At 35.3% G+C, this 57176-nt stretch carries 62 protein-coding genes and 3 pseudogenes (1 of these 65 cut by a window edge); 42 read left to right on the forward strand and 23 right to left on the reverse strand.

The window, feature by feature from the left end:
- Window positions 1-78 precede the first annotated feature (78 nt).
- The 3 genes from brnQ4 (at window position 79) to JFU54_RS26220 (ending at window position 2359) form a co-directional block, all read left to right on the forward strand.
- Window positions 79-1416, forward strand: a complete 1338-nt coding sequence (brnQ4, locus tag JFU54_RS26210; protein WP_394818273.1) for a branched-chain amino acid transport system II carrier protein BrnQ4 — start codon at window positions 79-81, stop codon at window positions 1414-1416.
- Window positions 1417-1482: 66 nt separating this feature from the next.
- A complete protein-coding gene (gene csaA / locus JFU54_RS26215) occupies window positions 1483-1812 on the forward strand; it encodes a chaperone CsaA (RefSeq protein ID WP_001263027.1) in 330 nt (109 codons plus the stop codon).
- Window positions 1793-2359, forward strand: coding sequence for a DUF1572 domain-containing protein (locus JFU54_RS26220; RefSeq protein WP_201067005.1), 567 nt, complete (start codon window positions 1793-1795; stop codon window positions 2357-2359). The genes csaA and JFU54_RS26220 overlap by 20 nt, the downstream gene beginning before the upstream one ends.
- Here the strand turns inward: JFU54_RS26220 and JFU54_RS29915 are convergent.
- Window positions 2332-2637 carry a permease gene (locus JFU54_RS29915; RefSeq protein WP_078184760.1) on the reverse strand — a complete coding sequence of 102 codons (306 nt, stop codon included), beginning with the start codon at window positions 2635-2637 and terminating at the stop codon, window positions 2332-2334. The genes JFU54_RS26220 and JFU54_RS29915 overlap by 28 nt on opposite strands.
- Window positions 2638-2641: 4 nt before the next feature.
- Window positions 2642-2938 (reverse strand): hypothetical protein, encoded by a 297-nt coding sequence (locus tag JFU54_RS26225; RefSeq protein WP_002086033.1) that lies wholly within the window; start codon window positions 2936-2938, stop codon window positions 2642-2644.
- A gap of 89 nt (window positions 2939-3027) precedes the next feature.
- Between JFU54_RS26225 and spoIIP (JFU54_RS26230) the strand changes: the two genes are divergently transcribed.
- The 5 genes from spoIIP (JFU54_RS26230) to JFU54_RS26250 all read left to right on the forward strand — a co-directional run bounded on the left by spoIIP (JFU54_RS26230) (window position 3028) and on the right by JFU54_RS26250 (window position 7831).
- A complete protein-coding gene (gene spoIIP / locus JFU54_RS26230; RefSeq protein WP_201067007.1) occupies window positions 3028-4182 on the forward strand; it encodes a stage II sporulation protein SpoIIP in 1155 nt (384 codons plus the stop codon).
- Between the two features lie 266 nt (window positions 4183-4448).
- Complete coding sequence (locus JFU54_RS26235) at window positions 4449-4946, forward strand: GNAT family N-acetyltransferase (protein ID WP_201067009.1); 498 nt, start codon at window positions 4449-4451, stop codon at window positions 4944-4946.
- Window positions 4947-4957: 11 nt separating this feature from the next.
- Window positions 4958-5698: a M15 family metallopeptidase gene (locus JFU54_RS26240; protein WP_201067011.1), complete on the forward strand. Its 741-nt coding sequence runs from the start codon at window positions 4958-4960 to the stop codon at window positions 5696-5698.
- A 23-nt stretch (window positions 5699-5721) separates the two neighbouring features.
- A complete protein-coding gene (locus JFU54_RS26245) occupies window positions 5722-6168 on the forward strand; it encodes an NUDIX hydrolase (protein WP_002086031.1) in 447 nt (148 codons plus the stop codon).
- 187 nt (window positions 6169-6355) lie between these two features.
- Window positions 6356-7831 (forward strand): amidase family protein, encoded by a 1476-nt coding sequence (locus JFU54_RS26250; protein ID WP_201067013.1) that lies wholly within the window; start codon window positions 6356-6358, stop codon window positions 7829-7831.
- A gap of 49 nt (window positions 7832-7880) precedes the next feature.
- On the opposite strand, the gene JFU54_RS26255 is transcribed toward JFU54_RS26250, so the two are convergent.
- Window positions 7881-9098, reverse strand: coding sequence for an MFS transporter (locus tag JFU54_RS26255; RefSeq protein ID WP_002168568.1), 1218 nt, complete (start codon window positions 9096-9098; stop codon window positions 7881-7883).
- Between the two features lie 280 nt (window positions 9099-9378).
- Between JFU54_RS26255 and JFU54_RS26260 the strand changes: the two genes are divergently transcribed.
- From JFU54_RS26260 to JFU54_RS26280, 5 genes are all read left to right on the forward strand, one after another.
- Entirely contained in the window at window positions 9379-9807 is a 429-nt protein-coding gene (locus JFU54_RS26260) for an NfeD family protein (protein WP_002012470.1), read from the forward strand.
- A gap of 2 nt (window positions 9808-9809) precedes the next feature.
- A complete protein-coding gene (locus JFU54_RS26265; RefSeq protein WP_002031527.1) occupies window positions 9810-10778 on the forward strand; it encodes an SPFH domain-containing protein in 969 nt (322 codons plus the stop codon).
- A 76-nt stretch (window positions 10779-10854) separates the two neighbouring features.
- On the forward strand, window positions 10855-12009 hold the full coding sequence (gene spoIIP / locus JFU54_RS26270) for a stage II sporulation protein P (RefSeq protein ID WP_002031526.1): 1155 nt from the start codon (window positions 10855-10857) through the stop codon (window positions 12007-12009).
- Window positions 12010-12100: 91 nt separating this feature from the next.
- Window positions 12101-12691: a histidine phosphatase family protein gene (locus JFU54_RS26275; RefSeq protein WP_201067015.1), complete on the forward strand. Its 591-nt coding sequence runs from the start codon at window positions 12101-12103 to the stop codon at window positions 12689-12691.
- A 6-nt stretch (window positions 12692-12697) separates the two neighbouring features.
- On the forward strand, window positions 12698-13474 hold the full coding sequence (locus tag JFU54_RS26280; protein ID WP_002031522.1) for a Cof-type HAD-IIB family hydrolase: 777 nt from the start codon (window positions 12698-12700) through the stop codon (window positions 13472-13474).
- Window positions 13475-13481: 7 nt separating this feature from the next.
- Here JFU54_RS26280 and JFU54_RS26285 read toward each other — a convergent pair whose 3' ends face one another.
- Window positions 13482-13943, reverse strand: coding sequence for a DinB family protein (locus JFU54_RS26285; RefSeq protein ID WP_002031519.1), 462 nt, complete (start codon window positions 13941-13943; stop codon window positions 13482-13484).
- A 171-nt stretch (window positions 13944-14114) separates the two neighbouring features.
- Between JFU54_RS26285 and alr the strand changes: the two genes are divergently transcribed.
- Window positions 14115-15290 (forward strand): alanine racemase, encoded by a 1176-nt coding sequence (alr, locus tag JFU54_RS26290; protein ID WP_201067017.1) that lies wholly within the window; start codon window positions 14115-14117, stop codon window positions 15288-15290.
- A 20-nt stretch (window positions 15291-15310) separates the two neighbouring features.
- Here the strand turns inward: alr and JFU54_RS26295 are convergent, their stop codons facing one another.
- The 3 genes from JFU54_RS26295 to JFU54_RS26305 are packed head-to-tail and all read right to left on the reverse strand — an operon-like array spanning window position 15311 to window position 17806.
- Window positions 15311-16024, reverse strand: a complete 714-nt coding sequence (locus tag JFU54_RS26295; RefSeq protein WP_201067019.1) for a class I SAM-dependent methyltransferase — start codon at window positions 16022-16024, stop codon at window positions 15311-15313.
- The gene (locus JFU54_RS26300; protein ID WP_002141423.1) at window positions 16017-16904 is read right to left on the reverse strand and encodes a GNAT family N-acetyltransferase; all 888 of its coding nucleotides are present in this window, start codon (window positions 16902-16904) and stop codon (window positions 16017-16019) included. Before JFU54_RS26300 ends, JFU54_RS26295 begins: the two co-directional genes overlap by 8 nt.
- Window positions 16905-16927: 23 nt before the next feature.
- Window positions 16928-17806, reverse strand: a complete 879-nt coding sequence (locus JFU54_RS26305) for a phosphotransferase (RefSeq protein WP_002141424.1) — start codon at window positions 17804-17806, stop codon at window positions 16928-16930.
- Between the two features lie 382 nt (window positions 17807-18188).
- On the opposite strand from JFU54_RS26305, the gene JFU54_RS26310 reads away from it, so the two are divergent.
- Window positions 18189-19397, forward strand: a complete 1209-nt coding sequence (locus JFU54_RS26310) for a macrolide family glycosyltransferase (protein WP_002141425.1) — start codon at window positions 18189-18191, stop codon at window positions 19395-19397.
- Window positions 19398-19566: 169 nt separating this feature from the next.
- Window positions 19567-20424: a YitT family protein gene (locus JFU54_RS26315; RefSeq protein WP_002031506.1), complete on the forward strand. Its 858-nt coding sequence runs from the start codon at window positions 19567-19569 to the stop codon at window positions 20422-20424.
- 44 nt (window positions 20425-20468) lie between these two features.
- On the opposite strand, the gene pdxR is transcribed toward JFU54_RS26315, so the two are convergent.
- Complete coding sequence (pdxR, locus tag JFU54_RS26320) at window positions 20469-21869, reverse strand: MocR-like pyridoxine biosynthesis transcription factor PdxR (protein ID WP_002031505.1); 1401 nt, start codon at window positions 21867-21869, stop codon at window positions 20469-20471.
- A 131-nt stretch (window positions 21870-22000) separates the two neighbouring features.
- Here pdxR and JFU54_RS26325 point away from each other — a divergent pair.
- The 7 genes and pseudogenes from JFU54_RS26325 (at window position 22001) to JFU54_RS26355 (ending at window position 26359) form a co-directional block, all read left to right on the forward strand.
- A pseudogene (locus JFU54_RS26325) lies at window positions 22001-22422 on the forward strand (GNAT family N-acetyltransferase).
- Window positions 22423-22572: 150 nt separating this feature from the next.
- A complete protein-coding gene (locus JFU54_RS26330; protein WP_002031503.1) occupies window positions 22573-23700 on the forward strand; it encodes a metallophosphoesterase in 1128 nt (375 codons plus the stop codon).
- 232 nt (window positions 23701-23932) lie between these two features.
- Window positions 23933-24499 carry a GNAT family N-acetyltransferase gene (locus JFU54_RS26335; RefSeq protein ID WP_002031502.1) on the forward strand — a complete coding sequence of 189 codons (567 nt, stop codon included), beginning with the start codon at window positions 23933-23935 and terminating at the stop codon, window positions 24497-24499.
- A 6-nt stretch (window positions 24500-24505) separates the two neighbouring features.
- Entirely contained in the window at window positions 24506-25066 is a 561-nt protein-coding gene (locus JFU54_RS26340; protein ID WP_002031500.1) for a 2'-5' RNA ligase family protein, read from the forward strand.
- Window positions 25063-25548: a GNAT family N-acetyltransferase gene (locus tag JFU54_RS26345; RefSeq protein ID WP_201067021.1), complete on the forward strand. Its 486-nt coding sequence runs from the start codon at window positions 25063-25065 to the stop codon at window positions 25546-25548. The genes JFU54_RS26340 and JFU54_RS26345 overlap by 4 nt, the downstream gene beginning before the upstream one ends.
- Window positions 25549-25560: 12 nt before the next feature.
- Complete coding sequence (locus JFU54_RS26350) at window positions 25561-25917, forward strand: cupin (protein WP_201067022.1); 357 nt, start codon at window positions 25561-25563, stop codon at window positions 25915-25917.
- 13 nt (window positions 25918-25930) lie between these two features.
- Window positions 25931-26359, forward strand: coding sequence for a GNAT family N-acetyltransferase (locus JFU54_RS26355; RefSeq protein ID WP_002031496.1), 429 nt, complete (start codon window positions 25931-25933; stop codon window positions 26357-26359).
- 64 nt (window positions 26360-26423) lie between these two features.
- On the opposite strand, the gene JFU54_RS26360 is transcribed toward JFU54_RS26355, so the two are convergent.
- Window positions 26424-27209, reverse strand: a complete 786-nt coding sequence (locus tag JFU54_RS26360) for a GNAT family N-acetyltransferase (RefSeq protein ID WP_201067024.1) — start codon at window positions 27207-27209, stop codon at window positions 26424-26426.
- Between the two features lie 132 nt (window positions 27210-27341).
- Between JFU54_RS26360 and ytfJ the strand changes: the two genes are divergently transcribed.
- The 4 genes from ytfJ (at window position 27342) to JFU54_RS26380 (ending at window position 29358) form a co-directional block, all read left to right on the forward strand.
- Entirely contained in the window at window positions 27342-27767 is a 426-nt protein-coding gene (gene ytfJ, locus JFU54_RS26365; RefSeq protein ID WP_002127061.1) for a GerW family sporulation protein, read from the forward strand.
- A gap of 160 nt (window positions 27768-27927) precedes the next feature.
- Window positions 27928-28704, forward strand: coding sequence for a hypothetical protein (locus JFU54_RS26370; protein WP_002085994.1), 777 nt, complete (start codon window positions 27928-27930; stop codon window positions 28702-28704).
- A gap of 51 nt (window positions 28705-28755) precedes the next feature.
- Window positions 28756-29076: a hypothetical protein gene (locus JFU54_RS26375; protein WP_002118741.1), complete on the forward strand. Its 321-nt coding sequence runs from the start codon at window positions 28756-28758 to the stop codon at window positions 29074-29076.
- 69 nt (window positions 29077-29145) lie between these two features.
- Complete coding sequence (locus JFU54_RS26380; RefSeq protein ID WP_002012518.1) at window positions 29146-29358, forward strand: hypothetical protein; 213 nt, start codon at window positions 29146-29148, stop codon at window positions 29356-29358.
- A 30-nt stretch (window positions 29359-29388) separates the two neighbouring features.
- Here the strand turns inward: JFU54_RS26380 and JFU54_RS26385 are convergent, their stop codons facing one another.
- Entirely contained in the window at window positions 29389-29727 is a 339-nt protein-coding gene (locus JFU54_RS26385) for a hypothetical protein (protein WP_001253195.1), read from the reverse strand.
- 358 nt (window positions 29728-30085) lie between these two features.
- Here JFU54_RS26385 and JFU54_RS26390 point away from each other — a divergent pair, with 358 nt between their 5' ends.
- The 5 genes and pseudogenes from JFU54_RS26390 to JFU54_RS26410 all read left to right on the forward strand — a co-directional run.
- Window positions 30086-30766 carry a class I SAM-dependent methyltransferase gene (locus JFU54_RS26390; RefSeq protein ID WP_201067026.1) on the forward strand — a complete coding sequence of 227 codons (681 nt, stop codon included), beginning with the start codon at window positions 30086-30088 and terminating at the stop codon, window positions 30764-30766.
- Between the two features lie 93 nt (window positions 30767-30859).
- Window positions 30860-32548 (forward strand): formate--tetrahydrofolate ligase, encoded by a 1689-nt coding sequence (locus JFU54_RS26395; RefSeq protein ID WP_002031556.1) that lies wholly within the window; start codon window positions 30860-30862, stop codon window positions 32546-32548.
- A gap of 90 nt (window positions 32549-32638) precedes the next feature.
- Window positions 32639-33166, forward strand: a complete 528-nt coding sequence (locus JFU54_RS26400; RefSeq protein WP_201067028.1) for a hypothetical protein — start codon at window positions 32639-32641, stop codon at window positions 33164-33166.
- Window positions 33167-33185: 19 nt separating this feature from the next.
- A complete protein-coding gene (locus JFU54_RS26405; RefSeq protein ID WP_002012513.1) occupies window positions 33186-34355 on the forward strand; it encodes a DEAD/DEAH box helicase in 1170 nt (389 codons plus the stop codon).
- 8 nt (window positions 34356-34363) lie between these two features.
- Window positions 34364-34450, forward strand: a pseudogene (locus JFU54_RS26410) (VOC family protein); the annotation flags it as partial.
- Window positions 34451-34494: 44 nt separating this feature from the next.
- Here JFU54_RS26410 and JFU54_RS26415 read toward each other — a convergent pair.
- Window positions 34495-35133 carry a hydrolase gene (locus tag JFU54_RS26415; RefSeq protein WP_201067030.1) on the reverse strand — a complete coding sequence of 213 codons (639 nt, stop codon included), beginning with the start codon at window positions 35131-35133 and terminating at the stop codon, window positions 34495-34497.
- Between the two features lie 29 nt (window positions 35134-35162).
- Window positions 35163-36149 carry a quinone oxidoreductase family protein gene (locus JFU54_RS26420; protein WP_151304613.1) on the reverse strand — a complete coding sequence of 329 codons (987 nt, stop codon included), beginning with the start codon at window positions 36147-36149 and terminating at the stop codon, window positions 35163-35165.
- Between the two features lie 206 nt (window positions 36150-36355).
- Here JFU54_RS26420 and JFU54_RS26425 point away from each other — a divergent pair, with 206 nt between their 5' ends.
- Window positions 36356-36934: a sigma-70 family RNA polymerase sigma factor gene (locus tag JFU54_RS26425; RefSeq protein WP_002165914.1), complete on the forward strand. Its 579-nt coding sequence runs from the start codon at window positions 36356-36358 to the stop codon at window positions 36932-36934.
- Window positions 36931-37620 carry a DUF3600 domain-containing protein gene (locus JFU54_RS26430; RefSeq protein ID WP_201067032.1) on the forward strand — a complete coding sequence of 230 codons (690 nt, stop codon included), beginning with the start codon at window positions 36931-36933 and terminating at the stop codon, window positions 37618-37620. Before JFU54_RS26425 ends, JFU54_RS26430 begins: the two co-directional genes overlap by 4 nt.
- 12 nt (window positions 37621-37632) lie before the next feature.
- Here the strand turns inward: JFU54_RS26430 and JFU54_RS26435 are convergent, their stop codons facing one another.
- The 5 genes and pseudogenes from JFU54_RS26435 to JFU54_RS26450 form a co-directional block, all read right to left on the reverse strand.
- Complete coding sequence (locus JFU54_RS26435; protein WP_131246654.1) at window positions 37633-37875, reverse strand: hypothetical protein; 243 nt, start codon at window positions 37873-37875, stop codon at window positions 37633-37635.
- A 141-nt stretch (window positions 37876-38016) separates the two neighbouring features.
- Window positions 38017-38128 (reverse strand): annotated as a pseudogene (locus JFU54_RS30275) (ABC transporter); the annotation flags it as partial.
- Window positions 38129-38187: 59 nt separating this feature from the next.
- Window positions 38188-38622 carry a hypothetical protein gene (locus JFU54_RS26440; protein WP_201067033.1) on the reverse strand — a complete coding sequence of 145 codons (435 nt, stop codon included), beginning with the start codon at window positions 38620-38622 and terminating at the stop codon, window positions 38188-38190.
- Window positions 38623-38708: 86 nt separating this feature from the next.
- Window positions 38709-39680, reverse strand: a complete 972-nt coding sequence (locus JFU54_RS26445; protein WP_151304610.1) for an MBL fold metallo-hydrolase — start codon at window positions 39678-39680, stop codon at window positions 38709-38711.
- A 96-nt stretch (window positions 39681-39776) separates the two neighbouring features.
- Window positions 39777-39986, reverse strand: coding sequence for a DUF3925 family protein (locus tag JFU54_RS26450; protein ID WP_002127081.1), 210 nt, complete (start codon window positions 39984-39986; stop codon window positions 39777-39779).
- 225 nt (window positions 39987-40211) lie between these two features.
- Here JFU54_RS26450 and bsaA point away from each other — a divergent pair, with 225 nt between their 5' ends.
- Window positions 40212-40694: a glutathione peroxidase gene (gene bsaA, locus JFU54_RS26455; RefSeq protein WP_000219426.1), complete on the forward strand. Its 483-nt coding sequence runs from the start codon at window positions 40212-40214 to the stop codon at window positions 40692-40694.
- 83 nt (window positions 40695-40777) lie between these two features.
- Here bsaA and JFU54_RS26460 read toward each other — a convergent pair whose 3' ends face one another.
- From JFU54_RS26460 to JFU54_RS26480, 5 genes are all read right to left on the reverse strand, one after another.
- The gene (locus tag JFU54_RS26460; protein ID WP_033709018.1) at window positions 40778-43006 is read right to left on the reverse strand and encodes a transglutaminase TgpA family protein; all 2229 of its coding nucleotides are present in this window, start codon (window positions 43004-43006) and stop codon (window positions 40778-40780) included.
- Window positions 43003-44217, reverse strand: a complete 1215-nt coding sequence (locus JFU54_RS26465) for a DUF58 domain-containing protein (RefSeq protein ID WP_002031580.1) — start codon at window positions 44215-44217, stop codon at window positions 43003-43005. Before JFU54_RS26465 ends, JFU54_RS26460 begins: the two co-directional genes overlap by 4 nt.
- Window positions 44217-45179 (reverse strand): AAA family ATPase, encoded by a 963-nt coding sequence (locus JFU54_RS26470; RefSeq protein ID WP_002135924.1) that lies wholly within the window; start codon window positions 45177-45179, stop codon window positions 44217-44219. Before JFU54_RS26470 ends, JFU54_RS26465 begins: the two co-directional genes overlap by 1 nt.
- Window positions 45180-45583: 404 nt before the next feature.
- On the reverse strand, window positions 45584-45925 hold the full coding sequence (locus JFU54_RS26475) for a hypothetical protein (RefSeq protein WP_151304608.1): 342 nt from the start codon (window positions 45923-45925) through the stop codon (window positions 45584-45586).
- 99 nt (window positions 45926-46024) lie between these two features.
- A complete protein-coding gene (locus JFU54_RS26480; RefSeq protein ID WP_151304607.1) occupies window positions 46025-46525 on the reverse strand; it encodes a hypothetical protein in 501 nt (166 codons plus the stop codon).
- Between the two features lie 476 nt (window positions 46526-47001).
- On the opposite strand from JFU54_RS26480, the gene JFU54_RS26485 reads away from it, so the two are divergent.
- From JFU54_RS26485 to narI, 4 genes are read left to right on the forward strand one after another with little or no spacing between them, the layout of a single operon-like run.
- On the forward strand, window positions 47002-50685 hold the full coding sequence (locus JFU54_RS26485) for a nitrate reductase subunit alpha (RefSeq protein ID WP_201067035.1): 3684 nt from the start codon (window positions 47002-47004) through the stop codon (window positions 50683-50685).
- Window positions 50675-52150: a nitrate reductase subunit beta gene (gene narH / locus JFU54_RS26490; RefSeq protein ID WP_002141456.1), complete on the forward strand. Its 1476-nt coding sequence runs from the start codon at window positions 50675-50677 to the stop codon at window positions 52148-52150. Before JFU54_RS26485 ends, narH begins: the two co-directional genes overlap by 11 nt.
- Before the next feature lie 17 nt (window positions 52151-52167).
- On the forward strand, window positions 52168-52698 hold the full coding sequence (gene narJ / locus JFU54_RS26495) for a nitrate reductase molybdenum cofactor assembly chaperone (RefSeq protein ID WP_002031591.1): 531 nt from the start codon (window positions 52168-52170) through the stop codon (window positions 52696-52698).
- Window positions 52699-52715: 17 nt separating this feature from the next.
- The gene (gene narI / locus JFU54_RS26500) at window positions 52716-53405 is read left to right on the forward strand and encodes a respiratory nitrate reductase subunit gamma (protein ID WP_002031592.1); all 690 of its coding nucleotides are present in this window, start codon (window positions 52716-52718) and stop codon (window positions 53403-53405) included.
- A gap of 118 nt (window positions 53406-53523) precedes the next feature.
- Here the strand turns inward: narI and JFU54_RS26505 are convergent, their stop codons facing one another.
- Window positions 53524-54216 carry a Crp/Fnr family transcriptional regulator gene (locus JFU54_RS26505; protein ID WP_201067037.1) on the reverse strand — a complete coding sequence of 231 codons (693 nt, stop codon included), beginning with the start codon at window positions 54214-54216 and terminating at the stop codon, window positions 53524-53526.
- A 279-nt stretch (window positions 54217-54495) separates the two neighbouring features.
- On the opposite strand from JFU54_RS26505, the gene moaA reads away from it, so the two are divergent.
- The 3 genes in view from moaA to JFU54_RS26520 are tightly spaced (at most 43 nt apart) and all read left to right on the forward strand, a layout consistent with a single transcriptional unit that may run on beyond the window.
- Window positions 54496-55509: a GTP 3',8-cyclase MoaA gene (moaA, locus tag JFU54_RS26510; RefSeq protein ID WP_002168528.1), complete on the forward strand. Its 1014-nt coding sequence runs from the start codon at window positions 54496-54498 to the stop codon at window positions 55507-55509.
- Window positions 55510-55526: 17 nt separating this feature from the next.
- Window positions 55527-56540 (forward strand): molybdopterin-synthase adenylyltransferase MoeB, encoded by a 1014-nt coding sequence (locus tag JFU54_RS26515; protein ID WP_201067039.1) that lies wholly within the window; start codon window positions 55527-55529, stop codon window positions 56538-56540.
- Between the two features lie 43 nt (window positions 56541-56583).
- Window positions 56584-57176, forward strand: partial view of a molybdopterin molybdotransferase MoeA gene (locus JFU54_RS26520; protein ID WP_201067041.1) — the beginning only. Its footprint extends 697 nt past the window's final position; 593 of the gene's 1290 nt are visible here — the first part of the coding sequence; its start codon is at window positions 56584-56586; the stop codon falls past the right edge of the window.

A 57176-nucleotide genomic window follows, 5' to 3' on the forward strand; every position in this document is an offset into this window, starting at 1 on the left:
CTTGAGCAGAGAGGAGGATGCATAGCATATTGTGAAAAGAGATATAAACAATGAAAAAGTGCTATGCAAATGAAAAGCATGAAGGGACGTTTAAGGCCAGGTGATACGGTAGCGATTGGTTTAATGTTATTTGCACTATTTTTAGGAGCAGGAAATTTAATTTTCCCGCCAGTTTTAGGTCAACAAGCAGGAGAAAATGTTTGGATTGCTACAATTGGATTCCTTGTAACGGGAGTCGGATTACCCCTATTAGCTGTAACAGCTGTCGCGTTTGTAGAGGGGGACTTGAAAGCGCTATCTTCTAGAGTTCACCCTATATTTGCGTTTATTTTCCCATTGATTAGTTATTTAGCGATTGGACCATTTTTCGCGATTCCGCGTACTGGAGCTGTTTCATTTGAAATGGGTATGAAGCCATTTCTATCAGAGACAATGGTTTCTGAGTGGTACATGCTATTTCTTTTCACTATAGTTTTCTTCGGAATAACGTGGTATTTATCATTAAATCCATCTAAATTAGTGGATTGGTTCGGGAAATTTCTTACACCATTGTTAGTATTGATTGTTGCTGTTATTGTCGGAAAAGCAATTATTGATCCAATTGGAGAACCAGCTGCACCTTTAGCTGCTTATAAAGAGAATGCTTTCTTTGGTGGATTTATTCAAGGATATTTAACGATGGATGCGATTAGTGCACTGGTGTTTGGGATTGTTGTTGTACAAGTTATTCGCTCAAAAGGGATAAAAGAGAGCGGACAAATCGCAAAAATAACAGTTGTATCAGGGGTTATTGCTGTATTAGGCTTAACGTTAATATATTTATCACTTGCATATCTCGGATCTACAAGTACATCACTTGGTGTGTCGGAGAACGGTGGTCTTATTTTAACGAATGTTGTAAATGAGTTATATGGAACAAGTGGCAAAATTTTATTAGGACTTGTAATTATACTCGCTTGTTTAACAACTTCTGTTGGATTAACATCTGCGTGTGCTGGCTTCTTTACAAACTTATTCCCAAAACTTTCGCATAAAACGATTGTAACTATGGTATGTGTATTTAGTTTAATTGTATCTAACCTAGGGTTAACACAATTAATCACAGTAACATTACCAGTGTTAATGATCATTTATCCAGTTGCAATTGTATTAATCGTTCTTTCATATTTCCATAAATGGATAGGGAAGCGTAATACAATATATATTGGAGCTATTTTAGGTGCGTTGTTAATTAGTTTCTTTAACGGTTTAGAAAGTGCGAACATTAAAATTGATGCGATTTCTAATGTGCTACAAATGTTACCATTATATAAAGAAGGAATAGGATGGCTAATCCCATCATGTATTGGCGGGATTCTCGGTTTCTTCTTCTATAAATCAAATGAATTAAGTGAATTACAAAAGAAAGGTGCTTAGGCGCCTTTCTTTTTTTAAAGGGGATTTTTGTATTTTGTCTAAGTAATAATTGGGAGGAATGATAAAATGGCTAATTTTGAAGATTTTTTAACTTTTGATGTAAGAATTGGAACAGTAACACAGGCAGAGGAATTTAAAGAAGCGAGAGTGCCAGCGATTAAACTAGAAATTGATTTTGGGGAGCTTGGGGTCAAGCAGTCAAGTGCTCAAATTACGAAGAGATATAATCCAGAAGACTTAATCGGTCAGCAAATTGTTGCTGTTGTAAATTTTCCGCCAAAGCGTGTGGCAGGATTTAAATCGGAAGTGCTTGTATTAGGTGGTGTTCCTGAAGCTGGTGATGTTGTGTTGCTTCAGCCTAATATGGAATTGCCAAATGGAACGAAAATTAGTTAGTGTGAAGGTAGGGGTAAGCATGGATATCGGACGAGAATATTTACAATGTGCCATTTCGAATTTCAAGGCAACACAAAAACAAGGAGAACGTGTACTTTCTCAATTATCTTATGAACAGATAATGTGGTCTGCTCAGGAAGAGACAAATAGTATCGCGATTATTATTAAACATTTACATGGTAATATGCGTTCAAGATGGACGGAATTTTTAACGTCTGATGGCGAAAAAATAGATCGTAACCGAGATGGTGAATTTGAAGGTGGCTACAATTCAAAACAAGAAGCGCTTGCTGCGTGGCAAGAAGGGTGGGAGTATGTCTTTAAAACGATGGATACTTTAACAGCAGAGCAGATTTTGCAGAAAGTATACATTCGCGGAGAAGAACACACTGTCATGCAAGCGATCGAAAGGCAAATTTCTCATTATGCTTTACATATTGGACAAATCATTTACATTGGTAAAATGTTAAAAGAAAATGAATGGGAGTGTTTAAGCATTCCTAGAGGTCAATCTACTAGTTATTTACAGAAAAAACGTTCAACGTAATAATAGGAAAGAAACCGATATAAAATAGGAAGCAAAAAAATAAGCCAATTGATAGAGGGCTCCGTGAACATTAGAATGCTGCCAGCAATAAGCCCATATGTAATAAGAAAGAAACCAAAGAGTGTATTTATAGGAATAAAACGTGAGACAAATAATTGCTGATTTTTGAAACAAGTGTTGTGAAATAAATAAAAGCGGAAATACCGTGTAGAGGTAATAAGATCTTTCTTTCGCGCAATTCTTTTTTTGCATGTATGACAGATGAACGGTGGTTGCATTTCATTACGCTCCATTTTTTATATTTGTAATAATGTAAGACAAAAGTAAGTATAAAGTGTATGTTCCTATATACGCTCCTGCAATAAGGAAAAATGGATTCAGTAAAATTCCATGAATGCTCGTCATGAAAACTAAATCTTGTATTAAAACATCGTATATATTAATGGAAATAACTGTACCGAGTACATACAGTGCCAAGTACGCAGAAATATGTAGCACAATAGAGACTTTTGGATGTTTAGCGGACAAATAAAAAATGAATGATAGAACGATTGGTAATATTCCTATTAATAGCTTCAATTCATTTCACCTCATTAACAATATAGCCGGAATTTAAGCGGTCTATTCTCTAGAGCTTGTACATAACTTGAAATAGAGAGGGTGATAGTATGAATCGAGGCTTTTTTTACGTGAAATTAACAAGTGTACGCAAGTTAATTATATTTATTATTACTACGGTATTAGCGACTTTCTTTCTTATTAGTGTAATGGTAACTTCCATGAAAGAGACAAAGTCAACGTATTTATATAATTGGTTAAATGAGTTATCAATGAATGGTTACATGTACGTTATTGGGAAAGAGAATCATTATTTTACACAGGAGTACCGGAATTTGAATCAAGACTTTTCTATTTCTTCATTCCTCTTTTCGATGGCTACGAATATTCGTTTTGATGATGTACGTAGTTTTGTCGGGAAAGAACTTCCGGGATTTGGGAAATATGATACAGAAATCGTTATAGCAGGTGAGGGAACAAATTATTCTAACTTACCGATAGAGTCGAGTGTTCCTCTTGAAGAAGTAGTGAAAGAACGGACTGGAGAAGGTGGACAAGCGCCAAAGCCTGATACGAATAAAGAGAAAAAACAACCAGCTCAAACGACTGGAAAAAGACAAGTTGCATTTATATATCATTCACATAGCTGGGAATCTTATTTGCCGTTACTTAACTTAACAAATGATCCTAATCCAAATAAAGCAACGAGTTCTGTAACGAATATTTCAATAGTTGGAGATCGCTTTCGTGAACAACTGGCAAGTGAAGGGATAGGTGCTACTAACGATAAGACTAATGTCGGTCAAAAGTTAATAAGTAAAGGATTGAATGATACTAGTTCTTATAAAATGTCACGGGAAATTGTACAAGAAGCGATGGCTGGTAATAAAGAATTACAATACTTCTTCGATTTACACCGTGATAGTGCACGGAAAAATGTAACAACAAAAACAATTGGAGATAAATCATATGCTAAGCTTGCTTTTGTAATTGGGAAAGGTAACAAAAACTATGAAAAAAACTTACAATTAGCAACTGCGTTACATGAGACGATTAGTAAGAAATATCCGGGAATGAGCCGTGGTGTAATTCAAAAAGGATTCCAAACAGGAAATGGAGTCTACAATCAAGACCTATCAGGACAAGCGATATTAATTGAAGTTGGCGGGGTAGATAATACAGAGGAAGAATTAAATCGATCAATTGATGCACTTGCTAAAGCATTTGGTGAATATTTTTGGCAAGCAGAAAAAGTGAATGGATAAAGTGAAATTTGAATTAGTGGTAGGCATTGCCGATGGTTATCAGCCTACATCAATTGGGGGAAAACGTAAGTGTACAGCTTACGTTTTTTGTTTGTCATGAAATGAGGATGATAAGATGTCACATTATAGACATAATTTGTAATTGCTATAGTAATATCGAAATTTGTCTATTTATAATAGGAGAATTAGAAAGGGATTTTCGCAAAAATAGAGAAAATCTTTTTACAAGGAAAATTTTTAACTAACAGAATGGGTAGGGGATCAAGGTGATACGAGAGATTAGAGTAGAAGATGCAGCATCATTTTTACAATTAAGTAAGCAGTTAGACGAAGAAACGAAATTTATGTTATACGAACCAGGGGAAAGAAAAACCACAGTAGAGCAACAAGAAAAGATGGTCCACCGTTTTATAGAAAATGAATATGCAACAATATTTGTAGCAGTTGAAGATGATAGAGTAGTTGGATTTATTTTAGCCAATGGTAATGATGTTCAAAGAAAGAGACATGTGGCAGGCATTGTAATTGGTATTTTGCAAGAGTATAGTGGCCGAGGTATTGGAACGAGTTTGTTTAAAGAAGTAGAGAAGTGGGCAAGATTACATGATGTATGGCGTTTAGAATTAACGGTAATGGCCCACAATACAAGAGCTCAGGCACTATATAGCAAAATTGGATTTGAACAAGAAGGTGTCAAAAAATCTGCTCTTATCATCGATGGAAAAGGTGTCGATGAGTATGAAATGGCCAAATTATTAAAATAAGAGGTCGTTATATGAAAAAAAGATGGGCACTACTTGGTATCGTAGCGATGATACTGATCATTGGAGTAGCAGGAATAAATTATAAGATGTACAAGGGTCAAGAGGCGAAGGAAGTAAATGTAAATAATATATTTCCGAAAGCTAAAGAAACGATTGCTAATATGGATGGGGATATCGCAGTCATTAGTAATCCGAATTCGATGCTTGTACTTGTGAATAAAAATAGGCGTTTACCAGATGGGTATAGACCGCCAGATTTAGTTGTTCCGAAAGTACGTTACTCTAGTGAAGGTGATCAAGAGAAGAAAAAGATGAGGAAAGAGGCAGCGGCGGCACTTGAGGAAATGTTTCAGCAAGCCAATAAGGAGCGGATTTTCCTTTTTGCAGTCTCTGGATTTAGATCTTTTGATCGACAAAAAGCATTAAATACGATGTATAAAAGACAAGATGGAGAAGCAAAGACAGCGATGTCTAGTGCAGTCCCTGGTACGAGTGAACATCAAACAGGACTAGCTATGGATATTACATCTCAATCTGCTAAATTTCAGCTAGAAACTGTTTTTGGGGAGACGAAAGAAGGAAAGTGGCTTTCTGAAAATGCCCATAAATTTGGTTTTGTTATTAGATATACGAAAGAGAAAGAAGGGATTACCGGTTATCGTTATGAACCGTGGCATGTACGGTATGTTGGGAATCCGCAAGCTACATATTTATATGAAAACCAACTGACGATTGAAGAAGTAACGCAGTAATGAATTGAGGGGAGAGGGCTAAGATGACGATGTTATATAAGAAAAAGGTACATGCATATATTACGAGAGAAAAAGAAGGGGCTATGCAACTACTCGTTTTTAAACATCGTGATATACGAGAGGCTGGTATCCAAGTTCCAGGCGGGACGGTAGATGAAGGCGAAACGTTAGAGGCAGCAATTTTACGTGAAGTACAAGAAGAGTCAGGACTACGCCATTTTTGTATCGAGCGCTTCCTTTCTGATTACATTATTTATATGAAAGAAAAAAAGGAATATCAAAAACGTCATTTTTTCCACATTTCATTATTAACAGATGTGAAAGATACGTGGGAACATATAGTAAGTGCTGGTGAGGAAGACAAAGGTTTAGTATTTTGTTATGAGTGGGTTGATATTAACAAATGCCCTGAATTAGCAGGTAAACAAGGCGAGTTTTTACATTTGTTAGAAGAGGTATATGTAAAATAATAAAAAGGGTCTGAGGCGATATTGTATTCGTTTCAGACTCTTTGTATTTCTCTGGAAATTAAAGGTTTTTAAACTGGTGAGTTGAATTCCTGTATAGGGATAGTAGTTGTTAATACGAGGAGCGGAGAAAATGAAAAAGTAATAGACATACGTCATATATAAAAGGGCTTATAAAAGGAGAATGAAAATGGAAATTCAGTTCAATACCCTACTGCAAAAAGAATTAACAATTCATGATATTCAAAAGGAAATGGAAGCTGGGAAGTTAACTTCAAAAGAACTAGTCATGTATTATCTTCATAGAATCGCAAAGTATGACCAAGATGGACCGAAAATCAATTCTATTTTAGAAATCAATCCAGATGCTATCTTTATTGCAGAAGCGTTAGATTATGAAAGAAAGACAAAAGGTGTAAGAGGTCCATTACATGGTATACCTGTTTTACTTAAGGATAATATTGAAACGAATGACTCGATGCATACAAGTGCTGGTACGATTGCCCTAGAACAAAATATAAGTAGTGAAGATGCATTTCTCGTTACAAAACTTCGAGAAGCAGGATCAATTATAATAGGTAAAACAAATATGACAGAACTAGCAAATGCAATGTCTTTTGAAATGTGGGCTGGATATAGCGCTAGAGGTGGTCAAACAATTAATCCTTACGGTACAGGAAAGGATGATATGTTCGTTGGTGGCTCAAGTACAGGGTCTGCTATAGCAGTTGCCGCTAACTTTACTGTATTATCCGTTGGAACAGAGACAGATGCTTCTATTTTGAGCCCAGCTGTTCAAAACTCGGTTGTAGGTATTAAGCCGACTGTTGGGTTAATTAGTCGTAGTGGAATTATTCCTTTCACTTATTCACAAGATACAGCTGGGCCATTTGCTAGAACAGTAACAGATGCTGCTATTTTACTAGGGAGTCTAACTGGGGTGGATGAGAAGGATGTAGCCACTCATAAAAGTGAAGGCATGGCATATCAAGATTATACATCTTATCTTGATGCTAACGGTTTAAAGGGGGCGAAGATTGGTGTATTTAGCAATGCGCCAAAAGATTATTATGAATCTGGAGAATACGATGAAAAATTGTTTAAGGAAACGATTCAAGTTTTACGTAGTAAGGGAGCGACAATAGTAGAAGATATTGATATTCCATCTTTTCATAGAGAATGGAGCTGGGGGGTTCCGCTTTATGAACTGAAGCATAGCTTAGATAACTATCTTTCTAAATTACCTTCTACTATTCCAGTACATTCTATTTCGGAGTTAATGGAGTTTAATAAAAACATAGCAGAAAGAGCTTTGAAATATGGACAAACTAAGTTAGAAAGAAAAAAAGATTTTCCTAATACGTTAAGAAATCCTGAATATTTAAAGGCAAGATTAGAAGATATATACTTTTCGCAAAAACAAGGTATTGATTTTGCATTGGAAAAATATAATCTTGATGCGATACTGTTCCCTTCTTATATAGGATCTACTATATGTGCGAAAGCAGGTTATCCGTCTATAGCAATGCCTGCGGGATATATGGATAATGGGAGGCCTTTTGGAATTACTCTTGCAAGTGCTGCTTTTAGTGAAGGGGCATTAATTAAACTAGCATATGCTTTTGAACAAGCGACAAAACATAGGAAGATTCCCAACTTGTCATGAATAGAATAAACAAAGAGGACAGGAATTCCTGTCCTTTTTGTTTTAATGATTAAAGTGAAATATCTTTCTGCTCCGTCTTCTGATATTTTAATAAGTTAAAGGATAAACAAGCAGAACATAAAATAAGAAAAGCGGCGATAATATAAATAGTACGAACGCCGAACATATCAGTAATAATTCCAACGCTAAGCATAGAAAGACCAGAAGCTGTCGAGAGAAGTGCACCATGAGCTGTATACATCTTCGATAATAAAGAAGGAGTGACGCTTGATTGTAAAACCGTCGTTTGAGAAATATCTCTAATTTGATAACATGGCCCCATTAGAACACAAAGAAATAGAGCAATAAATCCGCTACTTGTCATACCATATAAAAATGTAAGAATACTAAACATAAGAGAGCCTATCGCCATGGAGCGTATTAAATTTTTTTGAATATATGTACTCATTTTCCACGCTAATATCCCACCAATTAATGTGCCGACGTAATAACTTGTGTTAATATATCCCCACCAATCTTCGCCTTTATGAAGAACAGTCGTTACATATGCCATCGTAATAGCACCGATCCATATCGTCCCTGCGAAAGTTTCAATTAAGTCCATAATTGTAACGATGCGCAGAGACGGGTGTTGAAATAACAGTTTCCATCCTTCTAATAATGCAGTAGTTTTCGAAGAAGTGGGTTCTGCTACTCGTTCAGCTTGTATAGATTGTAATGAAAGGTGTAATGTAATACATCCGAAAATCATCAATATGTTATTAATCATGAGTGTCGAAGTAACGCCAATGAGAAGAACAATTATGCTTGTAAATGAGTATGCAGCGGCTTGTATAATTTGTGTTGAAAAGGAAAAGACACTATTTACTTTTACTAATTTTTCTTGTGGTGTTAAGCGCGGGATAACGGCGTATAGTAGAGGAGCGCTCCAGCCACTACATAATGAAATGAAAATAACAAAAGTTAAAAGAGCAGAAATGTTTGTTGATAGTATAGGAAATAATATCATTAACAATATTAAAAGAGCTGTTTTAATCCATTGTAGAGTATATAGCAATGAATAAGATGGAAACCGATTCATTATAAGTGGTGCAGAGGTGTTCGCGATAAGATTTGTGATAACCTGTAATAATGGAAAAAGAGCAGTAATTGTAGCTGATCTAGTTGTGATATAGATGTGAGTTGTAATAATCATTATGTATACAATGTCAGCGAGAGTAATGCATATTTTGGAGCCCAAATAGTAAGTTAGTGAACGTTTAGGCAATAAGAATACCACCTTTCAAATCAATACTGCTTTTAATTTTAATTTTAATCATTATAATCTGTAAGTTATATTTTTGAAAGAATTAAATTTTTTGTCATTTTTTGAAAGGGATTTTCGTGTATAATGAAGAATATATTAATATAGCATTTTATTAATACTTGTTGTAACAGCGAATACATATAATAGCTTGTAGCAAACGCCCCCTCTATGAGAAAGGGCGGATAAACCATTCTTTTCTTCATATACATATAGAAAATGAGAAAGAAAGTGAGGGTTGCATATGGCTGGATGGGTGATTTGGTTTATAATAGCGGGTATTTTATTTATTGCAGAAATGTTGTCGATTACGTTTTACATGCTTTGGCTTGGAATTGGAGCTGTTGTCGGAGGTCTTATTGCTTTGTTTGCTCCTGATGCACTATTTTTACAAGTTGTTGTTGGGGCAATTGTAAGTTTAACATTGACTTTCTTTACGAAAAGAATTTCTAAAAACTTTCGAGAAGCAAAAGGTTTTACTGATACAGTAGATAAACTTGTTGGTAAAAAGGGAATTGTTATGCAAACGATTACAAGCGAAGTGAACGGTATTGTGAAAGTGGATGGAGATACTTGGACAGCTATTTCGGATACTCCTATTGATGCTGGAGAAAAAGTCGTTGTTATACAGAGGCATAGTACTATTTTACAAGTGAAAAAGGAGAGTGAATAAATATGGCAGTAGCATTAACGTTAACGATTATTTTCGCATTGATTGTCGTTGTATTTATTGCATTGACAATTAAAATTATTTCTCAGCAAAAAGTTGGGGTCGTTGAAAGGTTTGGTAAATTTCAACGGATTATGCACCCAGGATTAAATATTCTAATCCCAATTGTAGACCGCGTTCGTGTATATCACGATTTGCGTATTCAACAAACGAATGTACCACCACAAAAGGTAATAACGAAAGATAATGTACAAGTAGAAATTGATACAATTATTTTCTATCAAATTGTTGAACCAGAGCTTGCGACATATGGTATTTCAAACTATGAATATGGTGTTCGTAATATTACATCTGCAACAATGCGTCAAATTATTGGTAAAATGGAGCTTGATGAAACATTATCAGGTCGTGAAAAAATTTCAACAGAAATTCGTTTAGCACTTGATGAAGCGACAGAAAAATGGGGCGTTCGTATTGAGCGTGTCGAAATAGTCGATATTAATCCACCAAAAGATGTGCAAGTATCAATGGAAAAACAAATGAAAGCAGAACGTAATAAACGTGCGATCATTTTAGAAGCTGAAGCAGCGAAACAAGATAAAGTCCTTCGGGCTGAAGGGGAAAAACAAAGTAAAATTTTAATGGCTGAAGGGGATAAAGAAGCGCGTATTCGAGAAGCTGAAGGTTTAAAAGAAGCAAAAGAATTAGAAGCGCAAGGGGAAGCAAGAGCGATTGAGGAAATCGCAAAAGCAGAACAAAACCGAATTGAATTACTTCGCGCAGCAGATTTAGATGAACGCGTACTTGCTTATAAATCGTTTGAATCATTAATTGAGGTTGCAAAAGGACCAGCGAATAAAGTCTTTATTCCGTCTAATGCAATTGAAACACTTGGTACTCTTGGTGCAATTGGGGAAATCTTCAAAGAAAAACAAGCGAAGAAATTACCTTCGTCAGATACAGAAAAAGAATAATAAGAGTGAGAAAGAGAAATGGGATGCCATTTCTCTTTTTTTTTTTGCGTATATTACGAAAAGCTTGTACATATCCATGTATAAAGAAGGTGATACAGTGAAGAAGTATGCAACCCGTATACATGGGAAGAAACTAATCTCGTTACTCTTTCTATATGCACTAGTCATAATTATTATTGCGTCGATTTTGACGTCGCTTTTACATACAATGAAATCGAATTACGTGAATCAATGGTTTGGAAAAGTATCGATGCAAGGTTTTGTTCAAATGATAGAAAGTGAGAATCGCTATTACGGATTTGATTATTTTAAGCAGAATAAAAGGGAGTCATTTGGAAATTTAATGTTCTCGATTGCGACGGATTTGAAAATTAAAGATTTAAGAACGTTTGTCGGTAAAGAAGTGCCTGGTATGTCAAAGTATTACTCTAACATTATCGTAGCTGGGGAAGGGACAAACTTTACGAATATCCCAAATGAATCTAGTGTACCGATTGAAGAAGTAACGAAAGAGCGAGAAGTAGCAAAAGATAAAGTTACAGAAGCTGAAAAGAATAATCCGGTTCAGAAAAAGAACGGAGCGAAAAAAGGTGAAAGTGCAGTATATATTTATCATACACATAGCTGGGAATCTTTCTTTCCGTTATTACCAGGGGCTACCGATCCATCAAGTCCAGATGTAAATGTGTCCTTACTAGGGAAACGTATGAAAGAACAACTTGAAGGACAAGGAATTCCGGTAGTTCATGATAAAACGAATATGGGGAATTTATTAGCGAGTAAAAAATGGAAATGGCCGCAATCATATAAAGCGTCTCATGAATATGTAAAAGAAACATTAGCACAAAATAATAAAATTGCGTTTCCGATTGATATACACCGTGATGATCAGCGGAAGAAGGTAACAACAAAAGTAATTAACGGGAAATCGTATGCAAGATTATATTTTATAATTGGGATGGAAAATGAAGGGCGTGCTGAAAATGAAAAAATTGCAAGAGCAATCAATAGTTATTTAGATGAAAACTATTACGGGTTAAGCAGAGGGATCTTTCCAAAGTATAAAAAAGATGGAAATGGCGTTTATAATCAAGATTTATCTAAAAATGCGATGTTAATTGAAGTTGGTGGTGTGGATAATACGCTAGACGAACTATATAATACTATTGATGTGTTAACGGAAGCGTTTAGTAAGTATTATTGGAATGATGCAGAGAAAGTGAATGGATGAGGGGCGGGAAACCGTTCCTTTTTTGTTATATAAAGTTAAGAATGTGATATAATGGAGTTTTGTGAATATTAAACAAGGGAGCGGAAGAAACATGCAAATACTACTAATACGCCACGGTGAATCAGAAGCAGATATTTTAAATGTACATGAAGGTCGAGCTGACTTTGAATTAACAGAAAAGGGAAGACAGCAAGTACAAAGACTTGTACAGAAAGTGAAAGCAGATTTCCCGCCAGATTTCATTTGGGCAAGCACATTAAAACGTGCTCGCGAAACTGGTGAAACATTAGCAGAAGGAATTGGGTGCCCAATTCAACTAGAAGAAGAATTAATGGAGTTTAATAATGGGGTACAAGCAGGGTTATCATTTGAAGAAGCGAAAAAATATCCAGAGCCAAAATTTCTTCATGATCGTTTTGAAAACGGGGAATCATTTATTAAATTTAGAATGAGAATAGAAGGGATTTTTTCTAAAATCGTGACAGAGAATACATATGACCGAATTGCAATTGTTGCACACGGTGGTGTAATAAATAGTCTTTTACGAGCGTTTTTCCAAATGCCAATTAGCATGGACTATTATTTTAAAATGGGAGATACGGGAATTAGTTTGATTGAACTTACGGATAAACAGAAAACTATTCATTTTATAAATGATACAAATCATTTAGAGGGAATGTAAGAGGATATGTACAAAGTTGTATTTTTTGATGTGGATGGTACTCTTTTAAGTGAGATTGATAGAAGTATGCATGAAAGCACAAAAGAAGCGATACAAAGGTTAATAGATAAAGAAATTCACGTAGTTGTTACAACAGGGAGACCATATAGTTTATGCTCACAATTTAAAGAGCTGGGCATAAATACGTTTATTTCTGCAAATGGTGCACATATAAAATGTGCTGATGAAGTTATACATAAATCGGTACTTTCAAGTGGAATTGTTCATGATATTTCAAATTTCGCTGAATTACATGGTCACAGTGTTTCTTATTTTACAGAGGAATTTGTAATGAATGGTATTGCCTCAAAAGACGAACGTGTAATACGAGCATTAAATGAAACGTTAAATTTAGAGCGGTATCCTGACAAAGTTAGAAACTTATCAGAAGAGATTTATTGTGTATGTCTGTATGCTGATGAAACAGAAGCTCAAAAATTCTTTGAAAGATATCCAGCACTTACGTTTGAACGTTTTCATGGTTACGTTATGAATGTGTTGGAAGATAGTAAAGTATCGAAGCTAACTGCAATTCAAAAGGTATTGGAACATCTGGAAATTTGTAAATCAGAAGCAATTGCTTTTGGTGACGGTGGAAATGATGTTGAGATGTTACAGTATGTAGGACTAGGAATTGCGATGGGGAATGGCGGAGAAGAGTTAAAAACAAGAGCAGATTTCGTTACAAAGAAGGCGAGTGAAGGTGGTATTTTATTTGCCTTAAAAAAGTTTAATGTCGTCTAACATACCTTTATTGAAATAAAGGTATGTTAGGATCTTTAACGTGCTCACATAATAAAATATGAATTTGCCCGCGATGATGATAAAAATGTGCAACGATTTCAAGCAACCATTCGAATCGAGAGTAAGAAATACCCCAATAAGCAGTCATAATTTCCGCTAACTCTTCATTGGAATAGGATAAAAAAGTTTTAGAAAGTAAATCGTACCCTTGTATCATCGTTTGCTGTATTTGAGTAATTGTTTCTGGTGTTTGTTCTATATAAAAGGTATGTAAGTCTTTTTCCGTAATACCATTTAATATGAGTAAATCAGCGTGGCAAATAAGGGAAAGATGTGTACACATTTCAAATAATGCCCGCTTTGATTCAATCGACTTTATTTTCAAATCACTTTCAGTATATTGGTTCAGTATTTGAATGGAAGTATCGATAGCAATTTTAACTTGATTCAATGCAGATGGAACAAACATTGTAATTATTCTCACCTCCGTATATAATAGTTTCTTAAGGGTATTATATCATACTCAAAATTCCGAAAATTCTAGTAGTTTGACTAGCATAGTGAAAAGTATTATATTGTAAAAGGTCATATGAAACGTGAAATAGAATGGAATGTAATTATTGAGTTAGGAGTTAGACCAATGAGCTTGAAATATGGAAGAGATACAATTGTTGAAGTTGACTTAAATGCGGTAAAACATAATGTAAAAGAATTTAAAAAACGTGTGAATGATGAAAATATTGCAATGATGGCTGCTGTAAAAGCGAATGGGTATGGTCATGGGGCAGTTGAAGTTGCGAAATCGGCTATTGAAGCAGGAATAAACCAACTTGCAGTTGCATTTGTAGATGAAGCAATTGAATTAAGAGAAGCTGGAATCACTGTACCTATTTTAATTTTAGGATATACACCAGTAGCAGCTGTAGAAGATGTAATTCAATATGACGTTATGATGACTGTTTATAGAGTAGAAGATTTACATGGTATAGATGAAGTTGCAAACCATCTTCAAAAGAAAGTGCGAATTCATGTGAAAATTGATACAGGAATGAGCCGTATTGGTTTACAGGAAGAAGAAGTTAAACCGTTTTTTGAAGAGTTAAAACGTATGCGATATGTAGAAGTAGTAGGGATGTTTACACATTACTCTACCGCTGATGAAATAGATAAAACTTATACAAATATGCAAACAAGTTTGTTTGAGAAAGCTGTAAATACAGCGGAAGAATTAGGAATTCATTTTCCATATATTCATAGTTCAAACAGTGCAGGATCAATGGAACTTAGTAACACATTTCAAAATATGGTTCGTGTCGGTATTGGAATTTACGGTATGTATCCTTCAAGAGAAGTGGATCATACAGTTGCTTCCTTACAGCCAGTGTTGTCTTTAAAATCAAAAGTAGCTCATGTTAAACATGCGAAGAAAAATCGTGGTGTTAGCTATGGGAATACTTATGTAACAACGGGCGAAGAATGGATTGCAACTGTACCGATTGGTTATGCTGATGGTTATAATCGTCAGCTATCTAATAAAGGGCATGCGCTAATAAACGGAGTACGAGTACCTGTAATTGGCCGTGTTTGTATGGATCAGCTTATGCTAGATGTTACAAATGCAATGCCAGTACAAGTAGGAGACGAAGTTGTATTCTACGGCAAACAAGATGAAGAAGAGATTGCGGTAGAAGAAATAGCAGATATGCTAGGTACAATTAACTATGAAGTTACATGTATGTTGGACAGAAGAATTCCACGTGTCTATAAAGAAAATGATGAAACGACTGCAATTGTAAATATATTAAGAAAAAACTGAATCGATATGATTCAGTTTTTTTATTTTTGACAAATGAAAAATGTTCTATTTGCACCATGTAGTTGAATGTTTTTAAATCCTACAGATTCCAACGAAGAAATTATTTCTTCATTGGAGTAACAGGCTTCCTCAAAAGAAAAGTCACTTCTTTTCCAACTATCATCTATGTCATGTTTAAATAGTATGAAGTTCATTTCTGCTCTGTTACTTTCACTATCATACGTGGAATCAATGGTGCAAACATATTCTCGTTCTGAAATATGAAAAGAAGCACTCCAGTTTTCAAGAAATCCTTTTTCTGTATTTATATCAAATGCGAATGTACCTCCATCATATAATGCCGAATAAACATGATGAAAAGCGTCTTTTAGCTCGTTTAATTTCATAATGTGATTTAAGCTATCACCGGCTGAGATGACGTAGTGGAATTGCTCATTTATATTGAAATAGCGAGCATCATCGACGATGAAGGTTGCATCTGGCGCATTTTGACGTGCGTGTTCGATCATTTGAGCAGAACCATCTATACCAGTTACTATAAAATTATTATCAATTAGTTTCCTAGTAAGATGACCAGTCCCGCAGCAAAGGTCTAATATACGGGAGTGGGAAGCGGCATCTTGTAAAACAAATTTATGATAGGCTGGATAGGAGTGTTCTGCAAAATGTCCCCAATGTTTATTATAAATGTCTGTAAAAATATCATAATCAGAATAAATTAGTTTTTTAGACATATGTATTCTGCTCAAAATTCATTAAATTATAATAGTCATGCTTCTTTTTAATTTCAAAACCACATTGTGTATATAGTTTTAAAGCATTGTTATTTTTCGTTTCGACGTCTAGTTCAATTGTTGAAACTCCTTCTGTAATAAGTGTATGTACCATATAACTAAGAATATCTTTACCATATCCTTTACCTTGATAAGAAGGATGAACTGCAAATCCTGATAGTGTAGTAGATTGCTCTTGCTCAGTAACTGTAATCGTTCCAATTGCTTTTTCATTAATAAGAGCAATGTAAACTTGATGAGAAGGTGAATTCATCATTTTCTGTAACCATGTAGCGGTATTTTCTACAGAATCTCCAAAGGCTTTACTGGAAATTTCAATAAGATTAAGAAGTGATTCTGAAGATGCAAGAGTGAGCTGTATAGTATTCTTTGTTGTTTTTTGCACTTCTTTTGCTTTGAACTCCATACTATATTCACTATATAAATAAGGTAACTTCATTTGTTTTGCAAATTCTTTCCCAGAAGCAGAATCCCCATTCAAAATAAGAAGAGCTTCATCTGCCTCTCTTATTCGTATTTCTTTCATTGCGGTTTGTAAAAGAGTGGTGCCTATATGTTGTTTCCTATAGTTTGGATGAACAAACCCTATTAACTCCAGTTTTGTCGGTCTTTCAAAGTCATACATACTTAATGCACCAATTAATTGAGTACCATCATAAAATATAAAATCATTTATCCTTTCTTTATTACGGGCAGTTAAAAAGTTGACATGTAAATCTGACGAATAATCAATTTGATCGTGTTGTCCGCAAATATGAGCTAAATCTTTCATTTGCTGAATTTCGTTTGCTGTTAAAGATTTCTTTTTTTCAATATTCATTTCATAATCCCTCTCATTCGTATTTAAAAATAGGATGGATGACTTAGCCACTTTTCTAACTCCACATTGCCCTGAACAGATAATAACCGGTACAAATATCGATAGGGGTGTCTACATTCTTCAAGACGAGGAATGGGCATAATGGTTTCGTAACCTTGTTTAAAAGCATGAGCCTCTTTTTCTGTAAGTACATATTCTAATCCAATAAAATCAAACTCTCGTGGAGAAATTGCATAAGCCTCTGTATCTACTAAACCAGTAATAGATTCTCCATCTGATAAAAACTGAGTAGGATCCATATCAATTAAAACAAGTGTAGATTCCTTCGGTGACGGCAAGGAAGAGAGCTGTGACTCAAAAGTATGAAATGCGTTTTGGATGCTCGCGTTATCGGAATAGAACTTATTTACAAGATCTTTACTGACTTTTAATATGTGAGACTTAAATTCTTCTAGTGGAATGTGGAAAGTATTTGATGGGTTTCCTATAAACTCTGCTTGAAACGAATGAATTTCTGCTAGTCCTTTTCCAAGGCTGAATAAAATAGAATCAGGTTGTCCGATAAATGATTGCAGCGTATTTCCGGTTAGTTTTTCGACGATTACATACTCTCGCTCATTTAAAACATGTTTTTGCAAAATAGTCGGGATGGGTAAGGTAGTATGCTTTTTCAATAATGCGTGTATTGTTTCTAAATGATGTACATGCCTTGGATCAATTCCAAAAAGATTTTTACATCCCCACCAAAAATCATTGTTGGGCTCTTCAGTCATTTTTGAAGAGCGAACAATAACTTCTTCAGCTTCTGTTTTAACAAGAAACACGTCGCTTGCATGGTCTTCATAGCCTGGATGCAAAGCTTGAGCGGATAAAATAGGTGAAGTAAACAATTGTTGTAGCATGAAAGGACTCCTTATTCTGTAAATTCTATAAATTCATTATATAACAGAATATGTACCAAGTGGATAATGATGGGGACAACATAGAACTTAAATGAATTTATGGTGAGAAATCAGTGTGAAAATTATATTTTTCTAGTTTTGTATGAATTATCAAAATAATGTTTCTGATGATAAATCTGAAAAATGCCTGAATGTAAATCCCGTATTTTTCAATAAATGAAAGGTTAAGCCTACTTTTATAAGAGTTATAATGTAGGTTATGAAAAATATTTCTCAATAATAAAATGAAGAGAAAAATATGAAGAAGTAGAATAGATTACTTAATAGTTTTAAATTAATTAATATGATTAACTATTAATTATATTAGATAGGAGAGAATATTATGGCAAATGTACTCGTAATAAATTTCCCTGGAGAAGGTCATATAAATCCGACTTTAGCTATTGTAAGTGAGTTAATTCGGCGAGGGGAAACAGTTGTTTCGTATTGTATTGAAGATTATAGAAAGAAGATTGAAGCAACAGGTGCAGAATTCCGAGTGTTTGAGAATTTCCTCTCTCAAATTAATATTATGGAACGAGTAAATGAAGGTGGGAGTCCTTTGACGATGCTATCTCATATGATTGAAGCATCAGAGCGTATTGTTACTCAAATTGTAGAAGAAACAAAAGGGGAAAAGTACGATTACTTGATATACGATAATCATTTTCCAGTAGGACGTATTATAGCGAATGTTTTAAAATTACCTAGCGTTTCTTCTTGTACAACGTTTGCTTTTAATCAGTACATTACTTTTAATGATGAACAAGAATCGAGACAAGTAGATGAAACTAATCCATTATATCAATCTTGTTTAGCGGGAATGGAAAAATGGAATAGGCAGTATGGAATGAAATGTATTAATATGTATGATATTATGAATCATCCTGGTGATATTACTATTGTATATACTTCAAAGGAATATCAGCCGCGTTCAGATGTATTCGATGAATCGTATAAGTTTGTCGGTCCATCAATTGCTACTCGAAAAGAAGTAGATAGCTTTCCTATGGAAGATTTAAAAGATAAACAATTGATTTTCATTTCTATGGGAACAGTTTTTAATGAACAACCTGAGTTATATGAAAAATGTTTTGAAGCGTTTAAAGATGTAGAAGCGACAGTCGTATTAGTTGTTGGTAAGAAGATAAATATAAGTCAATTTGAAAACATTCCGAATAACTTTAAGTTGTATAATTATGTGCCGCAATTAGAAGTATTACAGTACGCTGATGTATTCGTGACACACGGTGGTATGAATAGTTCGAGTGAAGCACTATATTACGGTGTCCCGTTAGTTGTAATTCCGGTAACAGGAGATCAGCCTTTAGTTGCGAAAAGAGTGAGTGAAGTAGGAGCTGGAATAAGGCTTAATCGTAAAGAATTAACTTCTGAATTGTTACGTGAGACTGTAAAGAAAGTAATGTATGATGTAACGTTTAAGGAAAATAGTCGTAAAGTTGGAGAGTCACTTCGAAATGCTGGTGGGTATAATAGAGCAGTTGATGAAATATTTAAAATGAAAGTGAATTCATACTTAAAACTTAAATAAATGTTTGGAGCACACTTACTGAAATACGTAAGTGTGTTTTTATAAATAAATTACATAAAAAATCACTATAAAGGTGAAACTTTTGTGTATATAAACTGATATCTTTGAATTAGTAGTAAAATTACGTTAAAATAATACTAAGAAAATATATAAGTTTTGGGGGTAATGAATGAAAAAATTATTCGAATACGTATTATTAACAATTGGATCCATTATTGTAGCGGGCTCACTAGAGCTTATTTTAGCACCTAATGGATTAGTAGATGGCGGGGTAACGGCCATTGCTATTATGGCAAATAAAGTTGCAGGATTACCGCTTTACGGAGTGTTTTTAGGACTTAATATTCCTATTTTGTTATTTACTGCAAAAGTAATGGGTAAGAAGTTCTTTATCCGTACGTCTTATGCAAATGTTGTTACAACACTTGGATTGATTTATTTAAAGCCATTTCCAGCAATTACAACTTCGGAATTATTAATTGTACTTTATGGAGGAGTTCTATTTGGAGTTGGTGTTGGGATCGTTGTAAAAATGGGTGGGGCAATTGATGGATCAGAAATGTTAGCTGTTTGGATGAACAAACACTTTAAAGTACCAATTAGCACATTTTTACTTGCTGTTAATGCAGTTATTTTCATTTTTGTTGCCATTTTATTTTCAATTGAACAAGCGATGTTCTCATTAGCTATTTTCTATATTGTTACGAAAATGATTGATTTCATATTAGATGGTATTAATCAAGGAAAGAGCGTTATGATTATTTCTGGAAAAAATAAAGAAATAGGCGATTTGCTTATGAAAGAATTGCAATTATCCGTTACGTATCTACATGGAGAAGGTGGTTTTTTAGGAGAGCACAAGAAAATCATTTATTGTATTACAAACCGTTTCATTTATCCAAAAATGAAAGATCTCGTTCTCTCTGTAGATCCAACCGCTATAATTGAAGCTTCTTATTCAACAGAAACAACTGGTGTTAAGCGTCCAGGAAGGACTGCTCGATCAGGAGACGTATCAGAAAAATAGTGTGTAAAATAACTCCACATAAGTATAACTTATGTGGAGTTATTTTACTTAGGGAACCAGGCTTCCTTTAGTAATTTGACTACAATTTCGATACTATCTTCGGGAATGCTGCCGAAACCGAGTAGTACATATGACGCCTCGCTTAAATTATGTACAGAATCATATGTAGAGAGTGGGTATAATTTGATTTGTTGGTTTGCAGCAGTATGAATCAGTTCTTGTTCGTTCATACCATTATGAACATGAAGTACGATATGAAGCCCTGATTGTTCACCGAGTATATGAACGTTATTGCCCATTTCATTTGTAATAGATTTAACTAAAGAAATATGTTTTCTTTTATATAACGTACGACTTCGATTAATATGGCGTTCCCAATCCCCATTTTGAATAAAGGTTGCAAAGGCAAGTTGCTGCAGGGTAGAAACAGTTTGTTTAAACATGCCCCCAAGCGCTTTATAGATTTTTAAAAGATGAGGTGGTAAAACGATATACCCCATTCGCAAAGAAGGTAAAAAGGATTTCGAGAAAGTTCCCATATAAATAACGCGTTCATTTGAATCTAGTCCTTGTAAAGAGGGAATAGGTTTTCCTACATAACGAAATTCCCCGTCATAATCATCTTCAATAATATATCCTTCGCAATCATTGGCCCATCTTAATAATTCGAGCCTTCTAGATAATGGCATAATCATTCCAAGAGGAAATTGGTGAGATGGAGTGACGTATGCTACATTAGCACTTGATTCACGTAAAGCTGAAATATGAAGCCCTTTATCATCTAGAGGTATAGGGTGAACAGGAAGAGCAGAGCTTTGAATCATAGCAGTTATACGGTGAAATCCAGGGTTTTCGATTCCGTATTCTTTTTTTGAACCAAGCAGTTGAAGTAGTAGCCAAAGAAGAGGCTGCGTACCGGCTCCAATAATAATTTGATCAGGTGAAGAATGTACCCCGCGAGCATGATATAAATATTTTGAAATATGTTCTCGTAGAATGAACTCACCTTGAGGATCTTCTTTAGCAAATAATTCATTTTCATACTGGAATAAAGTTTCTTGTAATGCTCTTTTCCAGTTTGTAATTGGAAAAGCTTTTTGATCAATAAGGCCTTGGCTACAATCATAGTCATATTGTTCATTTTTAGTATTGTTAGCGCTGTTTGACGCAACGAGTTGTTTATTTTGAATGACATCAATATCAACTTCCACAACAAAAATCCCGCGCTTCGGTTTACTTTCTACATAACCTTCAGCTAGTAATTGTTGATAAGCAGATTCAACAGTAATACGGCTAACATTAAGTTGTATCGCTAAATTTCTGTGAGAAGGAAGGCGTGTACCGGCAGGCAGTGATCCCTGAGAAATTTCTCGTTTCATATATTCGTAAATTTGTAAGTAAATTGGTGTTTTACTTTCTAATTGTAATGGGATAGTAAGATCCATTTTAAGAATTCTCCTTTAAAAACTGGCCATATAAAAAATAATCGAACTGTCACTTAAGTTAAGGGCAGTTACTTTTTATAATGATGATACAACATTTAGAAAATTTAATAAATAGAAAGAGGAGAATCATAATGAATATTAGAGAAGTAGTAACAGAAGCTGATTTACATGATGTATTCCCTGTATTACAGCAATTACGAACAAAAATTTCAAGAGAAGAAGCAAGTTATTTATTTCAAAAAATGAAAAAAGAAAATTATAAACTACTCTCGTTACAGAATGAAGATGACGAAGTTGTTAGTCTAGCTGGTGTAGCGATTTGTACGAATTTTTATAATGAGAAACATGTTTTCGTATATGATCTTGTAACTGCAGAAGCTCACAGATCAAAAGGATATGGTAAGGTTCTGCTGTCATATGTAGAAAAATGGGGGAAGAAAAAGGGTGCAGTTCTATCGTTCTTACATCAGCGTTTCCAAGAGTTGATGCACATCGTTTTTATGAAAGAGAAGGCTATGATAAGGTAAGCTATTCTTTTTATAAAGAATTATAATAGTAAGGGGGTTCTATGTGTGAGAACATATGGAACCCCTTTTAATTTAGAATTGAAGAATGAGGAGGGTTAATTACTTATTTTGTCGAATAGTCTCTTTATAATTGAGACGATAATATGGAATTAAAAGAAGGTTAGGGGAGTTTATACTTGAAAAAAATTCAGAAACTATTAATCCCAAAAGGTGTAAGAGTTATCGTAATATCTGATATTCATGGCGAATTAAATCTTTTAAAGGAATTATTACATAAAGTTAATTTTAAAGATGATGATTATTTAATTATAAATGGTGACCTTTGTGAGAAGGGGAACGATAGCATTGGCGTCGTAAACTATGTGATGGATTTAGTAGTTAGCAAGCCAAATGTTTATGTAGTTGAAGGGAATTGTGAAGTTGTAGTTGAAGCGCTTGTAAATGAAAATCCTGCGCTAATAAATTATTTATGTACGCGAAAAAATACAATTTTTAATGAATGGCTAGGGAAATTGAACATTACAGTTAATGAAGAAAGTGATATTCGTGAAGTGAAAAACATATTGATGAGCTATTTTTCAAAAGAAATAAAGTGGCTAACAGAATTGCCGACAGCGATTGAAACAGAAGATTATATCTTTGTACATGCTGGTCTTGAAGATAGAGAGAATTGGAGACAAACAGACAGGAAAAATGCAATTGCAATGCCGGAGTTTTTTTATAAGTCACATAGAGCGGATAAGTACGTAATTGTTGGACATTGGCCTGTTGTGAACTATTCCGAGGAGGCGCCGTCTAACAATCCAGTTATTGATAAGGAGAAAAAAATTATTGCGATTGATGGTGGTAATGCGATTAAAGAAGCAGGGCAATTAAATGCATTTATTATTCAGAGGACAACTTCAGGTGATACGTTTTCTTATACATATGTAGATCATTTTCCGCAGTATGAAGTATTGGCCGATTTTAATGCGAATTCAGTAATGCAGGGCGGGGTTACATATCCGCATTATTATATAGAGCCTGTGGAGAGAATGAAAGGTTTTACCGTATGTAAACAACTAGGAACAAATGAATTACTTCATGTGAAAAACGAGTATATAAAGCAACTTGAATCAGGTGAGTATACAGTGAAAACGGATATTTCTTGTGCACAATTAAGCGTTAGAAACGGGGATGTTGTTTCTCTCATTGATGGTAGTTGTGCCGGATATGATTTAATTAAAAAAGATGGTGTAGAAGGCTGGATAGAGAAAGGAATTCTACTTGAGGTAGAAAAGAAGGGGAATACAATATTTAGCTAAAATGGGAGGGATATAACCTCCTATTTTTTATTAACTATGTTACGAGTTCGTACTTCATCTAATTTTTTCCGAAGTTCCGTTTCTAAATTAAACTCGAAAAAATAGGCTAATTTACATAAATAATTCGTATTTTATAACAAAATTATACAAAATAATAAATGATATTTGTTTTGATTTTTCTGAAAAAATATTATAATTGTATATGAAATAAAGAGGAATGTAGGAGGGAATTATGCAAAACGTTATATTAAAGGGGAACAAAGTTACAATTCGTACAATTGAAGAATCAGATATAAAAACATTATGGAGCTTCATATATAAAGAAGAAAATCCAGAGTGGAAAAAATGGGATGCACCGTATTTTCCGTTCTCAATGCAAGAATATTCGTCCTATAAAGAGAAGATGCAAACTCGTTTACAAGAAGAACCGCTATCAAATTTAATAATAGAAAATAACGGTCAAATTATAGGGACAGTCGGATTTTATTGGGAACATAAACCGACGCGTTGGTTAGAAATGGGAATCGTAATTTATGACCCAGCATACTGGAATGGTGGATATGGTACAGAAGCATTAAAACTATATAGAGATTTGCTATTTGAAAATATGGAGATTGGTAGAGTAGGACTTACGACTTGGTCTGGTAATGAACGCATGATGAAAGTAGCGGAGAAAATAGGAATGCGATTAGAAGGTAGAATGCGAAAATGCCGTTATTATAACGGGACATACTATGACTCTATTCGAATGGGAATGATTCGTGAAGAGTGGGAAGCGCTATGTGTAACGAAGGGGTGAGGAAGCATGTACGCAATTATTGCTACATTGGATAGTGTGTTTACTAATAAAATTAAAGAATTGCAAAATGAATTAACAAATATAATTGGAATAAATCAACTAGCTGGAGTAGAACCACATATTACATTGGCTGATTATAATGAGTTAGATGTTAATTTATATACGAAGAAATTAGAGGAGTTTGTAGTTTTTCAAGAGAACATCTCCGCTGTAACTTTTCCTTCAGTTGGAACTTTTCCTACTAACGGAACGATCTTTCTAGCACCAACCATTACTGATGAATTATTAAGACTTCATCATTCTTATCATGATTATTTCAAAACTTTTCATGATAATCCACAGTCCTATTACGTTCCAGGAAAATGGATTCCGCATTGCACGATTGCTAATGGGTTAAATTCAAATCAATTTTTAAGTGTAATGGAATATATATATGAAAAATTTAATGTTACACTAGCTTCGATTGAGAAGTTAAAATTAATTAAGGTAAATTATGAAGATGGTTTTGCCATTTCTTCTAGTATATTAGCAGAATATAATTTAAAGAGAATGGAGACATCGAGATGACATATGTAATTAGAGAAATGAAGCAAGAAGATATTCATGCTGTACAAAACGTAGCAAAAATAGCTTGGCATGATACTTACGAAGGAATTATTCCGAGAGAGATTCAAAATAGTTTTTTAGATGAAGCCTATTCTGATGAAAAAATGAAATATCGTCTTAAAAATACACATTTATTCGTTGCAGAAGAAGAGGGAGAAGTAATTGGATTTGCGAATTTTTCACCCGTTAGACTGCAAAATGAAGCAGAATTAGGTGCGATTTATTTGTTACCAGATCAGCAAGGAAAAGGGATAGGAAGTGCTTTGTTAAAAAGAGGGATTAACGGACTTAAAGGGATTCGGAAACTGTACATACATGTAGAAGCAGCAAATGAAAAAGGAAAGCGCTTTTATGAAGCGAAAGGTTTTGCAGCTTTAGAGCAATTTGAAGAAGATTTTGAAGGGCATTTGATGCAGACAATAAGGATGGTTTTATACATATAGGGAGGAGCAGGAATGAAAATATTTGACTTTAGCGAAAAAATGGGAAAGCACATATCAGTATTTCAATCTAATTTCATAATGTCGAAAATATTAAACCATCAAGGGAATATACATATCGGCGCTATGCATTTACAAGAGAATGGAATCATCGGATATCAAGAAGCAGTTGTATCTCAACTGCTTCTTATTGTGGACGGAGAAGGATATGCGTGTGGAGCAAATAAAGAAAAAGTGAAGGTGGAAGCTGGACAAGCTGTATTTTGGACGAAGGGCGAATTCCATGAAACAAGTACGGAAAAAGGATTGATGGCAATTGTAATTGAGTCAGACGGTCTTGAAAATGGTATTTCAATGATGATTAGAGGGTAGGAGGGAGAAAGGAATGATTACAAAAGCGAATGAGAAAGAAACGGAAAAAATATTACATTATGCAGCTCAATCACTTTTCGAAGGAACGAGAGGGAATTGTCAGTTAAGTAAAGAAAAAGCGATTGAAATTACAAAGCCGATAATAGAAAAAGGGGCATATTATTTAGTCATTAAAGAAGAAAATAAAGTAATGGGATGGATATTAATAGGGGAAAATACAGACTATTTTTCTCGTGAAAAACTTGGATTTATATATGAGCTGTATGTGTTTTCAGAATATCGCGGGAGAGGATTATCGCGAGAATTGATGGAGGCTGGCATTAAGGAATTGAAGGAGAAGTATTCCGAAATTCGTTTGAACGTATTTGCTGGAAATTTTGCAAAAGAGATGTACGAAGAATTTGGGTTCATTGAAAGACAAGTAATTATGACTTTGAAGTGAGAAAATATTTCAAGCTGGAATAGCAAAATATAAAATAAAAGAAGCCGATGAATAAATCGGCTTTTTAACGATACATCGTCCACATTCCAATATCTTTAAACCCTAAACTTTTATAAATTCGTCCAGCAGCTGGATTGTTATAAAATAAGCAAAGCGTTCGGCCTTCTTTCGTAAAGTCTTGAATCATTTTTTGTAATATGAGTGAAGCATATCCATTTCCGCGGTAATTCGGGTGTGTACATACACCAACTACCATAGCGGATAATGAATTTTCAGCGGAAGTTGAGGAGGATGCGATGATTGCGCCGTCTTTTTCAATATAATATGTACGTCCTGTATTTGTTTCGATAGCTTGCCTTAACATTTTTTCTGATTCATTAGCAGCCGGGAATTCAGCGATGTCACTTCGTAATTTCATAATTCGTTCTATATCATCGAGTGAGGCAAGTTTAATTGTTTCATGAATTGGTGTGCTAGGTAAGTTGCTGTCATTTAGACATTCGCAAAAATACATTTCATTTTTGGCGCCTAGTTGTACACTTGGAGCAGTTTCAAATCTTTCTACAATAGTTGACTTGCCAGAGAGTTTAAGCGGCTTATATGCGGAAAGAAGTGCCTCATAGTCAGCGACTATAAACTCTCCTTTACTATACGGTATAAATGTTTCATGGAAGCGTAGCAAAATTGATTTTAATGTTCCGTTCTCTTTGAATGCGCCCCATAATTCTTGAAAATCTGTGTCATAACCGAAAGCTTCAATATCACCAATAATAAATAAATTCATTGCTGCTTCTTCTTTTAGAAAAGAAAGTACTTGTTCATGATCATTTTGAGTTAATTTTTTGAGCACAGTAAATCGACCTCTTTTTTATTTTTTCTAAATATTACAACTTTTTATTTTTGAAATCAATATAAAATTTTATGTTTAGTTCACAAAGTTTCGGAAAAACTAGGAAAGATATGACAAAGGAGGTTATGAACGGTGGATCATCCAATTCAAGGATTAATGAAAGCAGCAATGGAAAATTTAAAAGAAATGGTCGATGTAAATACGATTGTTGGAGAGCCTGTTCAAACGGCTGACGGTGGTGTAGTGTTAACGGTTTCTAAAGTAGCGTTCGGTTTTGGAGCAGGAGGTTCTGATTTCCAAACGAATGATGGACAAAGAGCGAACGGTAACCCTGCATTTGGTGGCGGTAGCGCGGGTGGTGTTTCTATTACACCAGTAGCATTTCTAGTCGTGAATAAAGACGGGGTAAATATTCTTCATTTACAAAATGCGACACATTTAGCAGAAAAAATAATTGAATTAGCTCCACAAACAATTGATAAAATTCAATCGATGTTCCAAACAGATGAAAAGAAAGAGGGAAATCATCACCCTCAAAACCCAGATGAAATCCTTTAAAAACGCCTGCTCATAAGCAGGCGTTTTTTCTTGTAATCAGTATGTAATAAAACACATGAAATTGTAAATAGTTTTTGAAGTTTTTTCTATGTTTCTAAAATTTTTCATGTTAAAATATGCTATAGAATTGAAACATATAAAACGAAGGTGGCTAGGTGCTTTGTCTGGAGGATCTGACCAAGTAAACAATATGATATATATTAATGGTAATCGTCGGGGTCATTGTTTTATTACATCTGGAATTACGTTTAAAGAGTTTGCAAGTAACATCCCTTCACCGCTTCATCAAGTATTGCTTTTAAAGCATAATTTTGAGTGGACAGATTTTCATTATCATACTTTATTTGAATATGTTGAGGAAGAAAACATACATAAACTCATTCAAGCAGAGATTGATGAATTTGATGAATTTTGTTGGGTAGATTTCGATGATGCAAGCGATTTAGATGAGTTAGAGCCAAAAGAAATTGCAGAATTATTATATTTGGCTCACAAAAAAGAACCACTTGGAAGAACGTTCTTCCCATTGTTGAAGAATAGATTCGTTTATTTTTCACATGATGACGGTTGGTACAACAAAGTGTATTACCGTAGAATCGGTGATTTTGTAGGAATGCTGAGTAAAGTGATTCCATATAAACTCGGTTCGTTTGGAAAGAAACGTTTTACTTTCTTCCAAAAATCAAAAATTTTCCCAGCAATTTCAAAGGAAGTTATCCTTGGGCTTATGCCGTTAATGGAAGATGGATTATACATTGATTTAGCGGGGAAAATTGAGTCGAGAAGAGGTCTTGAAATTCCGGTATATGTAGTAGGATCATTCGAAAGTACGGATGAGGTACTAGATAATATCGATGAATTGAAAGCGGAAGCAACAGAAACGGGTTGGCTCATTTTTGATAAGAAAGAACAAGAGTGGCAATGGGTTGTAGACTAAGAAAACTTGGCGCATGAAGTCAAGTTTTCTTGTCTTTTGAAAGGAGAACAAATGAAGAAATATTATACAATTGTGGGTATTGTAAGTATTATTCTCGTGGCAATATTACTTATAACTTGTCCGAAAGAATCAGATTTTAAATTGTATTTAGAGGATAAATATGCATTGAAATGTGACGAGAGTAGCTTTGAATGCACGCAAAATGTAGATGAAAAAAAAGAGAAATTACAGTTTGAAAGTATTGATGCACGAAATGGTGTTTTCTTTATGACTGTAAAGCAAACGTATAAAACAGAAGCTGGTGTTACGAAAGAATATAGCGGAGTAGGTATATTCGGTACATTTCTTTTTGTTTCAGAGAAGACTTTCTAGTAATAGAAGGTCTTTTTTTTATGCTTATGTTCATATAGATGAAGTAAGACAAGCATAGGAGGGGTATTGATGAAGAAGGGATGTATCGTTTGTGGTGGTGAGGAGTTTTTTTCTTCAACATTATATGCACGTACGAAACAAGATTGGGCATATGCGCCAAACATGTACCGATTTGAAAAGGTGTTTATTGAGCATAGAGATGAAGAAAATTATCCAGTTTTTCAAGAAATTACAGCGAAGCATTGTTGTGGATGCGGTCATATCATGTTGTATCATGAATGAACACACCAAGTATAACTTGGTGTGTTTTTTTTAAAACGCTGACAAAGCAAGCGGATAGAGTAAAGTAAATAAAACAGAAAAACTACCAAAACCAATTGCGGTATATCCAAGTGTTCTCGCTCCAAAATTGACAGCTAATAAGCCAACTAAAATAGCAAGGGAGCCGAGTGTAACAGGATAAAAAGCAATGGAGAATAACGAAAGAAATAATGCGACATAGCCGATCATTGCACCGGTATTTGTACCTTCTATTTCATTTGCAATTTCTTTGCGCTCATGTCTAATCGGAATACCAGCCGGAGATATTTCAGCTGCATACTCTTCGTTTTTTTCACCACTTTTAAAATGATGATTTCTCTTTCTTCGCATGTACATCCCTCTCTTTCAATTGGGTGTATCTATAGTATCTTTCATAAGGAGCAGAACATGAGTATGAGTTAAACCCAAGTAAAGCAAAAATTGGAGAAAATAGATTCCGTTGTTATCCTGTTTATCCCGCTATTTGCCGTGCAGTAAGACCCCCGCCTCAAAATTCGGCTGGAGCAAAGAAGTTAGATGGGAGTCGGGCTGCCAGTGAAAGCCCGATTGCTCAAATAATAATCAGTGGGGGACGAACAAACACTCCCACTGATTAAAGTTTCACTTTATCTCCTTATGAAGATAAACAGGGATTTTGGAACATGATGTAGAATGAAATGAATGATAATACGTGAAGGTAGGGGAATGTATGGCGAAGTTTAATTGGCATGAATCGGCAGAGAAAAAATGGGATAACAATGCAGAGTTTTGGAATCAAAATAGTCAAGAAATGTGGGATAGCGGGAGTAGGAGTACAATCATTCCATTTTTTGAGCAGTACGTGGAAAAGGAAGTACAAGTGTTAGATGTTGGCTGTGGTGATGGGTATGGTACATATAAATTAAGTCTTACTGGCTACAAAGCGGTTGGGGTGGACTTATCGGAAGTTATGATTCAAAAGGGTAAGGAGCGCGGAGAAGACCCAAACTTATCTTTTATAAAAGGTGATCTTTCTTCATTACCATTTGAAAATGAGAAATTTGAAGCAATTATGGCAATTAATTCTTTAGAATGGACCGAGGAGCCGTTGCGAGCATTAAATGAAATAAAGCGTGTTTTAAAGAAAGATGGATACGCATGTATTGCAATTTTAGGACCGACAGCAAAACCGAGAGAGAACAGTTATCCGCGCTTATATGGCAAAGACGTTGTTTGCAATACGATGATGCCTTGGGAATTTGAACAGTTAGCAAAAGAACAAGGATTTGAAGTTGTAGATGGTACCGGCGTATATAAGCGCGGAGTAAATGAGAAGATGTTAGGTCAGCTACCTACAGAGTTACAACAAGCGTTAACATTTTTATGGGTATTTATGTTAAAAAACATATAACAAAATTGAAGGGTTTTAGGAGGTAAATAAGTGCAGAAAATACAAAAAACTGATACAATATCATCAGAATCAATTAAAGGGGGACTAGGGTATATGACAACTACTACAACAGTTAAATCTGATATTGAAATCGCACAAGAAGCAAGTATGAAGAAGATTCAAGAAATTGCAGCTAATTTAAATATTTTAGAAGAAGAACTAGAGCCATACGGACATTATAAAGGCAAGTTATCTCTTGATATTTTTAAGCGTTTACAAGATGAGAAAGACGGTAAAGTTGTTTTAGTAACAGCGATTAACCCAACTCCAGCAGGAGAAGGTAAATCAACAGTAACAGTTGGTTTAGGTCAAGCTTTTAATAAAATTGGTAAGAAAACAGTAATTGCACTTCGCGAACCATCTCTTGGACCAACAATGGGATTAAAAGGCGGAGCAGCAGGTGGTGGTTATTCTCAAGTAGTACCAATGGAAGATATTAACCTTCACTTTACTGGAGATATTCATGCGATTACAACTGCCAATAACGCATTAGCGGCGTTCATTGATAATCATATCCAACAAGGAAACACACTTGGAATTGATACGCGTAAAATCGTTTGGAAACGCTGTGTTGACTTAAATGATCGTGCCCTTCGTAATGTAGTAATTGGCCTTGGTGGACCGGTTCAAGGTGTACCACGTGAAGATGGTTTTGATATTACAGTAGCATCTGAAATTATGGCCGTATTCTGCCTTGCAACAGATATTCAAGATTTAAAATCACGTCTATCTCGCATTGTTGTCGCTTATAATTTTTCAAATCAACCTGTAACAGTTAAAGATTTAGGAGTAGAAGGAGCGTTAACACTTCTATTAAAAGATGCATTAAAACCGAACTTAGTACAAACATTAGAAAATACACCAGCTATCATTCATGGCGGACCATTTGCGAATATCGCTCACGGTTGTAACAGTGTTATCGCTACGACAATGGCAGCAAAATTAGGTGATTATGTTATTACAGAAGCTGGATTCGGTGCAGATTTAGGTGCCGAGAAGTTTTTAGATATTAAAGCACGTGCAGCTGGTATTAAACCAGAAGCGGTAGTTATTGTTGCGACTATTCGTGCGCTTAAAATGCACGGTGGTGTTGCGAGAGATCAATTAAAAGAAGAAAATGTAGATGCGTTAGCAAAAGGTATGGAGAACTTACAGAAGCATGTTGAAACAATTCAAAGCTTCGGTGTTCCTTTCGTAATTGCCATTAACAAATTCATTACTGATACAGATGCAGAAGTTGCATACTTACAAGAATGGTGCAATGAGCGTGGCTATGCAGTATCCTTAACAGAAGTTTGGGAGAAAGGTGGCCAAGGCGGAGTTGACCTTGCTGAGAAAGTGTTAAAAGAAATTGAAAAAGGTGAAAACAACTACGCACCACTTTATGAATTAGAATTACCATTAGAAGAAAAAATTCGTACAATTGCTCAAAAAGTGTACGGCGCAAAAGATATTGAATTTGCTCCGAAAGCACGTAAGCAATTAGCTCAATATGAGGGAGAAGGTTGGAGTAACCTACCGATTTGTATGGCGAAAACACAATACTCTCTTTCAGATGATGCAACAAAATTAGGTCGCCCATCTGACTTTATCGTTACAATTCGTGAATTAAAACCATCTATCGGTGCAGGGTTTATCGTTGCGTTAACAGGAACAATGTTAACAATGCCAGGCCTTCCAAAACAGCCAGCTGCGCTGCAAATGGATGTAAATGAAGATGGAAAAGCAGTAGGTTTATTCTAAAAGGTTGTAATTCATCTCGTTTATCTGTAAACTATATATACATCAAGTGGCGCCTTTCCATCGAAAGGCGCCTGTTTTTTGGAGGAAATTATGTTTGATCCAACTGCTTTTGAAAATTTAAAGGTAATTGTGGAAGGAGCTGTCTATGATTTCGATTTACACGGTGATATTCTCGTAACGGATCGAAAAGATGTGATGGACCTTGCTTCATTAAGTCGTATGTATAGTATTTCATTTCAACTAACAGAAACATTTAAAACGATGGTAGAGGCGACATTTTCACTATCTGTTGATGCAAAGAATTTATCAGGTGAAATATTAGAAGTACCTCAGTTTATACCAGGTTGTGAAATGAAGCTGGAATTCTCGTTCGAAATGGAGCAACCAGAGATAGGATGCGAAGAAATTGAAACTTTATTGCATTCTATATGGGGAAAAGAGCGAATGATTACGCAAAAAATTTCATACGAATATAATAAGCAAGCGATTTCATATCATAATAAGGTAGAGGTTCTATTTCAAAAAACGATTACAGAAGACCATGTTGATGATTTAATAGCTGTTATTTCACACATGATAGAAACGGTGCGAACAATACAACATTTTCTTCAAAAATAGAGATAAAGGAGAAAAACAAATGATAAAAGATATGCAACCATTTTTACAACAAGCTTGGGAAAAGGCTGGTTTTAAAGAATTTACTGAAATTCAAAAACAAGCGATTCCAACTATTTTAGAAGGACAAGACGTTATTGCTGAATCTCCAACTGGAACAGGAAAAACATTAGCGTACTTATTACCACTTTTACATAAAATTAATCCTGAAGTTAAACAACCTCAAGTTGTAATTTTAGCGCCAACTCGTGAACTTGTTATGCAAATTCATGAAGAGGTTCAAAAGTTTACAGCAGGAACGGATATTTCAGGTGCGTCTTTAATTGGTGGTGCGGATATTAAGCGCCAAGTTGAAAAATTAAAGAAACATCCGAGAGTTATTGTCGGTTCACCAGGACGTATTTTAGAGTTGATTCGCATGAAAAAATTAAAGATGCATGAAGTGAAAACGATTGTATTTGATGAGTTTGATCAAATTGTAAAACAAAAGATGATGGGTGCTGTACTTGATGTAATTAAATCAACGATGCGCGATCGTCAATTAGTATTCTGCTCGGCGACAATAACAAAAGCTGCAGAAGATGCGGCACGTGATTTGACAGTTGAACCACAATTAGTACGTGTAACACGTTCAGAGGCACAGAGCCTAGTTGAACATACGTATATCGTTTGTGAGCGTCGTGAAAAAAATGATTATATTAGAAGAGTTATGCATATGGGAAATGTAAAAGCAGTTGCCTTCTTAAATGATCCATTCCGTTTAGATGAAATTACTCAAAAACTGAAGTTCCGTAAAATGAAAGCAGCAGCACTTCATGCAGAGGCAAGCAAACAAGAGCGTGAAGTAACGATGCGCGCGTTCCGTAGCGGGAAATTAGAAATATTACTTGCTACTGATATTGCAGCACGTGGATTAGATATCGATGATTTAACACACGTAATCCACTTAGAGTTACCAGACACAGTAGACCAATATATTCACCGCTCAGGACGTACTGGACGTATGGGCAAAGAAGGAACAGTTGTGTCTCTTGTAACAGAACAAGAAGAGCGTAAATTACTTCAATTTGCGAAAAAATTAGGTATCGTGTTTACGAAACAAGAAATGTTCAAAGGAACATTTGTAGAATCGAAACCACCAGCACCAAAGAAAAAGAAACCAGCTTTTACTGGTAAGAAAAAGCCTAGATAAATAATTGGGAAGACGTAACTATGCCTTCTGGTAAAGTGTTTAACTTTGCTGATAGTAAAGGGAATTACTTTGCAGTAATGGGAAAAAATAAATAATTATATAGTTATGTGAAAATCCCCCTCGTAAATAATGAGGGGGATTAAATATTTGAAGTCAATTTTTTATTAACGAGTTGTTCTATAAAAAATGTTCCTTTTTCAATTGCAGTCTCAATATAACCAACGATTTGATCAAATGAAAACACTTGTAAGTTTTCGTGTAAGTGTTGCTCAGGATATAGCATATCTTCAAAAATATATTGCCGAAAAGCTAAAACATTCTTTCTAGAAATCTCCTCTATATTCACAATGTTAGCCTCTTGATTAAGTAGGGCGAAGAGCTGCTGTTCTTTATCGTAATGATGCAACAATTGTGCGTTCAATAATTTAAAATCGTTATAGTACATAGGTGCGATAGTTTCGTCGTTTTCTATTCTGTTTTTAAGCCAAGGTAGAAAAAAGCCGCTTAGCCAATTATCATCGGCAATGAGGTGGGTATAATAACCTAAAATATAAGGGGAATCCAGATGATCTTCGTATTTATGAATAAATGTATCATAATCTATTCTTCTCGTATAGTTCTTCGTTGTACCAGCGTAAAAATGTGAAGTTCCTTTTTCTTTTTTTGAATGAACAGCATCAGGAGCTACACCACCAAGTAAGAAAGAAGTTTTATCTTGAATAGAAAGTTTCTCAGCAATACCGCTCGCGATAATGATATGCATAATTCGTGATCCCATGAATAACACCTCTATTTCATGTATTCATTTTAGGGAGCTGTCTGAACGTGTAGTATTACTTTCCCTGTACTTTGTCTACTTTCGACCCATTCATGTGCTTTCCCTGCATCTTGAAGGGGAAAAGATTTCGTAGCCTTAATTTGTAAACTTCCATCGCGTAAATAACGGAAAACTTCATTCGCAGTTTCTTGAAGCAATTCAGGACGTTTTTTCCGTGTAGTGCCAAAGCTGAAACCGAGTATAGAACGGCAACTTGCGTGTAAATCTTTCGTTTGAAAACTACCAACTTCTCCGCTAGCATTGCCGAAATGGACGAGGCGACCGTAATAAGCAAGGCAGTTTAAACTTCTTTCAGAAACAGTTCCAGAAATAGAATCTAAAATAATATTAACGCCTTCTCCGTTTGTAAGTTGATTTACCCTCTCTACAAAATCTTTATCTTGATGACAAATAACATAATCGGCTCCTGCACCAAAAGCGATTTTTCTTTTCGCTTCACTTCCAACAGTACCGATAACTTTTTTAGCCCCTAATAGTTTTGCAAGTTGAATCGCTGTAGTACCAATTCCACCAGCAGCTGCATGGATTAGAACTGTTTCATCTTTTTGTAGTCTTGCAACATTTGCAAGTAAATTGTAGCTTGTAAAAGATACGATAGGGCAGGCAGCTGCAGCTTGAAAATCGACTTCATCAGGTAAAACGAAAGTAAGATTTTCGTTTGCGACAACGTATTCTGCGTAAGATCCGTTTTGAGGGAAAGCGATGACACGTTGTCCAGAATGAATATTTTTCACTTGAGAACCTACGTGTTCTACAATACCAGCTACATCTATACCTGGAATAAAAGGTAATGCTTTGTTTCCTTTTTTGCCATAGCGTGATTTAATATCGGCGAAATTAACACTAGTAGCAACAACACGAATTAAAACTTGATTGTCTGAAATAGCCGGCATCTCCACATCTGTATATTTCATCACTTCAGGACCACCGAACGAAGTTACAACGATAGCTTTCATATACATCCTCCTAAATTTGAATATATATATTATTTTAAATCTTTATTAGAAATTGGAAAATTATATAATTGTTATGCAGGGTTATAAGTGAAGCTTATGAAGTCATTGCATCATTATATTAATTTATTTGAAAAAACTTTGAAAGAAATCGAACGAAATATCGTTTTCTTGCCAATATATAGTGTAGGACAAAGGAGGGATGGTACATGAAGGGTGAAACAGTGTATTCAGATTTAATCCAATTAACTTTATCAGGCAATAAAGAAGCATATAGCGAATTGTATGATAAAACGATTCAAGAAATATATAAGACAGCACATTTTTTAATAGAAGACAAAGCAGATGTAGATGATGTCGTTCAAGAAATATACATACAGCTATATGAATCGCTTCGTAAATATGATAGCGAGAAGCCATTTAGACCTTGGCTAATTGGACTTGCGATTAAACAAATTCATTCTTATAGAAGAAAGAGGTGGATGCGACTACGAATTGTAAAAAAAGCAGAAGAGCAAAGAAAACCAGTACAAATTGATTTTTCTAGCGATGTTGTAAGTAAAATATCAAATCAAAAATTAATCGAACTCATTCATAAGTTACCGTATAAATTGAAACAAGTTATTATCTTAAGATACTTACACGATTACTCTCAAGAAGAAGTAGCACAAATATTACATATTCCAATCGGTACAGTGAAGTCTAGAATTCATGCGGCATTAAAGAAACTACGTCAAAAAGAGCAAGTAGAAGAAATCTTTTTAGGAGAGGTAGGGAATGTGAAATGAGCTTAGATTGTAGAATTAGAGAATCTATACAAGAAGAAGCGAAGGGGATTATTGCCCCGCCGGAGTTAAAAGAAAAAGTAATTGTTCAAATAAAAATGAAGAGCGGGGGAAGTAAAAGGAAGAAGCGCCTTATCGCAGGAGTGCTTGCAGCCGCATTTTTAATCCCAACGACTGGTTTTGCTTACCAATCTATTATGGCGGATGGTATATACGGATCTTTTGAGAACTTAAAAAAACATGCCGGAGCTATAACATTAGAAGGATACATGCGTTTTAATGCAAAGTTATCACAAGCGAAAGACGAAATGGGTGCGAAGGAATATGAAGAGTTTACAAAAGAACTAAAGAAATTAACAAATGCAAAGCTTGAGTACGGGGATTCGAACGGTAATATTGATTATGATCAATTATCACCAGCTAAAAAAGAGGAAATGAAAAAGGTAGAAATGGAACTTCAGCCGTATTTTGATAAATTAAATGGCCATAAATCTAGTAAAGAAGTATTAACTTCAGAAGAGTATGAACGATATATGGAAGCGTTAATGTCATATCAAACTGTATTAGTAAAAGCGAAATCGAGTGGTGGGATAACAGTAGAAGAAGTACCTGAAGCGTATAAAGAAAGATTTATTAAAGCAGAACAGTTTATGGAGTATGTAGATGAAAAGGTGAGCTTTTCTTATTGAAACGTAAATATATTAACCACCTATTCCTTTTGCTAGCAATAAGAAATATACAAATATTATTATGACTCCATTTAATGTCGTACCAACTATTTTAAATAGCCAATTCTTTGATGCGATCGCAAAAATAATACCGAGTAATGAAAGAATACTTAGAAGCACAATAATTAATGTTAAATTTGCATTAGGTCCTCTTAAAATAAAGAAAGAACATATACTTGTGATAAACGTTAGAAACGAGAAAGTCCCTAATTTCATAATAAGTCTCCCTTGTTTGAAATATATTTTGATTTAGTGCGCGACTTTCTTTAGTTTAACATAAATTTCCTATTACCAATTAAATATATGAACAATAAAAAACGAGTATAAAATCTATGCGATTTCATACTCGTTTTGTTATTACTTAAATTTCCTTACCACATGTATAGCAACTCTTACAAGGAGTATTGCACTTTATAAATAAACCACCATAACCAACGACACTTAAAAATTGAAAATTAGGTTCTTTTGCATACAAGTTAGGGGCAGAATTATCTTGATTTGCTTAATAAAGTGAAAGTGGGAAATCACTTAGTTATATTCCTTACTATTCTCCTTGTCTTTTTGTATCAAACAATCTAAAAGTGAGTAACCAGCTATTAAACTAATAATGGTAACGAAAGTTGTATTCACAAGAATAATATTAGTTAAATAAGGTAGGTATTTGCCAACTGGTGAAAAGAGTAGAGCTGGAGAAAAGGCAATGAATAGTGTTGGCAACGTAATAGCGATAAACTTATCCGGCTGAAAGTTCCAGTTTTGTTTACTCGTTTCGCGATTAATTGATTGTAGGAATCGTAATAAAATGCCGACCAAAAGAGGGAAGACTGTAAAGTAGAATAATCTTGGATAGACGTTAAAGTTCACTTGCGCGTCTGTATCTAAATAAAATTGAATTTTAACACCTACAACTAATAATAAGATGATAAATAATGTAAAGCAGAGGTATAGTATCACTTTTTGCATTCCATTCCACCATCCTTTATTAAAAAATATATTCAAAAAAAGAAGAGATATACAATAACTACTGTTATATATCTCTTCTTTTACTGTTAGTTGATAGTGGATTTGGACTTCTCTTGCTTCGTGAAATAATCAATAATGCCCATTGCACTAATTTCTATATCTAGATGTAAAATGTTATAAACGGAATGATTTGATGGAACGTTTAACTTTGTAAGATGAGAAGAGATTTTATCCATTAATAAAGTTTGTAAAGCTTTAGTCGCTTCATCGAAATCATTATACTTTTCAAAGACTTCTTTACCAGTACCAACGAAAATAGGTAACCAATGTTCAAGTTGGTTATATACTTCTGTAACATTGGATGATGCGCCGTAATGACCGAAATAAATAGTATCTACATTCATACTTTGAATATGATTTTTAGAAGCAATCATCGCATCTGGCTGGAATTGTGAAGGAGACGTTGATGGTAGATATAGTTCTACATCAAGGTCTGCGAGTTCTCTATAATAAATTCCTATTGTATCACCAGTAAAAATGCCGTTTGTTAATGAATCGTGAATGCTAATATGGTGCTTCGCATGTCCCGGTGTATCATAAAATGTGAGTGTACGGTCTTCTGCAATTTTTAATGTATCACCATTTTGTACAATATGAACACGTTCTTCTTCAATTGGAAGAATTGGATCAAAAAGTTTATCAAAATCTTCTTTGTACACAGCTTTTGCGCCAAGAATTAGTTTTGTTGGATCAATCATATGACGAGCCCCGCGCGGATGCACAAATAGAGTAGCATTTGGGCACTTTTCCATCATTAACCCTGCTGCGCCTGCGTGATCTAAATGAACATGTGTAACGATAATGTTTTTTACATCATTTAAATTAATATGTAATTGCTGTAAGCCGTCTAAAATATAGGGAAGAGAAGGGGCCGCACAAGTTTCAATTAAAGTAATATCGTCACCTAATAAAACGTATGTACCTGTGCGTTCATCATGTTGTAAGTCATAATCATCAATAAGATATAGATGAGAAGATAGTTGTTCTACTTTTTTCATACTTACCACTCCTTATATACGGTATGTATCTATTATACGCTAAAAACAGAAAAAGACAGAAAACGAAAGCTCGTCTTCTGCCCTTTTGTAATGTAGTTATTTCGTTTGTTCTTTATTGATAGACATAACGAACAGTCCAACAATGCCACCAACGATCGGAAGCATAATTTCTCCTGCTAAATTAAAGTAGGAGCTTAAAAATAAACCATTTACATCGATTACCCAGCCAATAACATACAATAACATCATATATAGTACGAAATAAAACTCGCGATTTGAAATCGTTTCATGTTGTGCAGTTTTCATAATGAACACCATCCTTTTCTATTATAATGGAAATATAAACTGTCACATTTTGTTCACAAATTAATTGTAAAACTTTCCATCATAAAAGTCTAGTATATCGTGTCGAATTTTCGAACGAAAATAAAGCGCTATCATTACGGTATGTGAATACGTAATAAGAGCTGTATATTCACGAATGTAGTATAGTATAAACATAGAATGATAGTGAAGAGAGGGGTATGAACAATGACAGTTTATGATTTTTCAGCTAAAACAATAACAGGAGAAGATAAATCGTTAAAAGATTACGAAGGAAAAGCACTTCTTATTGTAAATGTAGCTAGCAAATGTGGTTTTACACCGCAATATAAAGGATTACAAGAAGTATATGATAAATATAAAGACCAAGGACTAGAAATACTCGGTTTCCCTTGTAATCAATTTGGGGGACAAGAACCAGGCACAGAAGCTGATATTACTAGTTTTTGTGAATTGAACTACGGTGTAAACTTCCCGATGTTTGCAAAGGTTGATGTGAAAGGTGATAAAGCTCATCCACTATATACATACATGACAGAACAAGCGCCAGGTTTACTCGGTATGAAAGCAGTGAAATGGAACTTTACTAAGTTTTTAATTGGAAAAGACGGAAAAGTAGTAGGGCGTTTTGCACCGCAGACGAAGCCGGTGGATTTAGAGGTTGAGATTGAGAAGGTACTTGGGGAATAATTAGGAGTTTCACTTTATTAACAAACGCCTCAAAGAACAATGTAGTTCTTTGAGGTGTTTTCTTTAAACTCACATTATCAAGATTAAATCACTCTATCGTAGTCGTTTGATTTAGGCAGAGAAGCTGCTTTTTTCATAAGCACTTCCCATAAGTGTACGGATGTCTTCCATTCGGCTGCGGCCTGTTCCTTTTGATACATAGCGTTCTCATAACTGAAAGTAAGTTGTTGCATATCGGCCGAATTGTAAAGTGTATCGATGTGGAGAGCGTATTCTCGGAATGTTTGACTTTCACCCCGTGGTATGCCAATTCTCGCAAATTGTTTTAAAAGTGCACCGTAAGCTTTTTGATAAACAGCATCATCTTTTCGGTATTTATAGAAAAGAATAATAAAAAATGTAATCCATTTCATTCTAGTGGTGAAGAGAATGTATCCGATGATACTAATCGGTATCGTAGAGAGGAATACGTACCACCAAGAAAAATCATTTTTAGAATTTGTGATCTTTTTAGTAGAGGCTTCTTCTGTATTTTCTATTAAACTTTTGAGCTTTGCTTCATTGTTCCGTTGGTGTATTGGCTCGTTATTAGAATTATTTACTTCGTTATTTTGTGAAGTAGAAGCAGGAGTATTATTTGTAAAATTATAGGGATTAGTAAATCCTTTTGTTGGTTCGAATGGAATCCATCCGTATCCTGGGAAATATACTTCGACCCAAGAGTGTGCGTTATCGTTCGCGATTTTATAAACATCCTCACCTTCTGCAGAGGCAAGTGTATTATCAAGAGTTCCTTCTGTATAACCTTTTACCCAGCGAGCAGGAATCCCGGCAGAACGAAGTAACACGATCATAGACGTCGAGAAATTATTACAGTAGCCGCTTTTTGTATCGAAAAGGAATTGATCTACATAATCTTGGTTTTTGGAAGGGAACAACACATTCATTGTTTCATATACAAAAGATTGGTCGGTAAAGTAGTTTTCAATAGCTAATACTTTATCATATCGGTTGTCTTTATCATTTGTTAGATTTACAGCTAAGTCTTTTACTCGCTGTGGTAATGATTCGGGAAGTTGCGTGTACTTTGTCATGAAATAAGGATTTGATTCTTGACCTTCATTTGTTTTTACAGCTTTCAAGTTTTCTATGGAAAACTCTGGGACCCCATATGTTACTTTATATGAATTTAAAATAGTAGAAGAATCTCCGTCCATCGTATAGATTTTTTCTGAAAAGGGGTCAACGCTGTATGATACATTAGAAGAAGCCTCAACTGATACTAATCCTGCTGGATAGGTAAGGTGTGGATAACTTTTTTGCATGGTGATTGTTGCCTCAGTTATCTCCGTTTTTGTATTTGGTTCGTACCAGCTCACGACGTCGTTTTTATTTTTAAAAGAAATCTTTTTTTGATTTTCAGAAACTTCCCAGCCTTTTCCTGTATAAAAATCTTTCGTTTCGACTCTCCAATATTGTTTGTTTTGCGTTTGTGCTGTGAAAACAATTGTAGGATCTGCCTTAAAAGGACCGCCTAATCGCGAGTCATCTAAACCATATCCAATTTTAGAAACTTCTTGTTTTTTACTTGCTTCGGATGTGTTGAATTTTAAAAAATCCATTGGGTTTGGCCATTGAGGGCCAAATTTTGGAGCAAAGTATGCGATAGTTGCTGACAATACAATAAATATTGTAAGAGGTCTAAGTAATTTTGAGATTTCTCTAGCAAAATTTTGTAAGTGTTCCATCTCTCTTATTCGTTCTATGCGAAGAAGACTAAGCATAAAAAAGCCGATGACAATAGTACGAATAATAGCGTAGTTTGCATTGTATAAATGTAAGTTATGAAAAATGGTGATATAAATAATAGTCAATATAAGAAATAACAACCCACGTTTTTTATGAATCATCCAAAAAGAGATGAAAGCACTCAAAAACCAAAAGGATAAAAAAAATAAAAGTGTTGGAAAAACGGGAGAAATATCTAGCAAATTCCCCTGGAAAAACAGAGAGGAATTTCGAGAAATATCAGCAAAAAATTTCGTTAGCCAAGATGGATTTATAAAAGCATTTTTATAATACAGGAAATGAATGATGAATAAGATCGTGACGATCTTTATTGGAATCTGCCACCTTGTTTGAAAAAAAGAGAGAGTGAAGCAAATTCCTATAAATATTACAAAAATATCTAATCTACCTACGTTTGTAATACCTATAAGGGGTCTTAGCCATTCTAGTAAAAGTAGAAATGCACATACATGCATGAAGAATCTGCTCATATCCCATTTGTATTTTGTTCGTAATGTTATCATTTGCTCACCTCAAAAAACACGTTTGTATACCGGTTCCCATAAACCACATTTACAAATATTTTTCGTTTTTGTAGAGTTTCTAGAATACTTAGTTCTCGATGTGAGAGTTGATTTGCTTTTTCTTTCACGACAAATACCATTAATTTTCTGTTTTTTATAGCAGCAAAGTCAGCCGCCTTTTGAATATCGGGAGAAAGATCGCTTGTTACGAGTATAATCGTTACGGGCTCATAAATTTTTCTTAATTCCATTTCTACACTCCGGGAGAGCGGGAATACACTGTCTGCTTGTACTTTCGCTAAATGACAAAAGATTTGTTGTAACTGCGTATCACCATTGTCTAAAGGAAAAAAAGTTCGTTCTTTTCCGACAGACACGAATGACGCTGGTGAATTTTGCTTCAAGACAGCCCTTACAATAGAGGCGGAAAATGTTACGACTGATTCGAATAGAGGGGACTCAGTTCTGTCCATAAATATCATGATATTATGGCTGCGCTGTTGTTCAAACTCTTTCGTCATAATATTGTTTGTTCGGGCAGTTGCTTTCCAATCAATCCATGAAAAGCGGTCACCAGGTTTATAGTCTCTGACACCGACAGAGATTGTAGAGTCTTTTGCTAAATTTATATTTGCTGAAAGCGCTCCTTGTTCGAAATGATTTTCCAATTGTCGATACGTTATATCTACGTACTGGGGATAGACTAAAAATGTATCTAGAACTGAAAAAGTTACTTCTTTCTCCATCATACCGAATAGATCACCAGTTTTGACACGTACGCTTGAAAAAGTGTGCTCTCCTCTAGGGATTGTGTCAATTGCATATTGAAATGAAATATTTCGTTTCAATCCTGGAAAGAGTATTACCTTATTCACCTTCGTTTGTCTACAATTTGTAAATTGTGATGGCAGTTCATCTTCTATAATTAAATAAAGTAAGGGAAAAGGAAATCTTCTTTTTATTGTAATGGTGCTTAAAAATTGTTCTCCTGCTGCATATTCATTTTGGTTTGTTATTCGTTTTACTTCAGCGTCTCGTAAAGCGTAGAAGGGAAGTAGTAGTGAATAAAGACCAATAGGAATCGTACTGTAAAACAAAAACCAACTTACAAATCCTCCTTGAAGCATAGCGTACACAAATGTTAAGACTAGGCATAAAGGGATTAGCAATAACTTCGTAACGTGATATAGTGCTCGTAGTAGTCGTTTCATCAAAGGTTTTTCGTCCTTTGAGTCGGCACGGTAGTTCGTGCAACGATTTTGGCGATAACTTGTTCTCCTGTTATTCCTTCAAATCTTGCTTCCATTTTTAGAATGAGTCTGTGAGCTAAAACGTAAGGAGCTAAAAATTTAACATCGTCTGGAATAACATAATTTCTGCCATGGATGAATGCATAAGCTTGTGAAGCTTTCATTAAAGCGATTGAGCCGCGTGGACTTGCACCTAGCTGTATAGAACTATAAGAACGCGTCTGAGTAACAAGTTTTACAATGTAATGCTTGATTGCTTTGTCCATGCTTACTTCCCGTACGCTTTGTTGTAAATAAAGTAATTCTTTTATTGTAGTAATAGCTTGTAAATGAGAGAGTGGATTTGTTTTTTCCATCCGGTTTAAAATTTCAAATTCTTCTTCTGGTGTAGGATATCCCATTCTTAGCTTCAACAAGAAACGATCGAGCTGAGCCTCTGGTAAAGGATATGTTCCCTCATATTCGACGGGATTTTGTGTAGCCATTACAAAGAAAGGTTTTGGTAACGATCTTGTAATGCCATCTATTGTGATAGTGCCTTCTTCCATACTTTCAAGTAAGGCAGATTGTGTCTTTGGAGATGTACGATTAATTTCATCAGCAAGTACAAAATTCCCCATAATCGGTCCAGGCTTGAACTCAAATTGGAGCTCTTTCGGATTATAAATAGAAACACCTGTTACATCTGACGGCAGTAAATCAGGTGTGAATTGAATACGCTTGTAATCGGCATCAATGGATTTAGAAAGAGCACGTACTAGCATTGTTTTCCCAACGCCAGGAACATCTTCTAATAGTACATGACCTTCAGCTAAGAGAGCTGTCAAAGCTAAGATCGTTTCTTTTCGTTTTCCGACCATTAATTTTTCAATATTGTTGATTATTCTTTCTACTATGGGATGTAATGAATCAAGCTGGGGCATCGTAATCCTCCTAATGTTATTATCGTTTTCTAATCTATTTAGTGGAAAATAGAATTTATCTTTCTATTTGCGAGTAGTGAAACTTTTATCTTTAATTCTAAGAATATTCAGATTATTTATCTGATTACATCCAGTATAATTGTTTCCGTAACTAAGGGCAATATGGTAAATAATGATTTCTCGTTTTATGTGAAATACGTTTTGATATAGAATAGTATCGTCGGTAAAAGTAGAAGAGGGGAAGGACAGGAAAGATTGACCTCAATGAGCAAAATAAATAGCGTAGGAAACCCTACGCGTAAAGTTTGGAACATATATTAATACGCCTTATGATTAAAATATATATGAATAAAATAAAGTCGGCTTCACATGAAGAGGCCATCTATTTAAATTATTACACTCCTTTATTTTTTATCTTTTTTATATTCTTTTCGTTTATTTAACCAAATATGAATAAATTCTACCAATTCCATTGTTTCAATCTCACAATATTCTCCTTTCCCATCTTCGGCTAAATTGTCTAACACAGTAGTTGTGTCGTTCCGGATTTCTAAACCGCAAATGTTGCCATTTACTACTACATAATTTTTTTCTCCGTTTAAAACACTATGTATTTCTTCTAAAATCCAATCTCCAAAAGCTGAAACTTCAATTCCTAAAAAAGTTTCAACAAGTTTTATTTCTTGAGGAAGTCTCATAACTAAATCACTACTGTTAAGTACTTCAAAACTATATGGATATTTCATGACTATTTTACTCCTTTATTTCTGGCTTTAGTGACTCTATTTACTTCTCTATTAAGGTAATAAATTCTTATACTATCATTACTCTTGTCTTACTTACATTTATAGTAAAAGTAGATTGTTATTAAACTTATTTATCCAATATTTCTCTGATGTAGGTATGAGTTCAGTGAAATCTTCATATGTACCTATCCAATCTTTTGGTACATAGTTTTCGTATGATGCCGGTTCTGGAAACATTGAATATAGTATTTTATTATCAAAGTTAATTAATAAGACTGGACTATAATCTAATAGATCTTCTACTGCATTCTTCCTTTTAATATTTTCAAGTAGTAAATAATTTAATTCTCCTTTAGTTGTTTTATATTGATTAATCCTTACTAAAAATACTTCTACATTTTCATGATCTAATACTTTTATTCCATTTCTTTCTTCCGTTTCATCATTATCTTCAATGCTTATACCTAAAATTTTATATGCATTATCTAATTTATTATAATCTAAAAACCATAGTTCTTTATCTGTTACATACCACCTAAACTCATTTTTATATATGACGGCTACTATAATGTTTTCTGCATAAAGCGGTTCTAATATCATAATCTACTCCTTTTATTATTATCTTAATATCCTACCATTCTGGTGTATTCTTCTCTTCATTCAATCCAAGTTGTTGGCAAATCATATGGGTTTCCTGGCGTTTTTTGTTCAACTATTTTCAGGATATTTACCCTTAGTATGTTGGATTGAAAGTATTGTATTTTCATTTATAAACTTATCTTACGATTTAGGCAAATCAAATTTAACTATTCCCAAATTACTTCCGCTATTATATAAGAAATTTTTTGCACGCTCATTATAATCTGTACTTCATCTTAAACTTTGCTAGAAGCAAGGAAGTAATTTAACAGTCAGTGAAGGATGTGAACCCTCCACAATGATTAGATTTTCACTTTTTTATATTTGTTCCGGAATTTTTGACAATCTCTTGAACTGTGCGAAATGTCACATCTGTATTTTACAACCTCTCTTATAGTAAGGGTATGTAAGAGAGACGTATTAAAGGAGTGAACAGTATGAAGAAGAAACCTTCAGCACTAATGAGACGTTTAAAATATTTTTCACCAATAGATCGTTATAACGATAATCATACACAAGAAACATATGAAGATCGCGAATGGGAGAATGTGTACAGAAAGCGTTGGCAGCATGATAAAGTAATTCGTTCTACACACGGCGTGAACTGTACTGGTTCATGTAGTTGGAATATATATGTGAAGGATGGAATTGTAACTTGGGAAGGGCAGGAGCTTAACTATCCGACTACAGGTCCTGATATGCCTGATTTTGAACCACGAGGATGCCCACGTGGAGCAAGTTTTTCTTGGTACATTTACAGTCCGCTTCGTGTGAAATATCCGTATGTACGTGGTGTTCTATGGAGTATGTGGCAAGAGGAACTACAAAATAACGAGTCACCACTAGACGCTTGGAAAAGCATTGTGGAAAACCCTGAAAAAGCACGTACGTATAAGCAGGCGCGTGGTAAAGGGGGATTCATTCGTGCGAATTGGGATGAAGTATTACAACTCGTTTCTGCTTCATTACTATACACAGTAATTAAATACGGTCCAGACCGAAATGTTGGTTTTTCACCAATTCCAGCAATGTCGATGTTAAGTCATGCAGCTGGTAGCCGCTTTATGCAACTTATGGGTGGACCAATGCTTAGCTTTTATGATTGGTACGCAGATTTACCACCAGCTTCTCCGCAAATTTGGGGTGATCAAACTGATGTACCAGAAAGTAGTGACTGGTATAACTCTGGTTACATTATGACATGGGGTTCAAACGTACCGATGACGAGAACGCCAGATGCACACTTTTTAGCCGAAGTTCGATATAAAGGAACGAAAGTCGTTTCTGTAAGTCCTGACTTCGCCGAGTCTACAAAGTTTGCAGATGATTGGATTAGTGTGAAACAAGGTACAGATGGTGCACTTGCGATGGCAATGGGGCATGTGATCTTACAAGAATTTTACGTAGATAATCAAGTGGAATACTTCACAAAGTATGCGAAGCAATATACTGATTTTCCTTTCTTTGTCACATTGAAACAAAAAGGAGATCAATTCGTTGCTGATCGTTTCTTAAATGCTTCTGATATTGGACGCGAAACGAAGTTAGGGGAATGGAAACCTGTAATTTGGAACGAGAATACGAATGATTTTGCAACACCTCACGGCACAATGGGATCACGTTGGGATAACGAGAAGAAATGGAACTTGCGTTTAGAAGATGAACAGACAGGTGAAACGATTGATCCACGTCTTTCTTTACTTGGAATGGAAGATAGTGTTGAAACAGTGCAAATTCCATACTTCTCTGATGATGGAAATACAATATTAGAACGTACAATTCCAGTGAAAAAAGTTATGACAGAAGAAGGCGAAGTGTGCGTTACAACTGTATATGACTTAACGTTAGCAAATTACGGTGTGAACCGAGGTCTTGGCGGGCAAGAACCGAAAGATTTCAATGATGATGTACCGTTTACACCTGCATGGCAAGAGAAAATGACCGGAGTAAAGCGAGAGCTTATTATTCAAATTGCTCGTGAGTTCGCGCAAAATGCAGTTGATACGAATGGCCGCTCGATGATTATTATGGGAGCTGGTATTAACCATTGGTTTAACTCTGATACGATTTATCGCGCAGTTTTAAATCTTGTTCTTCTCGTTGGGGCACAAGGTGTAAACGGCGGCGGTTGGGCACATTATGTTGGTCAAGAAAAATTACGACCAGCAGAAGGATGGCAAACAATCGCGATGGCGAAAGATTGGCAAGGGCCACCGAAATTACAAAACGGTACATCTTTCTTCTATTTCGTAACAGATCAATGGCGTTATGAAGATACACCTGTTGGACATTTAGCATCACCAGTTGAGGGCAACTCTCGTTATCAACATCACGGTGATTACAACGTATTAGCAGCACGACTTGGCTGGTTACCTTCTTATCCAACATTCGAGAAGAATGGGATTGAATTATATAAAGAAGCTGTTGCTGCTGGTGCAACAACACAAGAAGAAATCGGAAAATACGTTGCACAAAAACTAAAAGAAAAAGAACTGAAATTTGCGATTGAAGACCCAGATAATAAAAACAACTTCCCGCGTAACTTATTCGTATGGCGTGCAAACTTAATTTCAAGTTCCGGTAAAGGACACGAATATTTCTTAAAACATTTATTAGGTACAACAAACGGATTAATGAATGACGATAGTGACTCATTAAGACCAGAAGAAATTAAGTGGCATGAAGATGCACCTGAAGGGAAGTTAGATTTACTCATTAATTTAGATTTCCGTATGGCTGGAACGGCGCTTTATTCTGATATCGTCTTACCTGCTTCAACTTGGTATGAAAAGCATGATTTAAGCAGTACGGATATGCATCCATTTGTGCATCCATTTAATCCAGCAATCGGTTCACCGTGGGAAGCACGCTCTGACTGGGATATTTTCACCGCTCTTTCTAAAGCTGTGTCAGATTTAGCAAAGAAAATCGATCTTGAACCAATGAAAGAAGTCGTTGCAACACCACTTCTTCACGATACACCGCAAGAATTAGCACAACCACTTGGTAAGATTAAAGACTGGAGCAAAGGTGAGTGTGAACCGATCCCAGGTAAAACAATGCCGCAAATTCATGTTGTCGAAAGGGATTATAAAACGATTTATGACAAGATGACAGCGCTTGGACCAAATACCGGAAAACAACCGATTGGTACGAAAGGGATTTCTTGGTCGGCAGAAAAAGAATATGAGCAATTAAAGAGTCGATTAGGAGTTGTTCGAACGGATTCTATTGCGAAGGGGTGCCCAGACATAAAAGAAGCAATTAATGCTGCTGAAGCGGTATTAACACTTTCTTCTACAACAAACGGTCATATGGCGGTAAAAGCATGGGAAGCGCTTGAAAAACAAACCGATTTAAAACTACGTGACTTAGCAGAAGAACGTGAAGAAGAATGCTTCACATTTGAACAAATTACAGCGCAGCCTAAAACAGTAATTACTTCTCCGGCCTTTACGGGTTCTGAAAAAGGTGGACGCCGTTACTCACCATTTACAACAAATGTTGAGCGTCTCATCCCTTGGAGAACGATAACTGGTCGACAATCTTTCTACTTAGATCACGACATGATGAAAGAATTTGGCGAAACGATGGCAACATTTAAACCAATACTGCAACATAAACCATTCCGTAAATCACGCCCTGAAGTAGAAGGGAAAGAAATTACACTAAACTATTTAACACCGCATAATAAGTGGTCGATTCATAGTATGTACTTCGATTCATTGCCAATGTTAACGCTGTTTAGAGGTGGTCCAACTGTTTGGATGAATAAAGATGATGCGAATGAAGCTGGTGTTGCTGATAATGATTGGATTGAATGCTTTAACCGTAACGGCGTAGTCGTAGCACGTGCTGTTGTAACGCACCGTATACCGAGGGGGATGGCATTTATGCACCATGCGCAAGATCGTCACATTAACGTGCCTGGTACGAAATTAACAAGCACCCGCGGGGGAACACATAATAGTCCAACTCGTATTCACGTTAAACCAACACATATGATTGGTGGATATGGCCAATTAAGCTATGGATTTAACTATTATGGTCCGACTGGGAACCAGCGTGACTTAAACGTTGTAATCCGTAAACTGAAGGAGGTAGATTGGCTTGAAGATTAAAGCACAAGTCGGAATGGTAATGAACTTAGATAAATGCATCGGCTGCCACACTTGTAGCGTAACATGCAAAAACACCTGGACGAATCGTCCAGGTGCTGAATATATGTACTTCAATAACGTAGAAACGAAACCTGGAATTGGTTATCCGAAACAATGGGAAAATCAGGAGAAATACAAAGGCGGCTGGGAATTGAAAAATGGTGAAATTCAGCTGAAATCCGGTTCGAAAATGAAGCGTCTTATGAATATTTTCCACAATCCAGATCAGCCAACAATTGATGATTACTTTGAACCTTGGAATTATGATTATGAAACATTAACAAATAGCCCGCAGCGTAAGCATCAACCAGTTGCTCGTCCGAAATCAGCAATTACGGGTGAATTTATCGACAAAATTGAATGGGGTCCAAACTGGGAAGATGATTTAGCAGGCGGACATATAACAGGGTTACAAGATCCAAACGTCAAGAAAATGGAAGAAGGAATTAAAACGGATTTTGAAAATGTCTTTATGATGTATTTACCACGTATTTGCGAACATTGTATGAATCCATCTTGCGTTTCTTCTTGTCCATCGGGTGCGATGTATAAACGTGAGGAAGATGGGATTGTTCTTGTGGATCAAAATGCATGTCGTGCATGGAGATTTTGTGTATCGTCTTGTCCGTATAAAAAAGTATATTTTAACTGGCAAACAAATAAAGCTGAAAAATGTACAATGTGTTTCCCTCGTATTGAAGCTGGTATGCCAACAATTTGTTCTGAAACATGTGTAGGACGTATTCGATATATTGGGGTAATGCTATATGACGCTGACAAAGTAAAAGAAGCGGCTTCTGTTGAAAATGAAAAAGATTTATATGAATCTCAGCTTACTGTTTTCCTAGATCCAAATGATCCAGAAGTAGCAGCTGAAGCGAAAAAACAAGGCATTCCTGAAGAATGGATTAAAGCGGCACAACAGTCGCCAATCTATAAAATGATTATCGATTGGAAAATCGCTCTACCTCTTCATCCAGAGTATCGTACAATGCCAATGGTTTGGTATATCCCGCCGCTTAGCCCAATTATGAACATGGTGGAGGGGAAAGGTAGTAACTGGCAAGCAGAAGAGATTTTCCCTGCTATTGATAATATGCGTATTCCAATTCAATATTTAGCAAATTTACTCACTGCAGGAGATGAATCACATATTCGTCTTACATTGAAAAAATTGGCTGTCATGCGAACGCATATGAGAGCGTTGCAAATTAATAAAGAACCAAATGAAGCTGTATTAAAAGAACTCGGTTTAACGAAAGAAGATGTAGAAGATATGTATCGTCTTCTTGCTATTGCGAAATATAAAGATCGCTTTGTTATCCCGACGTCTCACCGCGAACAAGTTGCAGATTTATATAGCGAGCAAGGAAGTTGTGGTTTATCTTTCGCAGGTGGGCCAGGCTCTTGTACGACAATTTCTTAAAAAAGGGGCAGAAAACTATGAAACAAAGTTTACAAACAGCTTTTTCTTGTTCTTCTTTTCTTCTCTCCTATCCTGAACTAGGTTGGAGGGAAGCTTTACTAGAATTACAGGAAGAGATTCAAGAAATTGAACAGGAAGAAATCAGAGCATCACTTACAACATTTATAAAAGAAGCGCTAAATAAAACAGACAATCAACTTATTGATTCTTACGTCTATACATTCGACTTTGGAAAGAAGACAAATATGTATCTTACCTACATGAAAACAGGTGAACAAAGAGAGCGTGGAATTGAATTATTAGAGTTAAAACAGCATTATCAAAAATCTGGTTTTAACGTAACAGATAAAGAACTACCTGATTATTTACCGCTTCTACTTGAGTTTCTTGCAAACGCGAATGAAAAAGATAGCGAACCAATTATGAGTAAATACACGGAAAATATACAAGCGTTGCACGGGCAATTAAAAGAAGCAAACTGTATGTATGAACCAATTCTCGCCGCTGTTCTACTCGCTATCAATACATGGGGTGTACAGGCAAATTAGAAAGGAGAGTTGTCAAAATGATGGATCAATTTCTTTGGGTATTGTTTCCCTATATCATTTTTGCAATCTTTATCGGTGGACATATTTTCAGATACAACTATGATCAATTTGGATGGACGTCAAAATCTAGTGAACTATTAGAAAAGAAAATGCTCCGAATCGGAAGTCTATTATTCCACTTTGGGATCATGTTCGTCATTGGTGGTCATGTTATGGGGATTTTAATTCCAGAGTCTGTATACCGTTCAATAGGTATTTCTGAGCATATGTATCATATAATGGCAATTAGTTTCGGGCTTCCGGCAGGTGTTGCTTCTATCATCGGTTTAATTATATTAACGTACCGCCGTGTAACAGTAAAACGCATCATTGCAACGAGTACAAGGGGAGATTATATTGCGCTTATTTTATTACTAATCGTAATGCTAGCGGGACTTTCTTCAACCTTTTTAAATATCGACTCAAAAGGGTTTGATTATCGTACAACGATCGGTCCGTGGTTCCGAAGTCTCTTTATTTTCCAACCGAAAGTTGAATATATGATGGAAGTACCAGTATGGTTTAAAATTCATATAATTGCAGGTATGGGTCTATTCGCAGTATGGCCATTTACTAGACTTGTCCATGTATTTAGTGCCCCAATTAAATACTTAAGTCGTAGTTATGTGATTTACAGAAGACGTATTCCTAATGAATTGAAAAAATAATGCCACAGTAAACGAATAGAAGTTAGCAACTAACATGAAACGAGGTCTAATGGAAGGCCTCGTCTTTTTTAGGAAATAACTGTATGCAAGAGAAAAAGAGTAGCATCTAAATAAGATGCTACTCTATGCTACAAACAGAGGCAGAGCAATCTTCACAAGCAATTTCACATTTTAAAAATTGTAAATCATGGATTGTAATCTTTCCTTTATGAATAGAAATCGTACCTTTTTTTTTCAAATCATTTAACATTCGATTTACGCTTTCACGCGAAGTTGCACAGAAGTTTGCAAGTTCTTGATTCGTTAATGGTAAATCGATGAGAATCCCATTTTCTTTTAACACACCATAACTATTTGTCATTCGAATGAGAGTAGAATATAGGGCACCTTTTTTGCCGTGTAATACTAGATCTCGGAACTTCGTTTGCATTCTTCTTAAATGTTCACTAATCCATTTCATAAATTCAAATACAAGTGCGGGCTTTTGGAGTAATTCTCTTTCTAACGCTTCACGCTTTATAACGCCTACTTCAACATCTTCAAGGCATTTTGAATTTAATAAATACTTCGCATCGTCCGTGAACAATGTTAATTCCCCAATAATATCATTTTGTGAACAAATGCGAAGTGTTAATTCTTGTCCGTCAGCACTAAGTTTACTGATTTGCACTTTTCCAGAGTGGATGATATAGAGTTCGGTTGCCTCCATACCTTCTTGAAAAATAAAACTTCCTTTTTTAATTTGCATTTTATATTCAACAGATGCAAGTAATTCCTTTAAATCTTGAGATAATTTCATACTGTTTGTCACAGCAATCACCTTTCTTCTTATAAGCAATACATTTCCTATTTTGAGTGTAAGTATGCTGAAAATGCAAGAGCTATTTCAAAATTGTTGTAAAATTTCAATGACCGTAAGGAGTAGGGACTGAAGATGTGAACAAAATGCGAACAGATTTGTGAAGAATTTTTGAATGGGGAAAGTAATGTGAGAAAAGTCACATTGAATATGTAGCTTCTTTTTTATAATGAAGGCAAATAAAAAATTTGAAAGCTTACTAATGATTGCAGTAGAAAAGAAGGGATATATATGCACGAGAAGATGAAAGATTCTTTAGAGCGGCCACTTCAAGATTTACGTATTTCAGTTATTGACCGTTGTAATTTTAGGTGCACGTACTGTATGCCAGCTGAAGTGTTCGGACCTGATTATGCTTTTTTACAGGAAGAGTTTTTATTAACGTTCGATGAAATAGAAAGGTTAGCGAGATTATTTATAAGTATGGGTGTTAATAAAATTAGACTTACTGGCGGTGAACCTTTATTGCGTAAAGATTTACCGAAGTTAATTGCAAGGCTTGCAAAGCTAGAAGGCTTAAAGGATATTGGACTCACAACAAACGGTATTCATTTAGCAAAACAGGCAAGGGCATTAAAAGAAGCGGGATTAAAACGTGTAAACATTAGTTTAGATGCGATAGAAGATCATGTCTTCCGAAAAATTAATGGACGAAATGTAAGTACAAAACCTGTATTGAAAGGAATTGAAGCAGCAAAGGCAGCTGGATTAGAAGTAAAAGTAAATATGGTCGTAAAAAAAGGGATGAATGATAGTCAAATTCTTCTTATGGCTCGTTATTTTAAAGAACAAGAAATTCAGCTTCGTTTTATCGAATTTATGGATGTGGGCAGTACGAACGGATGGAACTTTGAACAAGTTATTACGAAGGAACAATTAATAGAGAAAATTAATCGTGTATATCCGATTGAGCCTGTTAAACCTCGTTACTTTGGAGAAGTTGCGAAATTGTATCGATATGTAGGGAGCGATGCAGAAGTTGGATTTATTACTTCTGTTTCTGAATCTTTTTGTTCCTCTTGTACGAGAGCTCGTATATCGGCAGACGGTAAGTTTTTTACGTGCTTATTTGGAACGAAAGGAACTGATTTGCGAACGCTTCTTCGAGAAAATATTTCTGATGCTTCATTATTAAAAATTCTCCAACATACATGGGAGTGCAGAACAGATCGGTATTCGGATGAAAGAACGGCTGAAAGTACAAATAAACGTCCAAAAGTTGAAATGTCTTATATTGGTGGATAGCGAAAGGAGGATTCCATATGCAAGAGCGATATTCAAGGCAAGTATTGTTTTCTGGAATTGGTGAAATGGGACAAAGAAAAATAAGAAAAAAACATGTGCTCCTAATCGGTGCGGGTGCACTAGGAGCTGCAAATGCGGAAGCGCTCGTTAGGATGGGGATTGGGAAGTTGACAATTGCTGACCGTGACTACGTCGAATGGAGTAATTTACAGCGGCAACAGTTATATATAGAAGAAGATGCACAGCAGTGTAAACCAAAAGCAATTGCAGCGGCAGAACATTTAAGAAAGATTAATTCTGAAGTAGAAATTGTACATATTGTAACGGATGTCACAATGCAAGAAATAGAAGAGTTAACAAAAGAAGTGGATCTTATATTAGATGCGACTGACAATTTCGATACGCGCCTACTTATAAATGACATTTCGCAAAAAGAAAATATACCTTGGATATACGGTGGATGCATTGGAAGTTACGGTGTAACGTATACAATTCTTCCGGGGGAAACACCATGCTTTCGCTGCCTAATGGATCATCCTATGGGCGGTGCAACATGTGATACAGCAGGAATCATTCAGCCGGCTGTGCAAATGGTCGTTGCTCACCAAGTGACAGAAGCGATGAAAATATTGGTGAATGATTTTCAGGCGCTAAGGGGAACGATGTTATCATTTGATATTTGGAACAATCAATATCTCTCATTAAAAGTAAATAGGCAGAAGAAAAGTACATGTCCATCTTGTGGGAATGTACGCACTTACCCAAATTTAACATTTGGATCACAGATGAAAACTGAAGTGCTATGCGGGCGGAATACAGTTCAAATCCGTCCAGGGATAAAGCGAGTTCTTAATTTAGAAGAAGTTCGAAATCGCTTACAAAAAAGCGTGAGTGTCAAAAAAACTCCATATTTACTATCGTTTCTAGTAGATGAATATCGTTTTGTTTTATTTACAGACGGTAGGGCATTTATTCATGGGACAAATGATGTAAAAATGGCAAAACGATTATACGCAAAATATATAGGATGAACAGAAAGAGAATTTATCCTTATCAAAACGAGGTGAAAAAAGAATGCTAGAAAAACGTAAACCAATTCCAGTAGCAGAAGCAGTTGCACGCATAATGGAGTATGCTCATCAAGGTGAAATAGAAAAGGTTTCTCTTATAGACAGCTACGGTAGAATGCTTGGAGAAGATGTTATTGCAGATCATGATGTCCCGCATTTCGATCGCTCTCCGTACGACGGATTTGCGATTCGAGCGGAAGATACAAAAGAAGCAAATAGCAGTAACCCGATTCAGTTTGAAGTGATTGGTGAGATCGGGGCAGGTTCTGTTTTTAGAGAAGAGGTGAAAGCATTTCAAGCTGTACGTATTATGACAGGAGCTGCAATTCCAGCAGGATGTAATGCGGTTGTTATGTTAGAGCTAACGGAAGGATTTGAAGAAAAAGAAAAGACTTATATGAAATTAAAACGCTCTTTTGCTGCTGGTGATAACATTTCTTTTAAAGGAGAAGATGTAAAACAAAATGCCATACTTGTGAAAAAAGGGACTTCTATTAACCCTGGAGTAGCGGCGCTTCTTGCTACGTTTGGTTATAGTTCCGTACATGTTGTAAAACAGCCGGTTATTGGGGTTGTAACAACAGGAAGTGAACTTTT

This window comes from Bacillus sp. TH19, assembly GCF_016651075.1.
Classification (GTDB): Bacteria; Bacillota; Bacilli; order Bacillales; family Bacillaceae_G; genus Bacillus_A; species Bacillus_A mycoides.

Excerpts from the sequence above, each read along its gene's own strand:
- JFU54_RS26340 (WP_002031500.1), top strand. The coding sequence starts at position 24,506 with ATGTACGCAATTATTGCTACATTGGATAGTGTGTTTACTAATAAAATT.
- JFU54_RS26265 (WP_002031527.1), top strand. The coding sequence starts at position 9,810 with ATGGCAGTAGCATTAACGTTAACGATTATTTTCGCATTGATTGTCGTT.
- JFU54_RS26405 (WP_002012513.1), top strand. The coding sequence starts at position 33,186 with ATGATAAAAGATATGCAACCATTTTTACAACAAGCTTGGGAAAAGGCT.
- csaA (WP_001263027.1), top strand. The coding sequence starts at position 1,483 with ATGGCTAATTTTGAAGATTTTTTAACTTTTGATGTAAGAATTGGAACA.
- JFU54_RS26430 (WP_201067032.1), top strand. The coding sequence starts at position 36,931 with ATGAGCTTAGATTGTAGAATTAGAGAATCTATACAAGAAGAAGCGAAG.
- JFU54_RS26240 (WP_201067011.1), top strand. The coding sequence starts at position 4,958 with ATGAAAAAAAGATGGGCACTACTTGGTATCGTAGCGATGATACTGATC.
- pdxR (WP_002031505.1), bottom strand. The coding sequence starts at position 21,869 with ATGGATCTTACTATCCCATTACAATTAGAAAGTAAAACACCAATTTAC.
- alr (WP_201067017.1), top strand. The coding sequence starts at position 14,115 with ATGAGCTTGAAATATGGAAGAGATACAATTGTTGAAGTTGACTTAAAT.
- narJ (WP_002031591.1), top strand. The coding sequence starts at position 52,168 with ATGAAACAAAGTTTACAAACAGCTTTTTCTTGTTCTTCTTTTCTTCTC.
- JFU54_RS26275 (WP_201067015.1), top strand. The coding sequence starts at position 12,101 with ATGCAAATACTACTAATACGCCACGGTGAATCAGAAGCAGATATTTTA.
- moaA (WP_002168528.1), top strand. The coding sequence starts at position 54,496 with ATGCACGAGAAGATGAAAGATTCTTTAGAGCGGCCACTTCAAGATTTA.
- JFU54_RS26305 (WP_002141424.1), bottom strand. The coding sequence starts at position 17,806 with ATGCTACAACAATTGTTTACTTCACCTATTTTATCCGCTCAAGCTTTG.
- JFU54_RS26245 (WP_002086031.1), top strand. The coding sequence starts at position 5,722 with ATGACGATGTTATATAAGAAAAAGGTACATGCATATATTACGAGAGAA.
- JFU54_RS26415 (WP_201067030.1), bottom strand. The coding sequence starts at position 35,133 with ATGGGATCACGAATTATGCATATCATTATCGCGAGCGGTATTGCTGAG.
- JFU54_RS26420 (WP_151304613.1), bottom strand. The coding sequence starts at position 36,149 with ATGAAAGCTATCGTTGTAACTTCGTTCGGTGGTCCTGAAGTGATGAAA.
- JFU54_RS26335 (WP_002031502.1), top strand. The coding sequence starts at position 23,933 with ATGCAAAACGTTATATTAAAGGGGAACAAAGTTACAATTCGTACAATT.
- JFU54_RS26385 (WP_001253195.1), bottom strand. The coding sequence starts at position 29,727 with ATGCGAAGAAAGAGAAATCATCATTTTAAAAGTGGTGAAAAAAACGAA.
- JFU54_RS26400 (WP_201067028.1), top strand. The coding sequence starts at position 32,639 with ATGTTTGATCCAACTGCTTTTGAAAATTTAAAGGTAATTGTGGAAGGA.
- JFU54_RS26300 (WP_002141423.1), bottom strand. The coding sequence starts at position 16,904 with ATGAATATTGAAAAAAAGAAATCTTTAACAGCAAACGAAATTCAGCAA.
- JFU54_RS26220 (WP_201067005.1), top strand. The coding sequence starts at position 1,793 with ATGGAACGAAAATTAGTTAGTGTGAAGGTAGGGGTAAGCATGGATATC.
- JFU54_RS26470 (WP_002135924.1), bottom strand. The coding sequence starts at position 45,179 with ATGCCCCAGCTTGATTCATTACATCCCATAGTAGAAAGAATAATCAAC.
- JFU54_RS26350 (WP_201067022.1), top strand. The coding sequence starts at position 25,561 with ATGAAAATATTTGACTTTAGCGAAAAAATGGGAAAGCACATATCAGTA.
- JFU54_RS26310 (WP_002141425.1), top strand. The coding sequence starts at position 18,189 with ATGGCAAATGTACTCGTAATAAATTTCCCTGGAGAAGGTCATATAAAT.
- bsaA (WP_000219426.1), top strand. The coding sequence starts at position 40,212 with ATGACAGTTTATGATTTTTCAGCTAAAACAATAACAGGAGAAGATAAA.
- spoIIP (WP_002031526.1), top strand. The coding sequence starts at position 10,855 with ATGTATAAAGAAGGTGATACAGTGAAGAAGTATGCAACCCGTATACAT.
- JFU54_RS26450 (WP_002127081.1), bottom strand. The coding sequence starts at position 39,986 with ATGAAAACTGCACAACATGAAACGATTTCAAATCGCGAGTTTTATTTC.
- JFU54_RS26465 (WP_002031580.1), bottom strand. The coding sequence starts at position 44,217 with ATGAAACGACTACTACGAGCACTATATCACGTTACGAAGTTATTGCTA.
- JFU54_RS26485 (WP_201067035.1), top strand. The coding sequence starts at position 47,002 with ATGAAGAAGAAACCTTCAGCACTAATGAGACGTTTAAAATATTTTTCA.
- JFU54_RS29915 (WP_078184760.1), bottom strand. The coding sequence starts at position 2,637 with ATGCAACCACCGTTCATCTGTCATACATGCAAAAAAAGAATTGCGCGA.
- JFU54_RS26445 (WP_151304610.1), bottom strand. The coding sequence starts at position 39,680 with ATGAAAAAAGTAGAACAACTATCTTCTCATCTATATCTTATTGATGAT.
- JFU54_RS26375 (WP_002118741.1), top strand. The coding sequence starts at position 28,756 with ATGAAGAAATATTATACAATTGTGGGTATTGTAAGTATTATTCTCGTG.
- JFU54_RS26425 (WP_002165914.1), top strand. The coding sequence starts at position 36,356 with ATGAAGGGTGAAACAGTGTATTCAGATTTAATCCAATTAACTTTATCA.
- JFU54_RS26440 (WP_201067033.1), bottom strand. The coding sequence starts at position 38,622 with ATGCAAAAAGTGATACTATACCTCTGCTTTACATTATTTATCATCTTA.
- JFU54_RS26515 (WP_201067039.1), top strand. The coding sequence starts at position 55,527 with ATGCAAGAGCGATATTCAAGGCAAGTATTGTTTTCTGGAATTGGTGAA.
- JFU54_RS26250 (WP_201067013.1), top strand. The coding sequence starts at position 6,356 with ATGGAAATTCAGTTCAATACCCTACTGCAAAAAGAATTAACAATTCAT.
- JFU54_RS26280 (WP_002031522.1), top strand. The coding sequence starts at position 12,698 with ATGTACAAAGTTGTATTTTTTGATGTGGATGGTACTCTTTTAAGTGAG.
- JFU54_RS26460 (WP_033709018.1), bottom strand. The coding sequence starts at position 43,006 with ATGATAACATTACGAACAAAATACAAATGGGATATGAGCAGATTCTTC.
- JFU54_RS26355 (WP_002031496.1), top strand. The coding sequence starts at position 25,931 with ATGATTACAAAAGCGAATGAGAAAGAAACGGAAAAAATATTACATTAT.
- JFU54_RS26295 (WP_201067019.1), bottom strand. The coding sequence starts at position 16,024 with ATGTCTAAAAAACTAATTTATTCTGATTATGATATTTTTACAGACATT.
- JFU54_RS26285 (WP_002031519.1), bottom strand. The coding sequence starts at position 13,943 with ATGTTTGTTCCATCTGCATTGAATCAAGTTAAAATTGCTATCGATACT.
- JFU54_RS26380 (WP_002012518.1), top strand. The coding sequence starts at position 29,146 with ATGAAGAAGGGATGTATCGTTTGTGGTGGTGAGGAGTTTTTTTCTTCA.
- JFU54_RS26395 (WP_002031556.1), top strand. The coding sequence starts at position 30,860 with ATGACAACTACTACAACAGTTAAATCTGATATTGAAATCGCACAAGAA.
- JFU54_RS26475 (WP_151304608.1), bottom strand. The coding sequence starts at position 45,925 with ATGAAATATCCATATAGTTTTGAAGTACTTAACAGTAGTGATTTAGTT.
- JFU54_RS26390 (WP_201067026.1), top strand. The coding sequence starts at position 30,086 with ATGGCGAAGTTTAATTGGCATGAATCGGCAGAGAAAAAATGGGATAAC.
- JFU54_RS26480 (WP_151304607.1), bottom strand. The coding sequence starts at position 46,525 with ATGATATTAGAACCGCTTTATGCAGAAAACATTATAGTAGCCGTCATA.
- spoIIP (WP_201067007.1), top strand. The coding sequence starts at position 3,028 with ATGAATCGAGGCTTTTTTTACGTGAAATTAACAAGTGTACGCAAGTTA.
- narI (WP_002031592.1), top strand. The coding sequence starts at position 52,716 with ATGATGGATCAATTTCTTTGGGTATTGTTTCCCTATATCATTTTTGCA.
- JFU54_RS26345 (WP_201067021.1), top strand. The coding sequence starts at position 25,063 with ATGACATATGTAATTAGAGAAATGAAGCAAGAAGATATTCATGCTGTA.
- JFU54_RS26435 (WP_131246654.1), bottom strand. The coding sequence starts at position 37,875 with ATGAAATTAGGGACTTTCTCGTTTCTAACGTTTATCACAAGTATATGT.
- JFU54_RS26315 (WP_002031506.1), top strand. The coding sequence starts at position 19,567 with ATGAAAAAATTATTCGAATACGTATTATTAACAATTGGATCCATTATT.
- brnQ4 (WP_394818273.1), top strand. The coding sequence starts at position 79 with ATGAAGGGACGTTTAAGGCCAGGTGATACGGTAGCGATTGGTTTAATG.
- JFU54_RS26260 (WP_002012470.1), top strand. The coding sequence starts at position 9,379 with ATGGCTGGATGGGTGATTTGGTTTATAATAGCGGGTATTTTATTTATT.